Below are 57,671 nucleotides of genomic sequence, written 5' to 3'. Positions count from 1 at the left end.
CAGCACCCGCGCCGAGACGCTCACCGCGCGCGCGATCGCCACCATCTGCTGCACCGCCACCGGATACGCGGACAACGCCCGGCACACATCGATGGCGACACCCAGCCGCTGCAGGCAAACTTCGGCATCGCGCTCGACCCGGCGCCAATCGATCCGCCGCAGCCAGCCCTTCATTGGATAGCGGCCGGCGAACAGATTCTCCGCCACCGACAGGTTCGGGCACAGATTCACTTCCTGGTACACGGTGCTGATGCCCAAGCGCTGCGCCTGCAACGGCGAGGCCGGCACAATCGCCACGCCATCGAGCGCGATGCGCCCCGCGTCGGCGGCAACCACCCCGGTCAACAACTTGATCAGGGTCGATTTACCGGCGCCGTTCTGGCCCATCAGCGCATGGATCTCGCCGCCGCGCAGGCGCAACGCCACATCCTCCAGCGCAGCGACGCCGGCATAGGCTTTGCTCAAGCCCTGCGCCTCCAGCACGAGCGGATTCATGCGCGCGTCCGTCAGTATTTGCGCTTGGGCAGTTCGGCCGCGGCCTGCGCCTGGGTGTACACCGCCTCCTGGACCACGATGCGCTTGGGCAGCGGCTTACCAGCCTTGATGTCGCGTATCGCCTGCACCAATTGCGGACCAAGCAGCGGATTGCACTCCACGGTGACGTTGAGCTTGCCGGCCTGCATCGCCTCGAACGCGCCCTTCACCCCATCGATGGAGATCACCAGGATGTCCTTGCCGGGCTTCAATCCCGCCTCTTCGATGGCCTGGATCGCACCGATCGCCATGTCGTCGTTATGTGCGTACACCACGTCGATGTGGCGGCCTTCGGCCTTCAGGAACGCTTCCATCACCTCCTTGCCCTTGGCCCGGGTGAAGTCGCCACTTTGCGAGCGCACCACCTGGAAGCGCGGATTACCGGCGATGATTTCCTTGAAACCGCGCATGCGGTCAATCGCCGGCGCCGACCCCACCGTGCCCTGCAATTCGACGATGCGCACGGGCTGATTGCCATCCTTCAGCGGCGACTGTTGCAGCAACCAGCGCGCGGCCTTGCGCCCTTCCTCGACGAAGTCCGAGCCGATCAGGGTGACGTACAAACTATCGTCGGACACCTTCACCGCACGGTCGGTGAGCACCACCGGGATGTTGGCGGCCTTGGCCTCGCGCAGCACGGTCTCCCAACCCGATTCCACCACCGGCGAAAACGCGATCACGTCCACGCGCTGGGCGATGAACGAGCGCAGCGCCTTGATCTGATTTTCCTGCTTCTGCTGCGCATCGGAGAACTTCAACTTCATTCCGGCATCAGCGATGGCCTGCTTGATCGAGGTGGTGTTGGCGGTGCGCCATTCGCTCTCGGCACCCACCTGACTGAAGCCGACCGTGACCTGCCCCGATGCCTTGCCCGCCTCCTTGCCGCCACCGGAGCATCCAGCCAGCGCCAATCCCAGCACTGCCAGCATCCCCAACATCGCCGCACGCATTCCCGAGTTCTGCATAGCCCTTCCTCACTTGGTTGGCGCGCGGATAACGCATGCGGCATTCGCACCGCAGCGGCCGCCTGGTCTTCCAGGTCGGCGCGCGCATGGGATCGATCTCTACAACACGCGCACGCCACCTAGGTCGAATCCAGCGTGAACCCGCTGCAGCGGATTGACCAACGCCGCGCCCAAGGCCGGCAGTTCGATCTCGAAACGATCACCCGGCTGCGCCTGCACACCGTCGGCGAAACTGAGCGTGGCCGTGCCGAAAAAGTGCAGATGCACATCGCCCGGCACGCGGTGCGCGGCGTACTTGAAATGGTGGTATTCGAGATTGGCCAGCGAATGGCACATATTGGCTTCGCCGGTGACGAAGGGCTTCTCCCAGATCACCGCATCGCCACGACGGATGCGGCTGCTGCCGCGCAGGTCGCGCGGCAACTCGCCACTGCGCAGTTCCGGCCCCACCGCGCAGGCGCGCAACTTGGAATGGGCCAGATACAGATAGTTCTGCCGCTCGGTGACGTGATCGGAAAATTCGTTGCCCAGTGCGAAGCCGAGCCGATATGGCACGCCGTCGGCAGCGATCACGTACAAGCCGACCAATTCCGGCTCCTCGCCGCCATCCAGGGCGAAATCCGGCGACGGCAGCGCCGCGCCAGGAGCCACCAGAATGCTGCCATCGCCCTTGTAAAACCACTCCGGCTGCGCGCCGGGGCGGCCGTCGCGCGGGATGCCCCCTTCCACGCCAAGCTGGAAGATCTTCATCGAATCGGTAAGCGTGCCGGCATCGGCCTGCTGCTGCAGATTCTGGTGCATGGCATCGCGGGTGGCGGCGCTGCCCAGATGGGTCAGGCCAGTACCGGTGACGCGGCAGTGCGCCGGGTCTGGATGGGTCAACGGCGACAAGACCTGGCCGTTCGCCAGCAACTCGGCGTAATCCAGCACACGCTCGCTACGCAGGCCCATGGCTTGCTCATCCAGACTGCAACCAGCAGCCAGCGCCGCATTGGCCAGGGCGTAGGTCGAGGCGACCTCGCGCAGCACTCGCACCCGGGTGCCTTCGGCTTCAACAACGCCTACAGCGGTCACGCCGGAGGCCTCGCGCAACTGGATCAATCGCATGAATCGGTCGCCTGTGGAAATACGGGGGAAACCTCGCGCGGCGCAGCAACGCACACCGCGCGAGGTGCGCGTTCATTCTGGCCGGATGACCTATATGCAACAAATATCGGTTTTGGCTTAACTTATACGAACATTCGTATACTTCAGTGCATCATGTCCGCCACCACGCCCTGGTTCGTCCGCGCCCGCCTCAAGACCCGGCAACTGATGCTGCTGCTGGCCATCGAGGAAGCAGGCAACATCCATCGTGCCGCCGAGACATTGAACATGTCGCAACCGGCCGCCTCCAAGCTGTTGAAGGATCTGGAGGACATGCTGGCCGTCAGCCTGTTCGACCGCCTGCCGCGCGGGATGCGCGCGACCTGGTACGGGGAGACGCTGATCCGCCACGCGCGCATCGCCCTGGCCAGTCTCAACGAGGCCGGCGCCGAGATCGAGGCGCTGAGAGCCGGCTATGCCGGCAACGTCAGCGTCGGTGCGATCGCCGGCCCGGCGATGAGCCTGCTGCCCACGGCACTGGCCCAGCTCGGCGCGCAACATCCATTACTGCGCGTGGCATTGCGCGTGGACGGCAGCGACGTGCTGCTGGAACAACTGACGCAGAACAAGCTCGACATCGTGGTCGCGCGACTGTTGGCACGTCACGACAAGCGTCATCTGCACTATCAGGCGCTGGCCGAGGAGCACATCTGCGCCATCGTCCGTCCCGGGCATCCGCTGCTGGCAGGCCCACCACCGTCGCTGCGTGGGCTGGCCGATGCCGCCTGGATCGTGCCACCGGACGGCAGCGTGTTGCGCCACCGCTTCGAGCTGATGTTCCAGAACGCCGGGCTGGAAGCGCCCAAACGCGTACTGGAAACCTCCGCGCTGGCGGTGCTGCCGCAATTACTGCGGCACAGCGATCATGTCGCAGTCGTGCCGGTGGACATCGCCCGGCATTTCGCCGACCACGGCAGCGTGGCACTCGTGCCGGTGGAGCTGTCCTGCCGCATGGATGCGTTCGGCATCATCACCCGCAGGGACTGGCTGCTCTCACCCGGCGCGCGGATCATGCTGCAAGCCCTGCAGGACGCCGCCGCCAGCGTGTATGGCGCGAGCATGCCAGACACCGAGCCGCTCCCCCAGGGATGACACCCGCGCCGCTACGCAAGGACGATGCACAGCTCCAGCGCATCCCTGCGCGCTTGCTATCGCAACGCGGCTGGTCGCCGCAAACACACACATTCAAGAACCCGCCACGGCACTGAGATGCTGTCGGACTGGCGTCCCTGCGACGACAACCGTGGTCAGTCGAACTCGCACCCGCGCACGCAGGGTGTACGCATCACGTCCAACCTGCATCCACCACGAACTCCTGCGCGGTGATCGCACGCGCCTCGTCGGAGGCAAGAAACAGCGCCATGCGCGCAATGTCTTCCGGCATCACTTTATCGGGCAAACACTGGTTGCGGGCCAGCTCACGTTCGCCGGCCTCGTCCAGCCACAGCGTGACCTGGCGTTCGGTCATCACCCAACCAGGCGTGAGCACGTTGATGCGGATCCGCGCCGCGCCCAGTTCGCGCGCCAGGCCACGGGTGAGCCCATTCACCGACGACTTGGCGGTGGCGTACACGACATATCCGCCGGTCTTGGTCTGCCAACCGGTGGAACCGAGGTTGACGATGGCGCCGCCACCCAGCCGACGCATGCCCGGCACCACCGCCTGGATGGCGAAGAACGCGGCACGCTGGTTGATCGCCACGCAACGCTCCCAGTACGCCGGAGTCACCGCGTCCAGGGCGTGGCGGTCGTCACTGCCGACATTGTTGAGCAGCACATGGAAATCGCCCAGCTCGGCCGCCGCCTCGCCGATTGCCGCTTGCAACGCCACCACGTCGGTGACGTCGCAACGGCGCCACCACGGCTTCACCAAGCCTGCGCCAGCCAGACGTTCGACCAATGCCGCGCTGGCCTCGGCGGCGACATCGACGAACGCCACCTGCGCGCCCTGCACAGCGAAGGCTTCGACCAGCGCCGCGCCAATCCCCGAGCCGCCGCCGGTGATGAACACCCGACGTCCGCGCAAACTGCCGTACATTGCCTGACCACTGGAAGAAGACGCTGCATTTGCCGAATTGTCCATGCCGTTTTGCTCTGGGTGGAGTGGGATTCCCGCATGCAAAAACAAATATCGCTAAACAGATATTTGTTATTTTTCATGTATCAATATGCCCGCTAGCATCGCTTGCGTAAAGCATCCGGGGGCGGCTTGCGCACAGGCGTGACCCCGGCGACCCGGACACGAGGAACGCCAGCATGAGCTCATCCAGCAAACCACCGCGCCGCAGCCAGGCGTGGTTCGGACGCGAAGGCAAGCAAGGCTTCTACTACCGCAGTTGGCTCAAGAGCGCTGGCCACCCGCACGACATGTTCGATGGCCGCCCGGTGATCGGCATCTGCAATACCTGGTCGGAACTGACGCCGTGCAACGGCCATTTGCGCGAACTGGCCGAACACGTCAAACGCGGCGTCTACGAGGCCGGTGGATTTCCGCTGGAATTCCCGGTGATGTCGCTGGGCGAGACGCAGATGCGGCCGACCGCGATGCTGTTCCGTAACCTGGCCAGCATGGACGTGGAGGAATCGATCCGCGCCAATCCGCTCGATGGCGTGGTGCTGTTGATGGGCTGCGACAAGACCACACCGTCGCTGCTGATGGGAGCGGCCAGTGTCGATCTGCCGACCATCGGCGTGTCCGGTGGCCCCTCGCTGTCGGGCAACTGGCGCGGACAGCCGCTGGGCTCGGGCACCGGGGTGATCCAGATGTCGGAGATGGTCCGCGCCGGCACCCTGGCGCAGGAGGAGTTCGTCGAGGCCGAAGCCTGCATGCAGCGCTCCAAAGGCAGCTGCATGACCATGGGCACCGCGTCGACCATGGCCAGCATGGTCGAGGCACTGGGCATGTCGCTGCCGGAGAACGCCGCCATCCCGGCCGTGGATGCGCGCCGCGCGCGGCTGGCACGGCTCAGTGGCCGGCGCATCGTGCAGATGGTGGAAGAAGACCTGTGCATGTCGCAGATCCTGACCCGGCAGGCATTCGCCAACGCGATCAAGGTCAACGCCGCCATCGGCGGTTCCACCAATGCCGTGCTCCACCTGCTTGCCCTCGCCGGTCGCATCGGCGTGCCGCTGAGCCTGGACGACTGGGACCAACTGGGCTCGCGCCTGCCGTGCCTGGTCAACTTGAAGCCATCGGGCGACCATCTGATGGAGGATTTCTACTACGCAGGCGGATTGCCGGCGGTGATGCGCGAACTCGGCAGCGAACTGGACCTGGAGGCGCGCACCGTCAACGGCCGCACCCTGGGCGAGAACGTGGCGCAGGCAACGTGCTGGAACCGCGCGGTGATCCACGCCATCGACACGCCATTCCGCGAGCAGGCCGGCATCGCCGTACTGCGCGGCAATCTGGCCCCGGACGGCGCGGTCATCAAACCCTCCGCCGCCTCATCGCATCTGTTGCGGCACCGTGGCCGCGCGGTGGTGTTCGAAAGCATCGAAGACATGAAGGCGCGCATCGACGACGAAGCGCTCGACATCGACGCCGACAGCATCATGGTGTTGAAAAATTGCGGCCCGCGCGGCTACCCCGGCATGGCCGAGGTCGGCAACATGCCGCTGCCGCCGAAACTGCTGCGCGCCGGCATCACCGACATGGTGCGCATCTCCGACGCACGCATGAGCGGCACCGCCTACGGCACCGTGGTTCTGCATGCCTCACCCGAGGCCGCCACCGGCGGCACGTTGGCGCTGGTGCGCGACGGCGACATCATCGAACTCGACGTCCCCGGCCGCTCGCTGCATCTGGAAGTGAGCGACGAGGAACTGCTGCGCCGACGCAGCGAATGGACCCCGTTGCCCGCCCCGACGCGCGGCTGGAGCAAGCTGTACGTGGAGCACGTGCAACAAGCACATCTGGGTGCGGACCTGGATTTTCTGGTCGGCGGCAGCGGCGCGGAGGTCGCGCGCGATTCGCATTGAGCCGCTGGACTCCCCAATCCAACGAGTGGTTTTGGCTGCGCCTGCGACGTGTCGCTGTGCGCTGCTGACGGCAACATCGAGCGGCGCAGCCCACCACGTACAATCGAACGCAACTGCGCGTCACCGCAGCAGCATGAGTTCAGCGGGCTGCCCTGCGCCGTCGCATCGCCCCACCACAGCCTGCTCGGCATCCGCGATTTTCTGCCGTTGGCTTAGCCGGCGCTGGCTTGAGCCGCGCAAGGCAGCATGTCCTTCAAAAACTGGACCGAAGCCGCCGCCACCACACCAGCAAGCTGCGATTTGTACGGCGAGCCGATGGCATGGGCAGCGGCAGCGAACGGCTGTGCGCGTTTGTGCTGCGGGGGCGTTCCCAGTGCATCGAACATGGACAACATCGCAGGCACGGATGCCGTGCGATCTTCCGCTCCAGTCGCATCACGGTAGTAGCCCAGGAACACCGGGCATTTCACCCTGGACCAAGGCGGACAGGCCGCATTCCCACTCAACGTCTCGCGTAGCGCGTGGAAGCCATCGGGATGTATCCACTGCGACCAGTAGGCTTGGACGGCGGGCGAACGCTCTCCGGGCACCTGCCACGGCTCGGTCGCCGCGCACAACTGGTCCAATAACGCAGGGTCGACGGCCTGCACAGCGGGCGACCACGCAACGACGGCACCAACATCCGCAGGCCGCGTGGCAGCAAGCCAGAGCCCCAGCGTGGCACCGAGAGAGGAGCCAATGATCGCAACGACATCGCCCATCGCGCAGGCCCGATCCAAAGCCTCCAGCGCCGAGGCCTCCAGGCCTCCACGGCTAAGCCCTTGCATCGCGTTTGGTGTCGCTTCGCCGTGCCCCGGCCAGCGGTGGACATACAGATTGGCTCCCAGCGCCTGCGCCATCTGCTCCGGCAGATCGCCGGCATCGCCGGGACTGGCCGAGAACCCATGAAGATAAAGCAGCACGAACGGTGTGCGAACGCCGCGCGTCAAGCACCATTGCTCTCTGGCTGCATTACCGGGCTTCATCGTTTACTCATTGGCCGCCGTGTGCTTGCATGGTGCCTGATCACAAGAAAATAGCGCGTCAACGTTGATCGACCTTGCTCATCAGTCCACGATGCCACTGGACACTTCACCACTGCGTGCAGCAGCGCATGCCGCTACGCGCTCGCCGCCTCCAGCGCCTGCGCCAGCCGCTCCACCGCGATCACCTCCATGCCCTTGACCGTGCCGATCTTGGGCGCATTGGCCTTGGACACGATGGCGCGCTTGAATCCGTGCGTGGCCGCCTCGCGCAGCCGATCCTCGCCGTTGGGCACCGGGCGGATCTCGCCGGACAGGCCGACCTCGCCGAAGGCGATGGTCTTCTCGGCCAATGGCCGATCACGCAACGAGGACAGCACCGCCAGCAGCACCGGCAGATCGGCGGCGGTCTCCTGCACGCGAATGCCACCGACCACGTTGACGAACACATCCTGATCGCCGACCACGATGCCGCCGTGTCGATGCAGCACCGCCAGCAGCATCGCCAATCGGTTCTGCTCCAGGCCCACCGCAACCCGACGCGGGTTGGACAACGGCGAGGTATCCACCAACGCCTGCACTTCCACCATCAACGGACGCGTGCCTTCGCGCGTGACCATCACGCAACTGCCAGGCTGGTGCGCGCTGCCGCCGGAGAGAAAGATCGCCGATGGATTGGAGACTTCCTTCAGCCCCTTCTCGCCCATCGCGAACACGCCCAGTTCGTTGACCGCTCCGAAGCGGTTCTTGAATGCGCGCAAGAGGCGGAAGCGGCTGCCGCTCTCGCCCTCGAAGTACAACACCGCATCGACCATGTGTTCGAGCACGCGCGGACCGGCAATGCCGCCTTCCTTGGTGACGTGGCCGACCAAAAATACCGCGGTGCCGGTCTCCTTGGCATAGCGCACCAATCGCGCCGCGCTCTCACGCACTTGGCTGACCGACCCAGGCGCAGCGCTCAGTGCCTCGGTCCACAGGGTCTGCACCGAATCTGCCACCATCAGCTTCGGCCGCGCGGCGCTGGCATGCTGCAGGATATGTTCGATACCGGTCTCGGCCAAGGCGTTGAGTCCGTCCAGCGGCAGGTCCAGACGCACCGCGCGCCCGGCCACCTGCGCCAGCGATTCCTCGCCGGTCACGTACAGCACCGGCAAGGAGCCGGCCATCTTTGCCAGCGCCTGCAACAACAAGGTGGACTTGCCGATGCCCGGATCGCCGCCGATCAGCACCACCGCACCTTCGACCAAGCCACCGCCGAGTACCCGGTCGAACTCACCAATGCCAGTGGACACGCGAGCTTGGTCGCGTTGTTCCACATCCTTGAGCGCGGTGATTTTCGGCGTTTCGACCTTGCCGGCCCAGCCGTCGCGACGCGCAACAGCGGGGACGCTCGCGGCGGACGCGCGCTCCAGCACGACTTCGCTCAGCGTATTCCATGCACCGCACTCGGCGCACTGGCCTTGCCATTTGGTGTAGTCGGCACCGCATTCGCCACAGACGTATGCGGTTCTGGCTTTACTGACGATACTCTTGACCATGGCACATCCGGACAACGACGGGATGTGCCACTGTAACCGCAGCGCGTCTCGCCAAGCGAGACCGGCAAGCGCGCTGCGGCGCCGGTCAGGCAGCCTGGCGAAGCCGCGCGTCGCCGCGCGCGTGTTCGTCCCAAACCTGGTCGATACAGTCGGCCAGACACTGCAGATCTTCCGAGGTGTGCGTGGACATCACACTGATCCGCAAGCGCTCCTGTCCACGCGGCACTGCGGGGAAATGCACTGGATTGACGAAGATACCCAGCTGATGCAAGCGCATCGCCGCCGCCTTGGCATCCATATCCGCCGGGGTATGCACCATCAAAATCGCCGAGGGTGTGGACACATTCAAACCCCAGGGCAAGGCGTTGAGCCGCGCGCACAGCGAAGCGGCATTGGCATGCAACTGGCGCATGCGCTCGGGCTCGCTTTCGATCACGTCCAATGCGCCATGCACCGCAGCGATGGTGGCCGGAGGCAACGCAGCGGAGAACATGTACGAACGCGAGATCCAACGCAGATATTCGATCAACGGACGCGAGCCGCAGACGAAGCCACCATTGACCGCCAGCGTCTTGCTGAAGGTCCCCATCAGCACGTCGATCTCTTTCGCCACGCCGAAGTGCTCGCCGCTGCCACCACCATGTGCGCCGAGCACACCGGTGCCGTGCGCATCGTCGACCACCAGCATGGCCGAATGGCGCTTGCACAGCGTCACCAACTGATCCAGCGGCGCCAGGTCGCCATCCATCGAATACACGCCCTCCACGGCGACGAACACGTCACGGCCGTTGCCATCATGCTGACCCAGCCAGTGCGAAAGCCGCTGTAGATCGTTGTGCGGGAAGCGACGCGCACTGACACCGGCCAACTTCAAGCCATCGAACCACGACGCATGCGAATATTCGTCGTAGTACATCCGATCACCTTCGCGCATCAATGCGCCCGGCAACGCCAGGTTGGCGGAAAATCCGCTGGAGAAGATCATCGCGTCTTCCTGGCCTTTGTGCGCCGCCAGACGCTGTTCCAGTTCGCGGGTGATGCCGAGATATCCATTGAGAAACGGCGGCCCGCCAATGCCGGTGCCGTATCTTGCGATGGCGCGGGTCACCCGCTCGCGCACATGCGGATGGTTGGCCAAGCCAAGATAGTTATTGGAACCGAACATCAGCATGGGCTGCACATTGCCGGTATCGCGATTCAGCACCATCACTTGACGATCGGCAGGAGAGACGATTTCACGGTGATACGGCATGCGCGCATGCTGGCGATCCTGCTGCACCAGCGTATCGACATAGCGCGCACGCTGGCGCAAGTTCATGTCGAGGTTGCCGAACAATAACGCGGGATCGAAATTCTCGCCGCTTTGCGGCAAGGGATCGGAAGCCTCCAGAGCATTGGCATCGGAAGCTAGCGAATGAGAAGACGACTGCATGGGGAAGAGCCTGCACAGGGGAACGTGAGTGGATTGAGAGCCCGTGTAAACGGGACATCTACACTAGAGCGCGCGCCCATTAAAGATTCCATCCATCGCCACATCGACTTACGTGGTGGCGGCATAAATTTTGCGCATCTGCACCAAAGAAAATGTGCGACACAACACTATCGAAAAAATCTTCGCACCCACTGCAACGTTCATGCATTGGACGACACGCAGCGTGAGGCATGCGCATATTGCGTCGCACGCAATACACTATTGCACCAAGAGTGGCTAATAGAACATCCATCGCGAGTCGCTGTCGGGCAGGTACGGACAGCGCACAGAAACCGTAGCGTACAGGCGGCACATGAGGATTCGGAGCACTGCCCGCGCCCGTGCGGCGGCGACGCAGCCGTTTTGTTGGCGAAGCTAAGCGCTGCCAACCATCCAATACTGGGAACGGCAGCAGCGTTCGCATACATGCAACGTTCTACAGGCGCCACGACCGCGATGTCTCGCATACACCCGGCGATGCCACGCACACACGATGACATCGTCCAGCCACCACGACGCAGCGACGAGTGGCGCGCGCCGATGCCGCACTCAGCGCGCGTGGCATCGGCAGACGCGCGTCATCATCAGCGCGCCTTGTACAGCTCGCTCAAACGATCCGGCTTGCCAGCGATGCGTTCCAGATGCGGATACAACAAGCCGCCGTGGTAATCCAGACGCAACGTGTCGTAGCGGTCGCCACGCTTGACCAGCAGCTCCAGCGGCGCGCCAGCGTCCTTGGCCGCGGTGATCGCCTGCTTGAGCGCTTCGGCACTGTACTCGTGGCCGCCGACCGCGACGATGCGGTTACCGTCGATGATGCCAGCCGCGAACGCCGGGCTATCCCACAGCACTTCCTCCACCCAGCCCTGATCGTCCAGATACAGGCCCAACGAATAGGTGAGGTTGAGGCCCTTGTCACGCGACTCGGCGCTCTTGCTAGACTCGTTCGGCTTGTCGGTGTAGACGAGTTTCCAACCACTGGCCTCGATACCGCCGACCAGCGAACCGTGACCGTCAAGATGGCTGCGCAGGAAGCTGGCCCAATCGTATTTGGCGACGCCGTTGAGCGCGACAACGATATCGTCAAAGGTGTAGGTATTGACGTCCCAGGCACCGTCGTGCATCCCAAAGAATGCCTTGGCGAAATCATCCAGCGAGCGCTTGTCACCACTGAGTTCGCGCAGCTTCGCATCGACCTCCAGCCACATCATTTGCCCACCCGAATAGTAGTCCTCGCTCAACTGATAACTGCGATAGGCGCGCGGTCGGCGCAGCGACAGGGTCGGGTCGTTGGTGGTGTCCTGCAGCGCGCGCCAGACCAAGCCAGGATGGCCGCGTTGATAGCTCGCGGCAACGTTGGCGAGGGTGTCGCGCGCTTGCGTCTGCGTCCACAACCCCGAGCGCGCCGCGATCACATGCCCCCAGAACTGAGTCTGGCCCTCGTACATCCACAACAGGCTGTCGCCCATCGGCACGTTGAAGTTCGGCGTGGCAATGTCCACGCCACGGCGATACTTGCCATTCCAGGAATGGTTGAACTCGTGCGCCAGCAGATCAACATGCAACGTTCTACAGGCGCCACGACCGCGATGTCTCGCATACACCCGGCGATGCCACGCACACACGATGACATCGTCCAGCCACCACGACGCAGCGACGAGTGGCGCGCGCCGATGCCGCACTCAGCGCGCGTGGCATCGGCAGACGCGCGTCATCATCAGCGCGCCTTGTACAGCTCGCTCAAACGATCCGGCTTGCCAGCGATGCGTTCCAGATGCGGATACAACAAGCCGCCGTGGTAATCCAGACGCAACGTGTCGTAGCGGTCGCCACGCTTGACCAGCAGCTCCAGCGGCGCGCCAGCGTCCTTGGCCGCGGTGATCGCCTGCTTGAGCGCTTCGGCACTGTACTCGTGGCCGCCGACCGCGACGATGCGGTTACCGTCGATGATGCCAGCCGCGAACGCCGGGCTATCCCACAGCACTTCCTCCACCCAGCCCTGATCGTCCAGATACAGGCCCAACGAATAGGTGAGGTTGAGGCCCTTGTCACGCGACTCGGCGCTCTTGCTAGACTCGTTCGGCTTGTCGGTGTAGACGAGTTTCCAACCACTGGCCTCGATACCGCCGACCAGCGAACCGTGACCGTCAAGATGGCTGCGCAGGAAGCTGGCCCAATCGTATTTGGCGACGCCGTTGAGCGCGACAACGATATCGTCAAAGGTGTAGGTATTGACGTCCCAGGCACCGTCGTGCATCCCAAAGAATGCCTTGGCGAAATCATCCAGCGAGCGCTTGTCACCACTGAGTTCGCGCAGCTTCGCATCGACCTCCAGCCACATCATTTGCCCACCCGAATAGTAGTCCTCGCTCAACTGATAACTGCGATAGGCGCGCGGTCGGCGCAGCGACAGGGTCGGGTCGTTGGTGGTGTCCTGCAGCGCGCGCCAGACCAAGCCAGGATGGCCGCGTTGATAGCTCGCGGCAACGTTGGCGAGGGTGTCGCGCGCTTGCGTCTGCGTCCACAACCCCGAGCGCGCCGCGATCACATGCCCCCAGAACTGAGTCTGGCCCTCGTACATCCACAACAGGCTGTCGCCCATCGGCACGTTGAAGTTCGGCGTGGCAATGTCCACGCCACGGCGATACTTGCCATTCCAGGAATGGTTGAACTCGTGCGCCAGCAGATCACGCATTTGCCAGCTCTGGTTCCACTCGGTGAAATAATCCAGCGGCCCACTGTTCTCGCTGGAACGGTGGTGTTCCAGGCCGATACCGCCCAGTTTTTCCGTCAATGCCAGCAGGAATTCATAGTGGTCGAAATGGCGTGCGCCGTATAGCTTGTCCATCTGCTGCACCAGCTCCGCATGCGCCTTGACCTGCTCAGGCTTGACCTCCAGCGCCTTGGGCTTGTCGGCGAACACGTTCAGCGCCACCGGCGCCTTGCTCTTGGCATCCAGCACGATGCGCTTGTAGTACTTGCCGGCGTACATCGGCGAATCGACCAGATCCTCCAAATTGATCGGCTTGAACGTCACCGTATCGCCCGAACGGGTGGCCGTCTCCAACGCAGTGGCGTAGCTCCAGCCCGAGGGCAAGGTCACGCTGGCCTGGGTCATGATGTTGCGCGCGTACACGCCAGCCGGATACAGCGCGGTGGTGTTCCACTGCAGGTTGAGCATCTCCGGTGTCATCATCACCCGGCCCTCGCGGTTGCCCTGCGAGGACAGGAACTGATACTCGGCGACGATCTCGGTGACGCCCGCCGGCACCTCGATCTTGAACGCGTACACATCGAACTGGTCACGGGTCCACGGCAACACCTTGCCGTTGGCCTTGATGACCAATCCGGCCAGTTTGTCGATCGGCCCGGTCGGCGAATGATTCCCGGGAATCCACTGCGGATACAGCAAGGTCAGCGGCCCTGGCGTGGCCGGGATAGTGGTGCGCACGCGAAAGATGCGGTGCGGCAGATCGGTGGCATCGACATCGATCTTCAACGTACCGGCGAATGGCACGTCGCGCGGTGGTGCGGTCTGGGCCGCAGCCTGGAACGCGGCGGCGGCAGAGCATTTGCCAGCTCTGGTTCCACTCGGTGAAATAATCCAGCGGCCCACTGTTCTCGCTGGAACGGTGGTGTTCCAGGCCGATACCGCCCAGTTTTTCCGTCAATGCCAGCAGGAATTCATAGTGGTCGAAATGGCGTGCGCCGTATAGCTTGTCCATCTGCTGCACCAGCTCCGCATGCGCCTTGACCTGCTCAGGCTTGACCTCCAGCGCCTTGGGCTTGTCGGCGAACACGTTCAGCGCCACCGGCGCCTTGCTCTTGGCATCCAGCACGATGCGCTTGTAGTACTTGCCGGCGTACATCGGCGAATCGACCAGATCCTCCAAATTGATCGGCTTGAACGTCACCGTATCGCCCGAACGGGTGGCCGTCTCCAACGCAGTGGCGTAGCTCCAGCCCGAGGGCAAGGTCACGCTGGCCTGGGTCATGATGTTGCGCGCGTACACGCCAGCCGGATACAGCGCGGTGGTGTTCCACTGCAGGTTGAGCATCTCCGGTGTCATCATCACCCGGCCCTCGCGGTTGCCCTGCGAGGACAGGAACTGATACTCGGCGACGATCTCGGTGACGCCCGCCGGCACCTCGATCTTGAACGCGTACACATCGAACTGGTCACGGGTCCACGGCAACACCTTGCCGTTGGCCTTGATGACCAATCCGGCCAGTTTGTCGATCGGCCCGGTCGGCGAATGATTCCCGGGAATCCACTGCGGATACAGCAAGGTCAGCGGCCCTGGCGTGGCCGGGATAGTGGTGCGCACGCGAAAGATGCGGTGCGGCAGATCGGTGGCATCGACATCGATCTTCAACGTACCGGCGAATGGCACGTCGCGCGGTGGTGCGGTCTGGGCCGCAGCCTGGAACGCGGCGGCGGCAGACAACAGCAAGGGCACCATCCAGGGGATGGACTTGTTCATGGAGACTCCGGGGGGGGGGAACGATAACGGACGGGAGCAAGGGCACCATCCAGGGGATGGACTTGTTCATGGAGACTCCGGGGGGGGGGAACGATAACGGACGGGAAAACGACGATCCTATGCCTACGCCAGCACCACGTGCCATGCCATAGGTCATGCGAAGCGGCATTCGCGCCAGCGGGCAACGGCAACACCGCAGGCAGATGGCACATCACCGCGCATACGGCGCGCGCCACGCACGCAACGCCGGCGCCAGCCACAAAATGCGACAAGCCGCCCGCAGGCGGCCTGTCGCAGCACGCAAGTCACTGGGTGCGGTCAGTGCATCATGTTGACGTTGAGGTTGTGCAAGACCCACAGCGAGCCCACGACCACAATGCCGATGATCAGCAAGGAGAACAGACCCACATGCACGTTGGAGCGCTGTTCGGGCGAGCGGTCCATGTGCAGGAAGTAGACCAGATGCACCAGCATCTGCACTGCGGCCATCACCGCGATGACGATGACCGTCGCCCCCTTGGGGAATGCACCGCTCATCACCATGCCGAACGGGATCACGGTGAGAATCACCGCAAGGACGAAACCGATCAGATAAGACTTCAGGCTACTGCCATGCGACTGGTCGGCATGCGCGTCAGAAGAAGGATGGTGGGCCATTACAGCGCTCCCAGCAGGTAAACGATGGTGAACACGCCGATCCAGATCACGTCGAGGAAGTGCCAGAACAAGCTCAGGCAGGCCAGACGGGTGCTGTTGCGCGGGGTCAAGCCGTTTCTGGCGATCTGGATCACCAGCACCGTCATCCACAACAAGCCCGAGGCCACGTGCAGACCGTGGGTACCGACCAGGGTGAAGAAGGCCGAGAGAAACGCGCTACGGCCAGGACCGGCACCTTCATGGATGAGGTGGTGGAACTCGTAAAGCTCCATGCCCAGAAAGCCCAGGCCCAGCGCTGCGGTGATCGCCAGCCAGGCATACAGGCCGCCCATGCTGCGCTTGTGCGCGGCAATCATCGCCAGACCGAAGCCCAAGCTGCTGAACAGCAGCAGGAAGGTTTCCACCAACACGAACTTCAGGTCGAACAGTTCCTTGGCGGTCGGGCCATCCACCGTCGCGCCCGCCAGCACCGCGTAGGTGGCGAACAGGCCGGCGAAGATGAGGCAGTCGCTCATCAGGTAGACCCAGAACCCGAAGACGGTGCTACCGCCCGCGTCGTGATGTGCGTGATCGTGATCGTGGCCGCCCGCGTGGTCGGCGTGGTGATCGAGCGTCGTGGAAGCCATGGTTCAGAGCGCCTTTGCGGCATGCGCCGCCTGTTGCTGTTCCAGCAGGGCGAAACGCGCGTTCTCGATGCGCTCCACCTCCTCTGCGGGGACCCAGTAGTCGATATCGTCGTCGAAGGTACGGGCGATGAAGCTACCAACCATGCCGACCAGACCGACGAGCGCCATCCACCAGATATGCCAGGTCAAACCGAAGCCCAGGGCCACGCCGAAGGCACCGATCCAGAATCCAGCCGCCGTATTGCGCGGCATGTGAATCGGCTCGTACTTGGCCGGACGCGGCCAGCCCTTGCCCTTGGCCTTGTCTTCCCAGAACTGGTCGCGGTCGTCGATGCGCGGCAGCACGGCGAAGTTGTAGAACGGCGGCGGCGAGGACGTCGCCCACTCCAAGGTACGGCCATTCCATGGATCGCCGGTCAGGTCCAGGTTGTCCTTGCGCTTCCAGATGCTGTAAACGATCTGCAGCAGGTTGAGGAAGATACCGGCGCCGATGATCGCCGCACCCACCGCCGCCACCATCAGCCACGGTGCCCATTCCGGATGGTTGTAGCTGTTCATGCGCCGGGTCATGCCCATGAAACCGAGCACGTACAGCGGCATGAAGGCGATGAAGAAGCCGATAATCCAGCACCAGAACGACGCCTTGCCCAGCGTTTCGTTGAGCTTGAAGCCGAACGCCTTCGGGAACCAATAGGTCAGGCCCGCCAGATAACCGAACACCACGCCGCCGATGATCACGTTGTGGAAGTGCGCGATCAGGAACAGGCTGTTGTGCAACACGAAATCCACTGCCGGGATCGCCAGCATCACGCCGGTCATGCCGCCGATGGTGAAGGTGATCATGAAGCCGATCGTCCACAGCACCGGCGCGGTCATGTGCACGCGACCGCGGAACATGGTGAACAGCCAGTTGAAGATCTTCACCCCGGTCGGGATCGAGATGATCATCGTCGTGATGCCGAAGAAGGCATTGACGTTGGCACCCGAGCCCATGGTGAAGAAGTGGTGCAACCACACGATGAACGACAACACGCCGATGCACGAGGTCGCATACACCATCGAGGCGTAGCCGAACAGGCGCTTGCGGCTGAACGTGGCGATCAACTCGGAGAAAATGCCGAACGCCGGCAGGATCAGGATGTACACCTCCGGGTGGCCCCAGATCCAGATCAGGTTGACGTACATCATGGCGTTGCCGCCACCGTCGTTGGTGAAGAAGTGCGTGCCCAGGTAGCGGTCGGCACCCAGCAGCGCCAGCGCCACGGTCAGGATCGGGAACGCGGCGATGATCAGGATGTTGGTGATCAGCGCGGTCCAGGTGAAGATGGGCATCCGCATCAAGGTCATGCCCGGCGCGCGCATGCGCATGATCGTCACGAAGAAATTGACGCCGGTGAGCAATGTGCCAAGGCCGGAAATCTGCAACGCCCAGATGTAGTAATCCACCCCGACACCCGAACTGTATTGCAGCTCCGACAACGGCGGATACGCCAGCCAGCCGGTCTGCGCGAACTCACCCACGCCCAACGAGATGTTGACCAGCGCCGCACCGGACACGAACAGCCAGAAGCTCAGCGAGTTCAGGAACGGGAAGGCCACGTCGCGCGCACCGATCTGCAGCGGCACGACCAGATTCAACAAGCCGGTCATGAACGGCATGGCCATGAAGAAAATCATGATCACGCCATGCGCGGTGAAAATCTGATCGTAGTGATGCGGCGGGAAGATGCCCGGATTGCCGTCGTGCGCCATGGCCTGCTGGGTCCGCATCATCGCCGCGTCGGCGAAACCGCGCAGCAGCATGATCAGCGCCACCACGATGTACATGACACCGATGCGCTTGTGATCGACCGAGGTCAACCACTCGTGCCACAGATAGCCCCACTTTTTGTACTTGGTGACCGCCGCCACGGCCAGCAGGCCGAACAGGCTGGCGCCCCCGAGGGCGGCCATGATGATCGGCTCGTGGTACGGAACCGCCTCGAGCGTAAGTTTGCCTAACATCACTTGTCTCCAGAAGTGCACATGGCGACCGGCTCGACAGCCGATGCCGGATGGGCGTGGTGGCCTTCCATGTTGTGGCCCTTGCCCATCATGTATTTGTCGATCAACGACTTGAACAGGCCGTTCTGCACCGAGGCGTAGTACGTCACCGGATAGGCGTCCTTGTCGTTGCGGTCGGTGGCCAGCGCCTGGAACTGGTCCTGGTCCAGCGTCTTCTGCGATGCCTTGACCTTGGCCACCCAGGCATCGAAGCCGGCACGGTCGGTGGCGTGCACCGTGAAGCCCATCTTGGAGAAGCCGTGGCCGCTGTAATTCGCCGACAGGCCGAACATCTCACCCGGTTCGTTGGCGATCAGGTGCAACTTGGTCTCCATGCCGGCCATCGCGTAGATCTGCGTGCCCAGATGCGGGATGAAGAACGAGTTCATCACCGTGTCCGAAGTGATCTTGAAATTGATCGGCGTATCCACCGGCAAGGCGATCTCGTTGACCGTGGCGATGCCCTGCTCGGGGTAGATGAACATCCACTTCCAGTCCAGCGCCACCGCCTCGATGGTGATCGGCTTGACTTGCGATTCCAGCGGCTTGTACGGATCCAGCGCATGCGAAGAGCGCCAGGTCAGCACCGCCAACACCAGGATGATCATGCAGGGGATGGACCACACCACCACTTCGATCGCGGTGGAATGCGACCAGTTCGGCTCGTAGCGGGCCTTGGTGTTGGAGGCGCGATAGCGCCAGGCGAACGCCAGGGTCATCACGATGACCGGGATCACCACCAACAGCATCAACACGACGGAAGTGATCAGCAGCGTCTTCTCGTCTTGGCCGATCTGCCCCCTGGGGTTGAGGATGGCCGAGTCGCAGCCGGCCAACAGCAGCGCGGCCGGTAGTAGCAGACCGGAGCGCAGCGAACGCCGGAGTTGTTTCAACGGAATCATCGAACGATCCAACTTGCGTAAAGGAATGCGAACCACCCGAGCAAGGGCGGCGTGCCACGCAAGGTCCGTCCGCATCTACCGCCGCATCCGGACCGGCCTGCGCGATCACCTGGGTATTTTATGCCGCCCTGCCACAATTCCGGAAGCCATGGCCCTGCCAAAGCGGGCGCAACGCCCCGGTTTGATGTGCGACACATTGCCGCACCGGGCTGCGACATGGGGTCGCAGTGGGTCGATGGACCGTTCCGGACGTCAACGTCTCACCAAACAATGAGATGGATGCAATCCAAGCCGCTCCGGGCTGGATGCGCTGCTAGGCAAGATGAGATTGCCCCTCGTGATAGATGCGTCGCCAGCGCTCTGTCGGTGCGCGCATGCGGCAGAGCCGGAAACCCCTACGCGTTGAAGCATGCATCGCAACCGTTATCGGTCCGGATCACTTTCGGCAGGCCGAGCAGATAAAAAATGGCCAAAGGAGATATCCGATTCAAACGGATATTTTCCTCTGGCCATGTAGGTCCCACATGTTTGAAATAAAACATGGGAAAATCTTCGTACCTGGAATCGGTTGCGCAGCGGCTGGTTAGCCGGTCAGTCGGGCAAGGCAACAAAACCGTCGCTATTGGTCAGCACGTGATCCCAGGAATAATCGGAGCTGCCTCGCGCCAGATGCCAGAGTGTCGTAATAACCGCTGGCTTGTAGCTTGTTCCATCGATACAGGTGCCGGTCCAGGCGGTGACACTGCCATAGCTACCCCATCGCACGGAAAAAGTGAATACAGTCCGGTTGTTTGACTTGCTGGCTGGAGCATTGTTAATCCACCCGACCATCGGATACGTAGCACCGGTGGTTCCGGAAGGCGAGATATAGTTACCTGATATCTTCCCGGAAGGAGCATCAAACTCCGAAACAATGAGCGTGGAGCCCAGCTCATTTTTCCATTTCCCCACCGGATTGGTGCAAGTGGGCGCGGCGTGAGCCAGCGAGGCGCAGCCCGTTAGCAGTGCAAGACAGGCTGCATACCGATGCATGTTCGTGGACATTATCATTTACTCCCATTAATAAAAATCAGAGAAGTAAGTTATTGAGTGAGTCTAACTAATCGAATGGGGAAACAATCCAAACCCCCATCGCTTATGCCGCCATGTACTGACATCCACACTGTTACTGAAAGACGGCGTGGCACTTATTGAACCATGCGCCGATAGTAAAGGCTCAGGCCAAACGGATCACGGGAAGGTCAAATTTATTTATCAGCGATAATTTACTTGATCACCACATGTGTCAATGCCCGCAAATCAACTGTCTACCGTATTGAGTGAGTCTAACTAATCGAATGGGGAAACAATCCAAACCCCCATCGCTTATGCCGCCATGTACTGACATCCACACTGTTACTGAAAGACGGCGTGGCACTTATTGAACCATGCGCCGATAGTAAAGGCTCAGGCCAAACGGATCACGGGAAGGTCAAATTTATTTATCAGCGATAATTTACTTGATCACCACATGTGTCAATGCCCGCAAATCAACTGTCTACCGCACAGCATGGATACACATCCCAATTAATGTAACGGCATGGCAAGATACGCAAAAACAGCCTTCAAATTTAACTAATTTAATTTTCCTGAAAGGTTTTCTGATTGCGACTTCAGCCACCCAATCGTGGGGCGTTAACCAGCAATTTGGGATGTCGCGTGCAACGCATTCGTGCCGAGTCAGATCATGGGTGGCAATGAATCCCGTTCCAACCTGGGCGATCGCTGACGACATTGCTGACCGACGCTCGCAGCGAGCGGATTTTGGGAGCCGCGCTCGCCAGCCGGACGGGCTAAACCGACTGGCAGTACTCGCACTGCCGTCATCAACGCAGATTGCATGCAGGCATGGTGTTCGAGCACAACTAGCTGGCGCTGACACGCTGACCGCTGGCTAATTAATGTACCGGCTAGCAGGGCAAGACCAATCTGTCGCCCCTGGAATGGATGCGCACTGGGGAGGGAGCTATCCAGCGACCTGGCGGATCGAGCATCAACGGACGTGGGCCATAGGCACCTGCATCCGAAAGGCTGGAACGATGGCGTCCCGCCAGGATCACGCCAAGCGGGACCCCATGCCCTGTGCTGCAATGATCTTTGGTGCCGGAAATAGGAATCGAACCTACGACCTACGCATTACGAATGCGCCGCTCTACCAACTGAGCTATTCCGGCGGGATCGCGAATTCTAGGGGGCCGCCCGCATCCGGTCAATCGACCAGACGCAGCCGCAACTCTTTGGGCAGGGCGAACACCATCGACTCCGGTTCGCCATCCAGTTCGGACACGCCCTCAACGCCGAGTTCGCTCAGGCGTGCGACCACACCGTCCACCAGCACCTGCGGCGCCGAGGCGCCAGCGGTCAGACCAATGCGACGCTTGCCGGTCACCCAAGCCGGGTCGATCTCGTCGGCGCCGTCGATCAGATACGATTCCACGCCGTCGCGGCGCGCCAGTTCGCTGAGTCGGTTGGAATTGGAACTGTTCGGCGAGCCGACCACCAACACCAGATCGCACTGCCGCGCCAGATCGCGCACGGCATCCTGGCGGTTCTGGGTGGCGTAGCAGATATCGTCGTTCTTCGGCCCCTGCATCGCCGGGTAGCGCGTGCGCAGGGCTTCGATGATGCCGTAGGTATCGTCCACCGATAGCGTGGTCTGGGTGGTGTAGGCCAGGTTCTGCGGCTGCTGCACCTGCAGCGTGGCGACCTGTTCCAGATCCTCGACCAGATAAATGCGGCCACTGCCGCGCTCGCGGTCCCACTGCCCCATCGTGCCCTCCACTTCCGGGTGACCGGCATGGCCGATCAGCACCACATCGCGGCCGGCACGGCAATGCCGAGCCACCTCGAAATGCACCTTGGTCACCAGCGGGCAGGTCGCATCGAACACTTTCAGACCGCGCCGCTCGGCCTCTTGCCGCACCGCCTGGGACACGCCGTGGGCACTGAAGATCACCGTATTGCCATCGGGCACTTCGTCCAGTTCCTCGACGAAGATCGCACCGCGCTGTTTGAGGTCGTCGACGACGAAACGGTTGTGCACCACCTCGTGGCGCACGTAAATCGGTGCGCCCAGCGTCTCGATGGCGCGCTTGACGATCTCGATCGCGCGATCGACGCCGGCACAGAAGCCGCGGGGGTTGGCAAGCAAGACGTGCATAGATCAGATCCGCCCGCCGTTGATGACAAGCGCTTCGCTAGGGGAGAGCAAGTTGGATTATCCTGCTTTTCGCTTCACCTTGCCGTCGCAAAATCCGAACAATGCGATCCCGATGGCACCGGCGACGATGGCCGAATCGGCAAGATTGAACGAAGGCCAATAATGCTGGCCCACATACCACTGGATGAAATCGACCACATGGCCGTGCAGCAGCCGGTCGATCACGTTGCCGATCGCGCCGCCGATCACCAGCGCATAGGGCACGGCGCTGCGCCATTCGCCGCGCGGGGTGCGCGCCAGCCACCAGCCCAGCAGGCCGCTGATGCCCAGCGCCAGTAAGGTGAAGAACCACAACTGCCAGCCACCGGCCTGACTCAAAAAGCTGAAGGCCGCGCCGGTGTTGTAGGTGCGGTACCAGTTCCAGACACCGGGGATCACCGTCACCGCCGTGAACTCGGGCAGGCTGGACAGCACCCAGGCCTTGCTCCACTGGTCCAGACCGATCACCAACGCCGACAGCAACAGCCAGATCAGCGCGGAAGGAGTGGGGCGTGCGGTCATGTGCTCGTTCTGCCTTGGGCGAATGAAAAAAGAAACCAGGATGCTAGCGGCGGATGCGGTCACGCCGCCTCCGCCACGTGGGGACAACTCAGAACCAACGCCGCACTTCACCCGGCCCGGCGATGTTGCTGACGCAGCGCCCGCACAACTGCGGATGCGCCGGGTCAGCCCCCACGTCGGCACGGTGGTGCCAGCAGCGCACGCACTTGGGCTTGCTGGTGGCCTCGGCACTGACGAAGATCTCCTCGGTACTGGCCTCGCGCACCACCACGTCGCCACTAATGAACAGGAAACGTAGTTCTTCCTGCAGCGGCTGCAACCAGGCCACGGTCGCCGCGTCGGCGGCGATGGTGATCTCCGCCTCCAGCGCGGCGCCGATCACACCGTTGCTGCGCATCGGCTCCAACAACTTGGCCACCTGCTCGCGCAGCGCCAGCAAGCGCTCGATATCGACCGCGCTCAGCGCCGCATCCTCCGGCAACGGTGCCAGGCCCTCGTACCAGGTCGCGAACAGCACGTTGCGCAGATGCGCACCTGGCAAATAGCCCCACAACTCGTCGGCGGTGAAGCTGAGGATCGGGGCGATCCAGCGCACGAACGCCTCGGCCACATGGAACATCGCGGTCTGCGCCGAACGCCGGCCATGCGCATCCTCGGCCATCGTGTACAAACGATCCTTGGTCACGTCCAGGTACAACGAACCCAGGTCAACACTGCAGAAATTCAGCAACGCCTGCACGATCGCGGCGAAGTCGTAACGCGCGTAGGCGGCCTTGATCTGTTCCTGCAACAGATAGGCGCGATGCACGATCCAGCGATCCAGCGCGACCAGCTCCGGCAGCGGCTGCAGGTGCTCGGCCGGGTTGAAGCCGTGCAGGTTGCCCAGCAAGAAGCGCGCGGTGTTGCGCAAACGTCGGTAGGCATCGGCGTTGCGCTTGAGGATTTCCTGCGACAGCGACATCTCGTTGCTGTAGTCCGCCGACGCGATCCACAGGCGCAGGATGTCCGCACCCAGGGTTTTCATGATGTCCTGCGGCTCGATGCCGTTGCCCAGCGACTTGGACATCTTGCGGCCATGCTCGTCCACGGTGAAACCATGCGTCAGGCATTGCCGATACGGCGCGGTCTGATCCAGCGCCACGCCGGTCAGCAGCGAGGACTGGAACCAGCCACGGTGCTGGTCCGAACCTTCCAGGTACAGGTCGGCCGGCTTGGGCAGGCCACGCTCGCTCAGCACCGCCTCGTGGGTGATGCCGGAATCGAACCAGACATCGAGGATGTCGGTGATCTTCTCGTAATCGGCGGCCTCCTCGCCGAGCAGGTCGGCGGCGTCGAGCGTGTACCACACGTCCACCCCGCCCTGCTCGACCCGGTCGGCCACCTGACGCATCAACTCGGCGCTGCGCGGATGCGGCTCGCCACTGTCGCGATGCACGAACAGCGCAATCGGCACGCCCCAGGTGCGCTGACGCGAAATGGTCCAGTCCGGGCGTCCGGCGACCATGCCGACGATGCGCGCCTGGCCCCAGGCCGGGTACCAGTGGACGTCCTCGATTGCCTTCAGCGCATCGGCACGCAGGTTGGCCTGCTCCATCGAGATGAACCACTGCGGCGTGGCGCGGAACGCAATGGGCGTCTTATGCCGCCAGCAGTGCGGATAACTGTGGACCATGCTCGCGCGCGCCAGCAGTTGCCCGCGCGCGGCCAACACGTCGGCGATGAGGTCGTTGGCCTTCCAGATCTGTACCCCGGCCAGCTCCACGCCATCGACGGCCGGTGTCGAGGGTAGATACACGCCACGCGCATCGATTGGATTGATCTGCGCGGCGCTGTAGCGCTCCAGCAACCCGTATGGCTTGGCCGCGACGTAATCCTCCTGACCGTGGCCGGGCGCGGTATGCACTGCGCCGGTACCGTCGCTATCGGACACGTGCTCGCCAAGAATCAGCGGAATATCGCGGGTGTCGTAGAACGGATGCGCCAGCAACTGATGTTCCAGCGCCGCGCCGACGACGCGAGCATGCACCATCACCTCGCCGACCCCATAACGCGGCAATGCACGCTCGACCAGCGCGTCGGCCAGCACCAACCAGCGGCGGCGTCCCTCGTGGGCCGGGCCTTCGACCAGCGCATACAGCAGCGTCGGCCCCAGCGCGACCGCCAGCGAAGCCGGCAGCGTCCACGGCGTGGTGGTCCAGATCGGCACGGCGACCTCCACACCGTCCGGCAAGACCACGCCGAACGCAGCGGCCAGCGCCACAGGATCGCGCGCCGGATAGGCGACCTCGACCGTCGGCGACTGCTTGTCGGCGTATTCGATCTCGGCCTCGGCCAAGGCCGAACCGCAGTCGAAACACCAGTGCACCGGCTTCACGCCACGGGTCAGATGACCGTTGTCGACGATCTTCGCCAGCGCACGGATCTCGTTGGCTTCGAAATGGAAGTCCAGCGTGCGGTAGGGGTTGTCCCAGTCGCCGATCACGCCCAGTCGCTTGAAGTCGCGGCGCTGCAGATCGATCTGCGCATTGGCGTACTCGCGGCATTTCTGCCGGAACTGCACCGCATCCAGCTTGACCCCGACCTTGCCGAAGCTCTTCTCGATCGCGATTTCGATCGGCAGGCCGTGGCAGTCCCAGCCAGGGATATACGGCGCGTCGAACCCCGAAAGGTACTTGGACTTGACGATGATGTCCTTGAGGATCTTGTTGACCGCATGCCCGAGATGAATCGCCCCGTTGGCATACGGCGGGCCATCGTGCAGCACGAACAATGGCCGGCCCCGTGCGTTGTCGCGCAGTTGCGCGTACAGCCCCTCGCTCTCCCAGCGGGCCAGCGTGTCCGGCTCACGCTTGGGCAAATCGCCGCGCATCGGAAAATCGGTCGCCGGCAGATGGAGGGTGGCTTTGTAGTCCTGGGTCACGGGGTCTTACCGGTCGGTGGTCTTCATGGGGGAATCCGTGCACGCGGCAGCGGACATGGGGGGCAGGCCCGCCGTGGCCAGCAGGTGTCGCGCTTGCTCGGCATCGCGGTGCATCTGTGCGGTCAGCGCCGGCAGGTCGGCAAAGGTTTCCTCGTCGCGCAACTTGGCGACGAACTCCACCTCCAGATGTCGACCATACAGGTCACCCTGGAAATCGAACAAATGCGCCTCCAGCAGCGGCTCCACGCCCTGCACGGTCGGACGGGTACCGAAACTGGAGACCGACGGCCACGGCTGCGCCGCCGCTCCGTGCACCCAGGTGGCATAGATACCGGACAACGCCGGAGTACGCGCAAACCGCAGGTTGGCGGTGGGATAACCAAGCGTGCGCCCGAGCTGCTTGCCACGCACCACCCGTCCCCCGATCGCATACGGCCGTCCTAGTCGTTCGGCGGCATGGGCGAATTCCCCGGCCACCAGCAACTGGCGGATACGGGTACTGGAGATACGCTCCTGGCGCAGATGCACCGGCGCGATCTCGTCGGCGGTGAAACCGAGTTGCGCCCCCAGCGCACGCAACAGCACGATGTCGCCAGCGCGCTTGTGGCCGAAGCGAAATGCCGGGCCGATCCACACCTCGCGCGCGCGCAGACGCTCGACCAGCACGCGCTGCACGAACGCCTCCGCCGTCATCGATGCCATGCGCCGATCAAAACGCAGCAGGCCGACACTGTCGATGCCGAGTTGCTGCAAGCCCTGCACCTTGGAACGCGGCAAGGTCAACCGTGGTGGTGGCGCATCCGGGGCGAAAAACTCGCGCGGCAACGGCTCGAAGCTCAGCGCCACCGTCGGCACGCCCAGCGCGCGGGCGCGCGCCGACGCCTGCCGCACCAGCGCGCGATGACCCAGATGCAGGCCATCGAAGGCGCCGATGCAGACTACGCTTCCCTGCGGGAACAGGGTCCCGCCCTCGACGTCTCTAAACAGCCTGCTCATTCCTCGATCCGAAGCGCCAGCACTGATGAGCCGGCCAATAAACTGATGCGTAACAGTCGAGTATAACGGGTGGGACCCGGCGCGCGGGGAAGCAACCCGTAGTGAAACGCGATCACGGCGCCCAGCCCAGCCCACCATGAACCATGCGGCCTTGAGGTAAAGAGGGAGCACGCCGCAACGTCCTGGCATCGCAATGGCGCTGGCATCGCCTACCTCTTCGACAGCCGCGAGAAGGGGACGCACGCGCGCAAGACAGCCACACTCACCCCTCGCGCAGATCCCGTGGCCGGAATCCCAGCGCCAACAACGCCAGCAGATAGATCCCACCACCACCACCGACCAACAACAGCAAGCCAGCGATGCGGTGCCACTTGTCCATGCTGGTGAACGCCGGCAGCCAATACAGCCCCAACACCAGCACCGCCGCCATCGCCGCACAGGCCAGACCCAGCCGCAGCAGATACCCTCCCCAACCCGGTCGTGGCCGATACACCTGGTCGCGACGCAACCAGCGCCACAACAGCGACAGATTGAGGTAACTGGCCACCGCACTGGCCAGACCCAACGCCAGATGCAGCCCAGGCTGCGCGGCGAGCGCCGCACGCACACCCTGTGTGCGCAGTTCGGCCGGCACCCAAAGTTGATACAGAATCGCCAGCAGCAGCAGGTTCAACGCCATGTTGGCCACCAACGCGACAACGCCGGCGCGCACCGGAGTGCGCGTATCCTGGCGCGAATAAAACGCCGGCAACAGCACCTTCAGCAACGCGAACGCCGGCAGGCCGAAGCTCAACCCAAACACCGACATCGCCGCCATGCGCGTGTCGAAGGCGGTGAACTTGCCGTACTGGAACAGGGTCGCCACCAGTGGCTGGCTCAGCAACATCAGCCCGAGCATCGCCGGCACCGCGATCAGCAGCGTGATGCGCAGCCCCCAGTCCAGCGCATTGGAGAAGCCCGCATGATCGGTCTTGACGTGATGCCGCGACAGCGCCGGCAGGATCACCGTCCCCAAGGCCACCCCAAACACGCCCAGCGGCAACTCCAAGAAGCGGTCGGCCTGCGACAACCAACTCTGCGAGCCGGCATACAGAAACGAGGCGATGACCGTATCCAGCAGCAAGTTGATCTGCGCGATCGAGGAACCGAACAGGGTCGGCACCATCAGGGTCAGCACCCGGCGCACGTCCGGATGACGCCAGCCCCAGCGCGGCAGAGTCAACAGATCGATGCCGCGCAGCGCCGGCAATTGGAACAGCAACTGCAGCGCGCCAGCGACCAGCACCGCCCAGCCCATCGCCAGGATCGGAACCTGCAACCGTGGCGCCAGCCAGAGCGCACCGACGATCATGGACAGATTGAGGATCACCGGCGTCAACGCGGGCAGGCCAAAGCGGTGGAAGCTGTTCAACGCCCCCCCCGCCAGCGCGGTCAACGAGACGAACAACAGGAACGGAAACGTCAGCCGCAACAACTCCACAATCAGGCCGAACTTGACCGGGTCGTGGCTAGCGCCGGGATTGAACAACAGCGCCACCTGCGGGGTGAACAGCAGCCCCAACGCAGTCACCAGCAGCAAAATCCCGCCCAGCGTGCCGGACACACGCGCCATCAACATGCGCAGATCGGCATGCGGGCGCGTCTCTTTCACCTCGGTGAACACCGGTACGAAGGCGGTGGCGAACGAGCCCTCGGCAAACAAGCGGCGCAGAAAGTTCGGGATGCGAAACGCCACCCAGAACGCGTCGGTGGTGGCATTGGCGCCGAAAGCGTAGTTGATGGCCTGATCGCGGACCAGGCCCAACACCCGCGAGACCATGGTCATACTGCTGAACGAGAGCAGCCCTCGGAACATGCGCGGCGCACTCATGCAGACATCCTCTTGACAATTGACTTGACGCAAAAATTCAAACGCTTCATACTCTCCCGCTTGTTTTTATCCACCACACTGCTTTCCAGGAAACCGCCACCGTGGCCAATATCAAGTCCGCCAAGAAGCGCGCCAAGCAGACCGTCGTGCGCAACGCGCGCAACACGGCTCAGCGTTCGATGCTGCGCACCGCCGTCAAGAAGGTCATCAAGGCCCTGGACGCAAACGACGCCGCCGGCGCCGAAGCCGCTTTCGCCATCGCCCAGCCGATCCTCGACCGGTTCAGCTCGCGTGGCCTGATCCACAAGAACAAGGCTGCCCGCCACAAGAGCCGCCTGAGCGCCCGCATCAAGGCGATCAAGACCGCCGCCTAAGCGCGCGCGGCCGATGCTGGAAGCACCCGCGCTTCCAGCACGACGAAAAAGAAAAAGCCCGGCTTGCGCCGGGTTTTTTGTCTGCCCGACACACGCGCTACGACGCGGTTGCGCGGGGATACGGTCGCCGCACTCAATGCGCATTGGCCGCCGCCTCCAGCGCTTCTTCGCGCTGCCGGTCGAAGAACGCCATCACATCCTTCATGATCGGCCAGGTGCCCTCGCGCCCTAGCGCAGAGACCAGATACCACGGCTGGGTCCAGCCAAGTTCGGCGATCACCTGCTCGGCCAGCGCGCGCGCCTCGTCCTCGAACATCAGATCGGCTTTGTTCAACACCAGCCAACGCGGCTTGGAGAGCAGCGCCGGATCGTGCTTCTGCAGTTCGCGCTCGATCGCCCGCACCTGCTCGGCTGGCGACACCCCATCCACACCGCCTTCGTCATGCACACCGAATGCAGGCGCCAGATCCACCAGATGCAACAGCAGACGCGTGCGCTGCAGATGGCGCAGAAACTGCGCGCCCAGGCCAGCACCGTCGGCGGCACCTTCGATCAACCCGGGAATATCGGCGATCACAAAACTACGATAGGCCTCGACACTGACCACGCCCAGATTCGGATACAGCGTGGTGAACGGGTAGTCGGCCACCTTCGGCGTGGCCGCCGACACGGCGCGGATGAACGTGCTCTTGCCGGCATTGGGAAAACCGAGCAAACCGACGTCGGCCAGCAGCTTGAGTTCCAGTTTGAGCGTGCGCTGCTCGCCCTCCTCGCCCGGTGTGGCCTTGCGCGGGGCGCGCGTCACCGAACTCTTGAAGTGCATATTGCCCAGGCCGCCCTTACCGCCCTGCGCGACCAGCAAACGGTCGCCGTGCGCGATCAAATCGCCGATGACCTCGTCGGTCTCGACGTTGATCACCACGGTTCCGACCGGCACGGTGATGGTCAGATCCTCGCCGGCCTTGCCGTACATCTGCCGCCCCATGCCATTCTCGCCACGCTGCGCACGGAACGCGCGCTGATGGCGGAAATCCACCAGCGTATTGAGATTCTCATCGGCGATCAGCCAGATACTGCCGCCGTTGCCGCCGTCGCCGCCGTCCGGTCCGCCGAGCGGGATGAATTTCTCGCGGCGAAAACCGATGCAGCCATTGCCGCCATTACCAGCGGTGACCTGGATTTCCGCTTCGTCGACGAGTTTCATGGAGGGACAACCTGTGAAAGTGGAAAAGTGTAGCGCGGGGCGCAAGCAACAGCCTCGTCGCGATCAAGCGATCCGATATAAACCCGACCGCCAAGCTGCAGCGCACCGACGCAACTGGCTACGCGAGCTCGCGGCAACTCATCGCGGCAGCGGCTTGCACTGCGGGGGATGCAGACAACGCACGCCACCAACACTGCGGCGACGCCACGCACAAACAGCGCATGGGTTGACCCAGCGCCCTCACCCCTACTCTGCAACGAAAAACCCCGCCGAAGCGGGGCTTTCGTCAATCAACCGACCCGCGCATGGCGCGAGCCTTGGAAACCGCAGCTTACGCCTGCGCAACCACGCTCACGGTGCGACGCTTGTTGGCGCCCTTGACCGCGAACTCGACCTTGCCGTCGACCAGCGCGAACAGCGTGTGGTCGCGCCCCAGGCCGACGCCAGCGCCCGGGTGGAACTGGGTGCCGCGCTGACGCACGATGATGTTGCCCGCCTCGATCGCCTGGCCGCCGAACATTTTCACGCCCAGGTATTTCGGGTTGGAGTCGCGACCGTTGCGCGAGGAACCTACGCCTTTTTTGTGTGCCATGCCTGCTGCTCCTTACTTCTTGCCACCGGCGATGCCGGTGATCTCGATTTCGGTGTAGTGCTGCCGATGCCCCTGACGCTTCATATGGTGCTTGCGGCGACGGAACTTGATGATGCGCACCTTGTCGGCGCGGCCATGGGCCACGACCTTGGCAGTGACGGTGGCGCCCTTCAGCGCATCACCCAGGGTCACGCCATCGCTGCCGCCCAGCATCAGGATGTTGTCGAACGTGATCTCGTTGCCGGCTTCGACTTCGAGTTTTTCCACACGCAGCGTTTCGCCCTGCGCGACGCGGTATTGCTTACCGCCAGTTACCAGTACTGCATACATGACCAGACTTCCTCTGTAGTTATTGTGGTCGCCCCTGCCGTGCCTCTACGGACAGACAGGAGCGGGATTATAAGCCGCCAGACAGCGCAGGGTCAAGCCAGGGGCCGCCGCGGCGCAAACCAGACGCGCGCCCAGGACCGACCCAACCCGGCTGCGACGAGCGCAGGCAATTGCCCCCACCTGACAAGCTGGTAGGCTGACCGATTGACGTCCCCTCTACTGCCTTGGCTATCGGCACCGCCGCAGCCGACCCACATCGGATCTTTTCATGGCGATGGATTTCATCCGTATCCGCGGCGCGCGGACGCACAACCTCAAAAACCTCGACCTCGACCTGCCACGCGACAAACTGATCGTCATCACCGGCCTGTCCGGCTCGGGCAAATCCTCGCTGGCGTTCGACACCATCTATGCCGAGGGCCAGCGCCGCTACGTGGAATCGCTGTCGGCCTATGCGCGGCAGTTCCTCAGCGTGATGGAAAAGCCCGACATCGACCACATCGAGGGCCTGTCACCGGCCATCGCGATCGAGCAGAAATCGACCTCGCACAACCCGCGCTCCACGGTCGGCACCATCACCGAGATCTACGACTACCTGCGCCTGCTGTACGCCCGCGTCGGCCAGCCACGCTGCCCCGACCATCACTATCCGCTGGAGGCGCAGACAGTCAGCCAGATGGTCGACCAGGTCCTGACCCTGGACCCGGAGCAACGCTACATGCTGCTGGCACCGGTGATCCGCGAGCGTAAGGGCGAGCATGCGCAAGTGTTCGAGCAACTGCGTGCGCAGGGCTTCGTGCGCGTGCGCGTGGACGGCGAACTGTACGAGATCGATGCGGTGCCGGCGCTGGCGCTACGGCAAAAACACACCATCGAAGCGGTGATCGACCGCTTCCGTCCACGCGAGGACATCAAACAACGCTTGAGCGAGAGCTTCGAAACCGCGCTGAAGCTGGCCGACGGCATGGTCTCGGTCCAGTCGCTGGACGATGCTGCCGCCGCGCCGCAGTTGTTCTCTTCCAAGTTCAGCTGCCCGGTCTGCGACTACGCGTTGCCGGAACTGGAGCCGCGCCTGTTCTCGTTCAATGCGCCGATGGGCGCCTGCCCGACTTGCGACGGCCTGGGCGTGGCCGAGTTCTTCGATCCCGAACGCGTGGTCGTGCACCCGGAACTGTCGCTATCGGCCGGCGCGGTGCGCGGCTGGGACCGACGCAACGCTTACTACTTCCAACTGATCGCCTCGCTCGCCAAACACTACAAATTCAACGTCGACGCGCCCTGGCAATCACTGCCGGACAACGTGCGCCACGCGGTGCTGTACGGTAGCGGCGAAGAGACGATCACCTTCACCTACTTCACCGATGCCGGCGGCCGCACTCAACGCAAGCACCGATTCGAAGGCATCATCCCCAACCTGGAACGGCGCTACCGCGAGACTGAATCGCCAGCGGTTCGCGAGGAACTGGCCAAGTACATCAGCGAACGGCCGTGCCCGGACTGCAACGGCGCGCGCCTGAACCGAGCCGCGCGCAACGTCTTCGTCGCCGACCGCCCGCTGCCGGATCTGGTGGTGCTGCCAATCGACGACGCACTGGCATTCTTCCGCCAGCTCAACCTGCCCGGCTGGCGCGGCGAAATCGCCAGCAAGATCGTCAAGGAAATCGCCGAACGGCTCGGCTTCCTGGTCGATGTCGGCCTGGATTACCTCACCCTGGAACGCAAGGCCGACACGCTCTCCGGTGGCGAGGCGCAGCGTATCCGCCTGGCCAGCCAGATCGGCGCCGGCCTGGTCGGAGTGATGTACGTCCTCGACGAGCCATCGATCGGCCTGCACCAGCGCGACAACGAACGCCTGCTCGGCACCCTCACCCGCCTGCGCGACCTGGGCAACACGGTGATCGTGGTCGAGCACGACGAGGACGCGATCCGCCTGGCCGACTACGTGCTCGACATCGGCCCCGGCGCCGGCGTACACGGCGGCGAAATCGTCGGCCAGGGCAGCGTGCAGGACTTGCTGAAAGCCCCACGCTCGCTCACCGGGCAATACCTGTCGGGCAAGCGCAGCATCGAGATCCCGGCCAATCGGCACAAGCCCAATCCCAAGATGACGCTGCGCTTGCGCGGGGCCACCGGCAACAACCTCAAGAACGTCGACCTGGATATTCCGGCGGGGTTGCTGACCTGCATCACCGGCGTCTCCGGTTCCGGCAAGTCGACACTGATCAACGACACCCTGTTCACCCTGGCCGCAAACGCGATCAATGGCGCATCGCACACGGTGGCACCGTACCGCGAGATCGAGCACCTGGATCTGTTCGACAAGGTCGTGGTCGACAAGGTCGTGGACATCGATCAATCGCCCATCGGACGCACCCCGCGCTCCAATCCGGCCACCTACACCGGCCTGTTCACGCCGCTGCGCGAACTGTTCGCGCAGGTGCCGGAAGCGCGCGCGCGCGGTTATTCGCCGGGCCGTTTCAGCTTCAACGTGCGCGGCGGCCGCTGCGAAGCGTGCCAGGGCGACGGCCTGATCAAGGTGGAAATGCACTTCCTGCCCGACGTCTACGTGCCGTGCGACGTGTGCCACGGCAAGCGCTACAACCGCGAGACGCTGGAGATCCTGTACAAGGGCTACAACATCAACGACGTGCTGGAGATGACCGTCGAAGATGCGCTGAGGCTGTTCGAGCCGGTGCCGGCAATCGCACGCAAGCTGGAGACCTTGATCGACGTCGGCCTGAGCTATATCAAACTCGGCCAGAGCGCGACCACATTGTCAGGCGGCGAAGCGCAGCGCGTGAAGCTGTCCAAGGAGTTGTCGCGCCGCGACACCGGCCGCACCCTGTACATCCTCGACGAGCCCACCACCGGCTTGCACTTCCACGACATCGAAGCGCTGCTGGGCGTGCTGCACAAACTGCGCGACGAGGGCAATACCGTGGTGGTGATCGAACATAATCTGGACGTGATCAAGACCGCCGACTGGGTGGTGGACCTGGGTCCGGAAGGCGGCCACCGCGGCGGCACCATCCTGGCCACCGGCACACCGGAAGAGATCGCCGCACATCCGCACTCCTACACCGGCCAGTTCCTGGCCAAGCTGCTCCCCGAAGGCAGCGCCACCAAGCCGACCAAACCGGCGGCAATGGCGAACAAGCCCGACGCGCTGCCGCCACGCAAGACCAAGCCAGAGAAAGCCGCCAAGCAAGCGAACAAAAAGGTCGCCACGACCAAGAAGGCATCACCATGAGCAATCCTTCCGCTTCCGCCCCACACACGTTACTGGCACGCGTGCCGATCAGCGTGCGCTGGCGCGACATGGACAGCATGGGCCACGTCAACAACGCCAAGTACATCTCCTACCTGGAAGAAGCGCGCGTGCGCTGGATGCTGGGCGTGGAAGGGGTGTCGATGCGCAGCCGCATTGCCCCGGTCGTGGCCGCAACCAACGTGAACTATCGCCTGCCGATCGTGTGGCCCAACGACATCGTGGTGGAGTTGTTCGTCCAACGCCTAGGCAGCAGCAGCATCACCATCGGTCACCGCATCGTCGATCAACAGGACGCGGGCGTGCTTTACTCGGACGGTAACGTGGTCGTGGTGTGGATCGACACGCAGACGGGCAAAAGCGCGCTGCTACCGGAACAAATTCGCGCGGCGTGCAGTTGAAGAAGCTGCATGTTCGACAGCAGCACTGTCTTCGCAGAACGAACGTCATCCAGCACCTCGATGAACACTCAGGTGATCGACCCGAAGCTGCACTGCGGCGCTGCCTTGGCATGGAATCGGCTGTAACCGCCACGCCCGACCACTGCAACCTCGCGGCGACGGCGTTGCTTACAGCACAGGTATACGCCGCACCCGCGGCAAATCCGCAGTCGGCAAACACTACGGCTTGCCCGCACGCACCTGCAATTGGGCCTGTACCTGGCGACCATCTTTCAGGACGAACGTCACCGGCAACCGCACGCCCTCGCGCAGCGGCTGGGTCGGCTGCATCAACATCAGGTGGAGGCCGCCAGGTTGCAGCAACGCATCGGCACCGGCCGCCAGCGGTAGCGCATCGACCTCGCGCATCCTGCTGACCCCATCGCGCAACGTAGTCTCGTGCAAACTGACCTCGGCGAAGGCGGGACTGCGCGCGGACACCACTGTCAGCGTCTGTGCACAGGGGTTGTGCAAACGACCGAAGCCCGCCGCCATCGGCATCGCGGTATTCGGTGGCAAACGCACCCAGCCATCGTGCCACTGCGGCACACAGGCCGCCGACTTATCCGCTGGCGCGGCGACCAGTGTCCCCGGCGCGCCCAGGGACAAACCGACCAGCCCGACCGTCAGCCAACCCAAGTATGCGAATGCTATGCACTTCATGCGGCCATCATACGCCCACCGCGCTTGGCCACGGCTCAGGCGGTTGACACGGGCGCGGCAAACGCTGAACGACGGCCACGCAGGCACATGCGGGCCACCCGGTATAATTGCGAACATCCACTTATCCAGGCCCGGCTTCTTGTCCACCAAGCCCACCCCTGTCGTCTCCGAATTGATCGACCTGTTGTCGCTGGAGCGGCTGGAGGACAACCTGTTCCGCGGCCAAAGCCGCGACATCGGCACCAAATATGTGTTCGGCGGACAGGTTCTCGGTCAGGCACTGGCGGCAGCGCAGGCCACGGTGGAAAACGGTCGCCGCGCGCACTCGCTGCATGCCTATTTCCTGCGCGCCGGCGATATCGAGCACCCGATCGTCTACGACGTGGACCGCACCCGCGATGGCGGCAGCTTCTCGGTGCGCCGGATCACCGCGATCCAGCACGGCAAGGTGGTCTTCTTCTGCGCGGCCTCGTTCCAGGAACACGAAGACAGCGCCACCCATCAGTTGAAAATGCCGGAAGTACCACAGCCGGAGGACATCGAACCCACCCCTGCCGCGCAGCCCGAAGTGCTGGCGACCCTCCCGATCAAGGTGCAACGCTGGCTCGCGCGCGGTGGTCCGTTCGAGTTCCGCCACGTGTACCCGCGCGACGAACTGAATCCACCCAAGCGCCCACCGTTCCAGCAGATGTGGCTGCGCCTGAGCGAACCAGTCGACGACGCGCCGGAACTGCATCAGGTGCTGCTCGCCTACGCCTCCGATTTCCACCTACTCGGCACCGCCACCTTCCCGCATGGCATCAGCTACTACACGCCGAACGTGCAGATGGCCTCGCTGGATCACGCGTTGTGGTTCCACCGACCGTTTCGCGCCGACGACTGGCTGCTGTATGCGTTGGACAGTCCCAGCGCGCAGTCCGCGCGAGGTCTGGCACGCGGGCAGTTCTTCACTCGCGACGGCACCCTGGTCGCCAGCACCGCGCAAGAGGGCCTGATTCGCGTGGTATCGGACACCGACGCTGCGGCACAAGTGCCGACGACCAAGCGCTGAGGCAGCGACGATGCGACAGATTTTCAGCAGCCAACGCGTGGAAACCGCCGAAGGCGTGGCCGCGCTGCTACGCGAAGCGGGCATCGAGGTCCGCTTGAGCAACGGCCGCTCCTACCGCAGTCGCCGCAGCGGCCAGTTCAGCTACCTCGACCCCATCGCCGCGCAGGCGCAACCCACGGTGTGGGTGGTGCATGCCAACGACCAACCACATGCCCGCGAACTCCTGCGCGCGGCGGGCTTGCTCGATAGCACCCGTCGCGATACCGAGCAGAACCGCCCTTATCTGAGCCAGTTTCAATCGCAGGCCGCTCCGGACAACCGCAAGCGTTGGGCCTGGCGCATCCGTCTGGTGCTGCTGGCGGCGATCGGCGCCGTGGCGCTGGTGACCGCCCTGCATCACCGCACTCCCTCGTCGCCAGTCTCCACCGCCGCGCCCGCGCAACACGCCCCCGACAACGACACCGTTCGCGTGCGCCTGCAGCCAGTGCCACGCGGCAACTGATCGTCCAACGCGGCCTGGCATGCGCGCATCAGCGCATCTTGCGGCTGCGCAGCGCGCCATCGCCACGCGTGCTCCAACGCAAACGCAAGCGCCCCCGCGCCGTCAGGACGCGGGGGCATTATCGATCGTCAGCTTGTCGCGATGAACCAAGAATCACGCCGAACAGGCATCAGCGCGTGGCACTCGCCGGCATCGACGCATCCGCGCGTTGCGCCCCATGCCTGGCGTGTGCCGCATCGAACTCGGCACGGCTAAGCATCCCATCCCTGTTGGTATCGGCGGCGGTGAACCAGGCATCGCGATGCTGCTCGGCGCGCAGTTCGAAATCGGCACGGTCGACGAAGCCATCCTTGTTGACGTCCATCTTGTCGAAACGCGCGGCGAACGCGGGATCGGCCTGCGCCTCGGCACGACTGATCCGTCCATCCTGGTTGGTATCCAGCTTGGTCAGCAGCGCCTGCAGGCGGTCGTGGTGGCCGTGCCGTGGCCACTCGTCGGGGCTGAGCCTGCCATCGTGGTTCTTGTCCAGCGCATCGAAATGCGCGGCCAGACGCGGATTGGCCGCAGCCTCGTTGCGGTCGATGACGCCGTCGCCGTTCGTATCGAGCCGGGCGAAACCGCCAGCTTCGGCCGACGGCGGGTTGGCGGCAGACGCGGCACCGGAGAGCGCGACGAGCACAGCCAGGGCAAGCAACGGATTACGGTAATGCATGGGACACTCCCTGAGGATGATGAGGAATCTGCCAGGATGGCAGTGGTCGGTGCGGGTGGTCGGCTCGCGATGCGAACCGGCGCAACGACACCGTCCTCGTAGACAACGCCCGGCTCCCATCACGGTTGACCTGAAGCCGTGCACATTCATCCGATGGACAGCCTTGGCGAAACGCTATGCTCGACGCATGGCCATCCACTCCGACGCCAGCGGCGATCTGCAACTGTTCCAGACCGGCCAGCACGCATGCGGCTACTGGCCCGAGCGGCAGGCCCGCGACCTCGTGCTGGACCCTGACGACCGACGTCTGGACGCACTGTATCCACTCGCGCTGAGTTGGGGCTTTCGCCGCTCGGGCGATCTGGTCTACCGCCCGCATTGCGAACACTGTCGCGCCTGCGTGGCGGTGCGTGTCTCCATCGAGGATTTCGTTCCCGATCGCAGCCAACGTCGCTGCCTTGCACGCAACGCCGACCTGGACATGCGCCTGGTCGCCGCCGAACGCACCGAAGAACACTTGGCGCTGTACCAGCGCTACCTGCGTGCGCGCCACCCCGGCGGAGGGATGGACAACCACAGCGCGCACGAGTTCGACCAATTCCTGATCGGTCGCTGGTCGCAGGGGCGCTTCCTGGAACTGCGGCAACGCACGGTGGATGGCGGCCACGGGCCACTGCTGGCGGTGGCGGTCACCGACATCACAACGCAAGCCTTATCGGCGGTGTACACCTTCTACGCGCCCGATGCGGCCGAACGCAGCCTGGGCACGCTGGCGATCCTGCAACAGATCGCCTGGGCCAAACGCGCGGGGCTGCGCTATCTGTATCTGGGCTACTGGATCCGTGGCCATCGAAAAATGGACTACAAACGCCGCTTCCGCCCGCTGCAGGCCTACGACGGCCGTCATTGGCGTGACTTCGACGAGTTCGTGCAGCATCTGCGGAATTAGCCGCGCGCCATCGTGCGGACATACAACGCATGCGACACTGCCTGGATGACGCCACGCCTCTTCCTGATTACCCTGATCCTGCTGTGCGGCGCCTGCGCGCGCACCACATCCACTACGATGACCGACCCTGCCGCGCCCGCCTCCGCGCATCTGCGCCTGGCCACCTACAACACCTCGCTCAATTCCGACGTCTCCGGCGGCCTGATCGCCGCACTGCAAGGCGAAAGCGCGCAGGCGCGCAAGATCGCCGCGGTGCTGCAACAGGTGCGCCCGGATCTGGTGCTGCTCAACGAATTCGACTACGACGATGCGCACCGTGCCGCCGACCTGTTCGAGCAACGCTATCTGGCCGTCCCCCAGCCGCACGGCGGTGCCGCCTTGCACTACCCCTATCGCTACCTCGCGCCAGTGAACACCGGCGTGCCCAGCGGCCTGGACCTGGATCACGACGGCCATGTCGGCGGCGAAGGCCGCGCACGCGGCAACGATGCCTGGGGCTACGGCCTGCATCCGGGCCAATACGGCATGTTGCTGCTGTCCAAGTATCCGATCGACACCGCGGCGGTACGCAGCTTCCGATTATTGAAGTGGAGCGCGATGCCCGGTGCACTGCGCCCGGTCGATCCGGCCAGCGGCCACTTCTTCCACCGCGACGACGTCTGGGCGCAACTGCGGCTGTCGTCCAAATCGCACTGGGACGTCCCGGTCCGCACGCCGCTGGGGGTGATCCATGCGCTGGTGGCGCACCCCACCCCACCGGTGTTCGATGGCGCGGAGAAGCGTAATGCCGCACGCAACCACGACGAATTGCGGATGTGGCGCGAATATCTCGACGATGCCGGCACCGGCAAGGCGAACTGGCTATGCGACGACGCCGGCCGTTGCGGCGGACTGGCCGCCGACGCACGCTTCGTGATCCTGGGTGACCTCAACAACGATCCGATCGACGGCGACGGTCGCCACGATGCCATCGCCGCCCTGATCGCGCATCCGCGCGTGCTGCAGTATCCGCCCCCGCACAGTGCCGGCGGCGAGCAAACCACGCGCGCCTACGCCGCCAACGGCATCGCCCATCGCGGCCCGCCGCAACAGGTCACCGGGGATTTCGGGCCGAAGGCCGGCACCCTGCACCTGGATTACGTGCTGCCATCGCGGAATCTGCACTACCTGGACAGCGGCGTGTTCTGGCCGACATCCGATCAACCGACTGCGGCAATCGCCGACGGCAGCGACCACCATCTGGTCTGGGTCGATGTGGCTGCGGCGCCATAAGCGAGCGCACAACACGATCCTGCCCGCGTTAACCGGCCGCTCCTCGCCCTGCGCCTGATCCAGGCGCCTGATCCAGGCGCCAGGGCCAACGTCACGCCGACGCGCCGCGCGGACGCGGCTCAAGCGTGCAAGTGGATGTGCAACGCCGCCGCCGCATCGCGGGCGATCTGCCGCGCCTGCGCGATATCTGCACCACGCGCCAGGGTCACGCCCACGCGACGATGGCCGTGCACGCTCGGCTTGCCGAACAGGCGCAACGCGGTGTCTGGAGCCTGCAACGCCGCGTCGACATTGCCGAACGAGGGCACGCCTTCGCCGTGCGCCAGCAGCGCGCACGAAGCCGACGGCCCATGCTGACGGATCGTCGGAATGGGCAAGCCGAGAATCGCACGCGCATGCAGCGCGAATTCGCTCAGTTCCTGCGAAATCAGCGTGACCAGACCAGTATCGTGCGGACGTGGCGACACCTCGCTGAACCAGACCTGGTCGCCCTTGACGAACAACTCCACGCCGAACAGGCCCCAGCCGCCAAGCGCATCGGTGACCGCGTGCGCGATCTCCTGCGCGCGCTGCAGGGCCAACGCCGACATCGGCTGCGGCTGCCAGCTCTCGCGGTAATCGCCATCCTGCTGCCAATGCCCGATCGGATCGCAAAACGCGGTGCCACCGACGTGACGCACGGTCAACAGGGTGATTTCATAGTCGAAATCAATGAATCCCTCCACGATGCAGCGACCGGCGCCGGCACGACCGCCGGTCTGCGCGTACTCCCACGCGGCCTCGATGTCGGCCTCGCTGCGCAGCGTGCTCTGGCCCTTGCCCGAGGACGACATCACCGGCTTGACCACACATGGCAAGCCCACCGTGGCAATCGCCGCACGGTACTGGTCGGGCGTATCGACGAAGCGGTACGGCGAGGTCGGCAAATGCAGGGTTTCGGCGGCCAGGCGACGGATGCCTTCGCGGTCCATCGTCAGTCGCGCCGCGCGTGCCGTGGGGATCACCCGCTGGCCGTGGTCGCGCTCCAGCGCCACCAGCGTCTCGGTGTGGATCGCCTCGATCTCCGGCACGATCAGGTGCGGACGCTCGCGCGCAATCAGATCTTGCAACGCCATCGGATCGAGCATGTCGATCACATGGCTGCGGTGCGCGACCTGCATCGCCGGCGCATCGGCGTAGCGGTCCACCGCAATCACCTCCACCCCGAAACGCTGCAGTTCGATCGCCACTTCCTTGCCCAGTTCGCCCGAACCGAGCAACAGCACGCGGGTCGCGGAGACGGACAACGGGGTTCCCAGAGTGACCATAGACAACGGTGCCTGCACGAAGAAGGGGCGCCATTCTACGTCCCGGCGCGGCGCACTGCCGGCGGGGGTTCACGAGCGCCGATGCACGCCAACGGAATGCTATCTTCTGTACCGACCTGAGGAACGCCGCCATGACACACCGCACTGCCGGGCATCGCCACGCGCGCAGCATCCGCTCGTCCCGGCATGTGCCCCGTCGCTTACGCGCACCAGCAATCGCGCAACCGACGCGCCGGAGCCGTGCATGTACTCACTGATGCCGGCGGCGGCCTACATCGACGAAGCCTGGTTCGCCCGCGAACGCGAACGCCTGATGACCCCGCTGTGGCAGTTCGTTGCCCCACGCATGCTGCTGAACAAGCCCAACGCCTTCGTCCGGCGCACGCTGTGCGGGGTGGATGTCGTCGTGCAGAACATCGATGGCGAACTGCGAGCGTTCGACAACGTGTGCCTGCATCGGCAAAACCCCCTGCAGGAACAAGCCCAGGGCGTGCGACCGCTGATCTGCGGCTATCACGGCTGGCGCTATGGCGCCGATGGCGGCGTGGAGCACATTCCCTTCCAGGACGAAGCCTATCGGCTACCGCCGGACACACGCGCCTGCCTGCGGCTGCGCCGCTTCGCTCTGGCCTGCATCGGCAACCTGGTGTTCGTGAACGTATCGGCCACGCCGCTGCCGCTGGAGGCGCAATTCTCGCTGCCGGCCCTGGACATGCTGCGGGCCGCATCGCAACAGTTCGACGACGAAGTCCTCGTCGCGACCATCCAAACGCATTGCAACTGGAAACTCGCTTACGAGAACCTGCGCGATGCGCTGCATCCGCGCTTCGTCCACGCACGCACGCTGGCGCAACAGGTGAAGTTCCAGGTGCAGATGGACGCGACCGACATCGCCCAGGCGCGCCGCTATCATGCCGAAGGCAGCGCCTCGCCGGAACAGCACCTGGCGCGCTTGCGCGGGTTCAGCGGCGGCGGCCTCAACGAACCGCTGCTCGCCCTGCCGCACTACGCCTGGCACGACAACGTCGAACGCTTCGGCAACGACGACTGGTATCTGAACTGGCTGTTGTATCCGAACCTGCATATCGCATCGGGATCCGGTGGTTACTCTTTCATCATCGAGCACCACCAGCCGGTCTCCGCGCAACGCACCGACCTGATCGTTTACTACGTCACCGCACGCAAGAAATGTCGCTACTCCGGTTCCGACGCAGTGCTGCTGGGACATCTGCAAGGCGCCGAGAAAGTATTGCGCGAGGACATCGAGGTGATGGAACAGGTGCAATCGGGACTGCGCGCAGACACGCCACGCGCCGTGCTGGGCGACTACGATCACCTCAACATGCAGGTCGAACGTTGGTACATGGATGTCATGGAGGGGCGGCATGTCCTGTGAAAAATACGTGCTCGGCAGCGGTGCGCTGCTGCGCTGGGCACTGGCGGCATGGGCCGAGGCGGCACCGGACACCGTGCTGCGCCCGGTGGATATCGCGCAAGGCAAGGACTACCGCTTCGACCTGGACGCCCTGCGCGCCGTGCCTGGCAACGGTGCCACTGCCTTCGTCGCCTGGGACGCGCAGTTCCTCAATCTCCGCCGCCAAGAACTGATGGGCGAACTCAAGGCGCGCAGCTTCAAAATGCCACCGCTGATCTGCCCTGGCGCGTATGTGGCCGCCAGTGCAAGGATCGGCGAAAACGGCATGATCGGCGTCGGCGCGATCGTCGGCCCACACTGTGACATTGGCTTCAATAGCTGGATCGGCACGGCGGCAGTGCTGGAACATGGCGTCAACGTCGGTAACGGCGTATGGATCGACGCTGGCGCATTCGTCGGTGCCGAGGCCAGCATCGACAGCCAAGCAACCCTGGGACGGCAGGTCACCATCGCCACAGGCGTGCGCGTGGGCAAGCGTTGCATCGTGCAGACGCCTGGCATGTATCGCAGCGATATCGCCACCGGCACCCATCATCTGGACGGCTTCGCCACGCCGGTGCAGATCTTCAACAGCTAGGCCAAGTCATCAATTAAGTAAAATAACTGAAGCGAAAAATACGTGCTCGGCAGCGGTGCGCTGCTGCGCTGGGCACTGGCGGCATGGGCCGAGGCGGCACCGGACACCGTGCTGCGCCCGGTGGATATCGCGCAAGGCAAGGACTACCGCTTCGACCTGGACGCCCTGCGCGCCGTGCCTGGCAACGGTGCCACTGCCTTCGTCGCCTGGGACGCGCAGTTCCTCAATCTCCGCCGCCAAGAACTGATGGGCGAACTCAAGGCGCGCAGCTTCAAAATGCCACCGCTGATCTGCCCTGGCGCGTATGTGGCCGCCAGTGCAAGGATCGGCGAAAACGGCATGATCGGCGTCGGCGCGATCGTCGGCCCACACTGTGACATTGGCTTCAATAGCTGGATCGGCACGGCGGCAGTGCTGGAACATGGCGTCAACGTCGGTAACGGCGTATGGATCGACGCTGGCGCATTCGTCGGTGCCGAGGCCAGCATCGACAGCCAAGCAACCCTGGGACGGCAGGTCACCATCGCCACAGGCGTGCGCGTGGGCAAGCGTTGCATCGTGCAGACGCCTGGCATGTATCGCAGCGATATCGCCACCGGCACCCATCATCTGGACGGCTTCGCCACGCCGGTGCAGATCTTCAACAGCTAGGCCAAGTCATCAATTAAGTAAAATAACTGAAGCGACCCACCCGGTCGATGGCGCCGAGGAAGTTGCAGGCCGTCTTGTCGTATCGGGTGGCAATGGCCCGGTACTGTTTGAGTTTGGCAAAGAAGTTCTCGATCAGATGTCGATCTTTGTACAGCACCCGGTCGTAGTCGCGCCGCACGTTGCGCCTTGGATGGCAGGCGATGACGATCTGCGTCCCCTGTCGCTGCATCGGCTCGATGACACGTCCGCCGGCGTCGTAGGCTCGGTCAGCAAGCAAGGCACCGACGGGTTCTACCTCGATATCACGGACGGTTGTAAAAGAGCTGCAACTTTCTGATCTTGCCTGGCGACCCTTCGCCGCATCCTTGGATGATGGCGTCGCTCGATGGAGTCAAACACATCTGTGCGTGCGGCATCCAGTGTGGCGTAGCTGGTTCGATAGATTCGCTCACGCTTGGCAGCCCGAAGAAACCTTCGCACGCAGCGTTGTCACCGCAATGGCCTACTGCGCTCATAGAGCAGATCAGGCTGTTGCCCGACAAATAGTGCTGATCGTCATCGCTGCGGAACTGGCTGCCGCGATCAAAATGCAGGATCACGGAATGGTGACCTTGCCGTTGCCAGGTCGCCATCCGTACGCCGCGGATCACCATCTGACGTTCCTGGCGATCGTGCATCGACCACCCCACCACGCGCTGGTCAAATAGATCCAGCACGATGCATAGAAACAGCTTGCCTTGTTGGGCCTTGATCCGGGTGATATCGGTCACCCATTTGGTTTCCGGCTCCACAGCAACAAAGTCCCGCTCCAACAGATTGTTTACCCCCACAGGTGTCATTGCCCGGGCGCCTCGTGGTCCGCGACGCTTGCGCCGCGGCCAGCCTTGCAGGCCCTGGACTGCCATCAGGCGTGCCACCCGGTTGAGGCTTGCAGTCTCGCCTTCCTCAATCAGGTCTTCGTGCATGCGGCCAGCCCCCAGTGTGCCCCGACTGTCTTCGTGCAACCTCCGCAGTACCAGGCTGATTGTTGATACTGATGGCATGCCGATCGGACGGGCAGCCTTGCGTTATCGGTTCGACAAGGCGCGCGAAGCCGCAGGCGTTGCGAAGGTGGATTTTCAGTTCCGTGACCTACACGCGAAGGCCGGCACTGACAAGGCCGATTCGGCAGGCGACATTCGCCAGGCTCAGGCCCAGTTGGGGCATAAGTCGGTCACGACAACTGAGATATATGTGCGCAAGCGCAAGGGCGCAAAGACCACGCCGACTCGATGATTGCGGAGCGGTTCGAATATTGCGGAGCGCCAAAATTATCCGAAACGCTTGCAGTACATGGAGCGGGCGATGGGAATCGAACCCACGTCAGTAGCTTGGGAAGCTACAGCTCTACCATTGAGCTACGCCCGCATTACTTGCGCAGTCTATGCGTTGAGCCAGCCTTTGCGCAACAAAACGGCGTGATGCGCAGGCATTCCAGAGATCACCGACAACATCGAGACGACCTGGACACATCCCAAAATAAACAGGCTCCAGCCACGCCATCTCCCATGGAAGTGACGCAACCAGAGCCCTTGCTGCCACCGTGCGTCTAGCCGACGCACGGCGTTGCATCACCTATCGCGTCCAACACAACACAACAACGGACACGACAGGCGATATGGCGACCAATCAGAAGCCGCCGCCGAGGTTCAAGAACACCGACGTGTCGTGCGCACGCGACTGCGCCGTGGTGGTGTCGATGCCGACATTGCTGTCCAGACCCAATAGCTTGAACCGCGCGCCCAGTACCACCGAACCATAGTTGCGGTCGAAGTTGATGCCCGGCACCGCAAAGCTGCCGATATCCGACATGGTCTGCAACCAAGCGGTGGCTTCATGATTCTTCTTGAACTCGTGATCGTAGGTAGCCTGCAGGTACGGCTTGACCATGCCGACATCGAGACTGGCCTTCCAACCAATACGGCCGACCATCGACTCGACGCTCTGGTTGTTATAGCCCAGCGCGCTGGAATCCAGGTTGCTCTCGGTGTAGCCGTCGCGCTTGACCTTCTGCCAGATCGCCGCAGCCACCGGGCCAGTCTTGAAAGGGCCTAAGCCGAACTCGTAGCCACCCTGCAGGGCCGCCGTCAGGTTACTGCCATCCGGCGACCCCTTGTGCGCGATGCTGGCCGGGCCGAGGTTGACCTTGCGGGTCACGTCGTAGCGCAGCCAGCTGTAGCTGATCTGAGCGTTGACCCACGCTTGCTCGCCGTACCAGCCGGCAAAGCCGCCCAGCGTGGAGTCGTTCTGCGTGTATTTACCGCTGCTGTTGCCAAAATCGGCATCGACTCGACCGAAACCACCGAAGCCGCCGAACACCCACTCACCACGCGACCAATCCAGACCGAACAGACCCGCCGGCGCCATGCCGTCGTACAGGTCGCCGTGCTGATAACGCTGCATGTCGCCGCGCAGGTTGCCCCACCAACGCATGCCATCGGCCTCCGGACGGCCGTCCACATGCCAGGCAACCTGGTCCGCACGCGCGCGACCGACCATCTGCGCCGAACGCGTCAGCACCTGTTGCAGACGCGGACCTTCGAGAATCGACAGCGTGTACTGCGACAGCAGTTCATGGGTGTAGCCAGTGGGATGCACGCCATCGGCGAACACATACGTCTCCGGGGCAGTGGGGCTGACGTAGGTGGTCGGGTTGCAGATCAACGATTGCGCGGTGATCTGCGGCTGACAGGCGGTCCCAGTGACATTGGTAAAACCGTACATGGCCGGGTTGGCGACCACTTCCTGCAGCAGATGGAAGGCGTCCACCGGAATCACCCGCAGTCCGGCGCTCTTCAGCCCGGCGAACAAGGCGGTGTTATAAGCGCTGGACAGCGCCGTGCCCTGTGCCATTGCATTCGCGCCAGCGGCGCGGGCGCTCGGGGTCATGCCGAGATCGGGAACATCGGTGACCATCACGTAACGCGCACCCGCGCTCTTCAGGCTGGCGACGATGCCCACTTCGGCCGTCACCGCATTGGCGATGGTGGAGGCCACCGAAGCCCCCTGCGCGCCGATGGCGAACAAGTCATTGGCACCACCCCACACCCCATACAGGGCGTGCCGGTCGGCCTTGCCGCCGTTGGCAGCCAGATAGTTGCGGGTCTGCGTCGCCAGCGACGGCGCCACGCCCAGCGGACCAGGATTGTCCACGCCAACGCGGGCGTTGCCGGCAGCGTAATCGTCGCCGATCTGGCCATTGCCATTGGCCACGGCATTGGTGCCGTAGTGACGTGCGATGTACTGCGCCCAGACCCAGTCCGGATTGGTGGTGAACTGTCCGGTCACCGCTTGCGCCGAGGCCGGCAGCAATGGACGGTAATAGCCGGCGTCAGTCAGGCTATCGCCGAAGAACACCGTGCGGCTGTAGGTGGATTGGGCGAATGCGGGCGTGGCAGCAAGCACGATTGCGACGGCAAGCGACGAACGGAACAGACGGATAGAAGTCATGAATGCCCTCCCGGGCAAGAACATTTAAATTATTTGTAGTGCGAGTGAATGAGCGAAGAAAAAAATTGAAGCCGCATGGCAAGATGGTGCGCTCTCAACCCCATCCAGACACTCACCTCGCGCCTGTGCGTAACGCAAATCGCGCACCGAAGCGCACGCTACGAAACCTTAACATGTATATCGAATTGAATGGCAGACAGCGCACGCTGTCCCCCGGCAGCACCGTCACCACACTGTTGTCCGAGGAAAATCTCGCACAACGTCGGGTCGCGGTCGAAGTCAATGGCACGATCGTGCCGCGAGGCGCACACGGCGACCACGTACTACACGATGGTGATCGGGTCGAGATCGTGCACGCGCTGGGCGGCGGCTGAATCGCGATGGCCCACGACGCAGCGCGAACTCGGCAGCGCGGGTGCGATGGGCGATAATCCGCCGATGAACCCTCACGCCCCACTTGATGCGCTGGTCATCGCCGGCAAACCCTATCGTTCGCGCCTGCTCACCGGCACCGGCAAATTCGCCGATCTCGAACACACCCGCCTGGCGACGGAGGCCGCCGCCGCGCAGATCGTCACCGTCGCGATCCGCCGCAGCAATATCGGCCAGAGTCCGGGCGAGCCAAATCTGCTCGACGTGCTGCCGCCGGAGCGCTACACCATCCTGCCCAACACCGCTGGCTGCTACACCGCCGAAGACGCGGTACGCACCTGCCGCCTGGCGCGCGAGTTGCTCGACGGGCACAACCTGACCAAGCTGGAAGTGTTGGGCGACCAGCGCACCCTGTTCCCGGACGTGGTGCAGACCCTGAAGGCCGCCGAGATCCTGGTCGCCGAAGGTTTCGAGGTGATGGTCTATACCAGCGACGATCCGATTCTGGCCAAGCGCCTGGAAGAAATCGGCTGCGTGGCGGTGATGCCGCTGGCCGCACCGATCGGCTCCGGGCTGGGCATCCAGAATCGCTACAACCTGCTGGAAATCATCGACAACGCCAAGGTGCCGATCATCGTTGATGCCGGCGTCGGCACCGCATCAGACGCGGCGATCGCGATGGAGTTGGGTTGCGACGGCGTGCTGATGAACACCGCCATCGCCGGGGCGCGCAACCCGGTGCTGATGGCCAGCGCGATGCGCAAGGCCGTGGAAGCCGGACGCGAAGCGTTCCTGGCCGGGCGTATCCCGCGCAAGCGTTACGCCAGCGCGTCCTCGCCAGTTGATGGGCTGATCGGATGAAAGCGCGCCCATGACCGACCCGTTTTCCAGCGCCGGGGCCAAGACACCACCCAAGCCGTTCACGGTCGAGGAAGGCCGCCGCCAAGTGCGTAGTTTCGTCTTGCGTCAAGGCCGCTTCACCCCGGCCCAGCAGCGCGCCTTCGATGCGCTGTGGCCGCGCTTCGGCCTGGACTACCAGGGTCGGCCGCGCGATCTACAGGCGCTGTTCGGACGCAATGCCCCCAAGGTGCTGGAGATCGGTTTCGGCAACGGCACCGCCCTGCGGCATGCCGTCCGCAACGATCCGGCCCGCGACTACATCGGCATCGAGGTACATGCACCGGGTGTGGGCCGCCTGCTGAATGCCCTGGACGAAGACAACGCCGCGCACGTGCGCCTGTACCACCACGACGCCGTGGAAGTGCTGCAACACGAAATCGACGACGCGGCTTTGGACGAAATCCGCATCTATTTCCCGGACCCATGGCATAAAAAGCGCCACAACAAACGACGCTTGCTGCAACCGGCATTTGCCGCATTGCTGGTGCGCAAGCTGCGCGACGGCGGCCGGCTGCACTGCGCCACCGACTGGGCCGACTATGCCGAGCAGATGTGGGACGTGCTCGACGCCACTCCAGGCCTGAGCAACCGCGCCGGGCCGCGTGGCCACGTGCCGCGTCCGCACTGGCGTCCGCAGACCCACTTCGAGACCCGTGGCCAGACCCTGGGCCATGGCGTATGGGACTTGCTGTACGACAAAGTGGAAACAGGAGCGACAGCACAGGTATGAAGTGCGTCTGCGCCATGCTCCCGCCACCGACCTACACTGCCGCATGCGCATCGCGCCTGCGGTCGCTTTGCGCCTGACCCCGATCTACGAGCACAGCCCCGCATGGACACCGCGCTGACGCTGACCAACGACATGAAACTCGTTCTCGGGCTCGTCGGCTTCACGATGGCCATGTTCGTGTTCGAACGCATTCGCGCCGACGTGGTGGCCCTGGTGGTCCTGGTGGTCCTGGGCGTTACCGGCCTGATCGCGCCGGAGGAACTGTTCAGCGGCTTCTCCGGCAACGCGGTGATGAGCATCATCGCCACCACTATCCTCGGCGCGGGACTGGAACGCACCGGCGCGCTGAACCGGCTGGCGTCATGGTTGCTGCGACGTGCGCGCGGCGTCGAGGAACGGCTGATGCTGTTCACCACCGCCATCGCCGGACTCAATTCCTCGTTCATGCAGAACCCGTCGGTGATGGCACTGTACCTGCCGGTCGCCGCGCGACTGGCCGGGCGTACCACGCTCACCCTGCAACGGCTCCTGCTACCGATCGCCGCGGCGATCGTGATGGGAGGCGCGCTGACCATGGTCGGCACCTCGCCACTGATCCTGCTCAACGATTTGCTGCAATCGGCCAACAACAACCTGCCATCGGGCATGGCCACGATCCAACCACTGCGCATGTTCGCGCCACTGCCGATCGGCTTGGCGCTGTTGTTGGCCTCGCTGATCTACTTCCGTCTGCGCGGCGACAAGGTGCTGGCGGAAGAGGAACTGCTGATCAACAACGGCGTCACTCCTGCGCGTACCGAGAGCTACTTCGCCCACACCTACGGCATCGAGGGCGACGTGTTCGAGTTGATCGTCAGCGCCGACAGTCCGTTGGTCGGCATGACCCTGGGCGAGGCCGAGACCATCCACAACGCCCCGCTGCTACTGGCATTGAAAACCGGCAACGATACCCGGCTGGCACCGCCAACGGAGATGCGTATCTGGGTCGGCAGTGTGCTCGGCGTCATGGGTACGCGCCAGCAGGTCGCCGATTTCGCGCAGAACCATTTCCTGCGTATGTCCTCGCGCCTGCGCCACCTCGGCGATCTGTTCAACCCCAGCCGCGCCGGCATCTCCGAGGCGGTAATCCCTCCGACCTCACGCTTCATCGGCAAGAGCGCGGCCGAACTGCGCCTGCGCAAGCAGGCCGGGATCAGCCTGTTGGCGATCAACCGCAACAAGCAAGTGATCCGTGAGGATGTCCGCAAGGTGCCGCTGTACGCTGGCGACATGCTGGTGTTCCACAGCATCTGGCAGGACTTGGCACAGGCCTCGGAAAGCCGCGACTTCGTGGTGGTCACCGACTATCCGAAGGGCGAACATCGCCCGCACAAATTCAAGATCGCGATGACGATCTTCGCCTTGACCATCTTGATCGCACTCACCTCCAAACTGCCGGTGGCACTGACCCTGATGACCGGCGTGGCCGGCATGCTGCTGACCGGTGTGCTGCGCATGGAGGAGGCCTACGCTTCAATCAACTGGAAGACCATCTTTCTGATGGCCGGGTTGATCCCGCTGGGCTGGGCGATGGACAGCAGCGGCACCGCCGCCTGGGTTGCCGGCCACACCATCGCGCGGCTGCCAGAAGGCATGCCGGTGTGGATTCTGGAAATCGCGCTGGGCTTGCTCACCACGGCATTTTCGCTGGTCATCAGCCATGTCGGCGCGACCATCGTGATGGTGCCGATCGCCGTCAACCTGGCGCTGGCGGCGGGCGGCAATCCCACCGCATTCGCACTCATCGTGGCGCTGTCGGCCTCCAACAACCTGATGACCGCGTCCAACCCGGTGATCTCGATGATCACCGGCCCGGCCAACTACCAGCCGCGCGAACTATGGCGGGTGGGTGGGCCGTTATCGCTGATCTATACGCTGGTGGTGGTACTGATGGTCAACCTGATGTCAATGCACTGGTGGGGCGCGCTTTAAAGCAGGACCACCTGTCCGGCGCGCACTGTCACTGGCACCGCATGCAGGCTCTCGCCACGACAGGGGCCCGAGACACATTGACCCGCCTGCAAGTCGAACGCGGCGCCATGCGCTGCGCACACCAAGTGGCCTTGGCGACTTTTCAGGAACTGACCCGGCGCCCAATCCAGACGTCGTCCGGCATGCGGGCAGACATTCAACCAGGCGCGTACATCGTCACCATCGCGGTACAGCAGCAGCGACTCGGACTCGCCGCCAAGCATGGTCTGGACCTCGATCAGTTCACCAGGGACCAGATGATGCAAGGACGAAACCGGCAACGATACCCGGCTGGCACCGCCAACGGAGATGCGTATCTGGGTCGGCAGTGTGCTCGGCGTCATGGGTACGCGCCAGCAGGTCGCCGATTTCGCGCAGAACCATTTCCTGCGTATGTCCTCGCGCCTGCGCCACCTCGGCGATCTGTTCAACCCCAGCCGCGCCGGCATCTCCGAGGCGGTAATCCCTCCGACCTCACGCTTCATCGGCAAGAGCGCGGCCGAACTGCGCCTGCGCAAGCAGGCCGGGATCAGCCTGTTGGCGATCAACCGCAACAAGCAAGTGATCCGTGAGGATGTCCGCAAGGTGCCGCTGTACGCTGGCGACATGCTGGTGTTCCACAGCATCTGGCAGGACTTGGCACAGGCCTCGGAAAGCCGCGACTTCGTGGTGGTCACCGACTATCCGAAGGGCGAACATCGCCCGCACAAATTCAAGATCGCGATGACGATCTTCGCCTTGACCATCTTGATCGCACTCACCTCCAAACTGCCGGTGGCACTGACCCTGATGACCGGCGTGGCCGGCATGCTGCTGACCGGTGTGCTGCGCATGGAGGAGGCCTACGCTTCAATCAACTGGAAGACCATCTTTCTGATGGCCGGGTTGATCCCGCTGGGCTGGGCGATGGACAGCAGCGGCACCGCCGCCTGGGTTGCCGGCCACACCATCGCGCGGCTGCCAGAAGGCATGCCGGTGTGGATTCTGGAAATCGCGCTGGGCTTGCTCACCACGGCATTTTCGCTGGTCATCAGCCATGTCGGCGCGACCATCGTGATGGTGCCGATCGCCGTCAACCTGGCGCTGGCGGCGGGCGGCAATCCCACCGCATTCGCACTCATCGTGGCGCTGTCGGCCTCCAACAACCTGATGACCGCGTCCAACCCGGTGATCTCGATGATCACCGGCCCGGCCAACTACCAGCCGCGCGAACTATGGCGGGTGGGTGGGCCGTTATCGCTGATCTATACGCTGGTGGTGGTACTGATGGTCAACCTGATGTCAATGCACTGGTGGGGCGCGCTTTAAAGCAGGACCACCTGTCCGGCGCGCACTGTCACTGGCACCGCATGCAGGCTCTCGCCACGACAGGGGCCCGAGACACATTGACCCGCCTGCAAGTCGAACGCGGCGCCATGCGCTGCGCACACCAAGTGGCCTTGGCGACTTTTCAGGAACTGACCCGGCGCCCAATCCAGACGTCGTCCGGCATGCGGGCAGACATTCAACCAGGCGCGTACATCGTCACCATCGCGGTACAGCAGCAGCGACTCGGACTCGCCGCCAAGCATGGTCTGGACCTCGATCAGTTCACCAGGGACCAGATGATGCAAGGACGCAAGCACGGCAGGAGAGTCGGACATCGAACGTGGAGCGGGTAGCAACAAGACCCGCATTCTTGCATGACGGCCCCATTGGCAACGGTATTCCCATTTCACTTGGGCGATACATACAAACGATTGAGCGGCAAGTGTTAATTTTTTAATTAACGAATTTTTCACCACTCGGGATAAAACAGCACCGATACTGCGCGCCATCGGTTCTAACTGACACAGACATCTGCCATGCGTGATCGCATCTTCAATTTCGACCACCTCCGACAGGTGTTCGCGCCGCGCAAGCCACGCCATCCGCTGGTCAAACTGGTGCTTGGCCTGATTGGTCTGGCAATTCTGGCAGGGCTGGTATTCATCAGCGTGTTCGTGGGTGCGGCCATGATCCTCGGCGGCATCACGATGAAATTACTGAGCCAACGCGGCAAGCGTCCGGCAACCGCGCGCCATCAGGTGGTCGATGGTGAATACCGAGTGGTGCGCAAGCCCGCACTGCCGCTGTAAATCACCATCGGGGGCGCTGTGCCCGGCCGCTGCGCACGCCTAGTTTTTCAGCTCTACACACAAGCATGGGCGCTACACTGCGGCAATCCTTTTGCCGCCAGGGTATCTGTGCATGCGCGACCTGTTTATCGCCCCCGAGACTCCGCGCGTTCCCGTGCGCGGGCAGGGCCTATTTCCCGTGCATCGCATCTACTGCGTGGGCCGCAACTTCGCCGACCATGCGCGCGAGATGGGCGCCAGCGTCCCCGCCACGAAAGCCGAGCGCGGTCAGCCGATATTCTTCATGAAACCCGCCGATGCGCTGGTGATCGGCACCGAGACCATCCCCTACCCGCCCGCGACGCAGGACCTGCACTACGAGGTGGAACTGGTGGCAGCAGTGGGGCGGAACGCGCCGGCCGGTGAGTTGAGCATCACCGAGGCCAACGCGTTAGTACTGGCTTACGGCGTGGGCCTGGATCTGACCCGTCGCGACCTGCAGGCAACGGCCAAGGCAAAGGGACTGCCCTGGGACATCGCCAAGGGCTTCGACCACTCCGCGCCGATCAGCGAACTGGTCCTGGCCAGCGAAGTGGGCCCGCTGGAAACGCGCACGCTATCGCTGGAAGTCAACGGCCAGATCCGCCAACAATCGCGACTGGAGCAGATGATCTGGAACGTGCCGGAGATCCTGCAGGCATTGTCTATGCTGTTCGCGCTACGCGCTGGCGACCTGGTGTTCATGGGCACGCCCGCCGGCGTGGCCGCACTCCAGCCCGGCGACCGTTTCAGCGCACGCCTGGAGAAGGTAATCGAGCGCCACGGCACTATCGTCGGCTAACGGCAGCACAGCGCCACAATACCTGTACCGGCGTACACACCGCCGACTGCGCTAGTCTAGGGCTGCGGCGATCCGCCCGCGTCAACGAAGAGGAACCTCCGATGAGCATGATCCGCGAATTCAAGGAATTCGCCATGCGTGGCAACGTGCTGGACCTTGCCGTCGGTGTGGTGTTGGGCGCCGCATTCGGCAAGATCGTCACCGCACTGGTGGAAAAGATCATCATGCCGCCGATTGGACTGCTCGTTGGCGGCATGGATTTCTCGCGTTGGGCATGGACGTTGAAAGCGGCGACGGTGGACGCGGCCGGCAAGCCGGTGCCGGCAGTGGTGATCGGCATCGGAGACTTCCTCAATACCATCGTCCAATTCGTCATCGTGGCCTTCGCCATCTTCATGTTGGTGAAAACGGTCAACCGCATCGCCCGCAAGGAACCGCCAGCGGACAAGGGCCCAAGCGAGGAAGTGCTCTTGCTACGCGAGATCCGCGACTCCCTCAAGCACGACACAACACCACGCTGAACACCCGACTGGCCTGCGCCGCACGGCCCCGTCGCGCGGGCCAGGCGTGTCACCAGCAAGCCAGCCGCGATCAGGGAGCGACTTGGTAGACACCAAGCCGAGACAGCGGTGCCGCACAGGGAGTAAGCTGTATATGACCTGCCGATGACAAACGCAGCTCCCTTCGCAACAACACCAGGACACTTGATGACCACACGACAACGTCGCGTGGGCTCAGCGGTGACGCTGCTGGATGTGGCCCGCCATGCGGGTGTGTCGCCGATGACCGCTTCACGTGTAATCAATCGTCATCCGCGCGTGGGCGCTAGCATGCGCGAGCGCGTGGAAGCCTCGATCAAGGCACTGGGATACCGTCCCAATCTGGCCGGACGTTCGCTGCGCACCGCTTGCTTGGCGCGGATCGGCATACTGTACAGCAACCCAAGCGCGGCTTATCTCAACCATTTCATGCTCGGCGTATTGGAGCAAAGTAGCCTGGAAGGCAGCCAGGTTTTGGTGGAAAAAAGCGAGAACAGCGATCACCAACACGCCGCCGCCGAGCGCCTGCTCGCCGCCGGTGCCGACGGGATGATCCTGACGCCGCCACTGTGCGATGCGTGGCAGACGATCGAAACGTTGGACGAACGCGGCATCCCACTCGTGGCCGTGGCCACCGGCACGCCAATGCGCGGCATCAGCTCGGTACGCATCGACGACTACCAGGCCGCGTGCACAATCACCCGGCACCTGCTGGAACTGGGCCACCGCGATATCGGCTTCATCAGCGGCGATCCGAGTCATACGCCGAGCGCTCTACGCAGCCGCGGCTTCTTCGACACCATGGCCGCAAGCGGACTGACGGTGGAGCCGACACGTCTGGGCGAAGGTCTGTTCACCTATCGCTCCGGACTGCTCGCCGCAAGTAGGTTACTGCAGACAACACCGCATCCAAGCGCCATCCTGTGCAGCAACGACGACATGGCCGCCGCCGCAGTGGCTGTCGCCCACGGGTTGCGCCTGCGCGTGCCCGAGGATCTGTCGATCGCCGGCTTCGACGACACGCCGGTCGCGACCACGATCTGGCCCGAGCTGACCACCATCCACCAACCGGTCGCCGCGATGGGCCGCACCGCCGTGACCCTGCTGCTCGGCGAAATCCGCCAACGCCGCAGTGGCCTACCCAATCGCGGCATCCACCACGTGATGAGGTATACGCTGGTGCCTCGCAACTCCACCGCACCACCAGCAGCGGCACGCGCACCGCGCTGACGCGTTGTCCGTGGCGTCGTGGCAAGCAAACAAACGTGTACACACGGTGCGGGCCGGGGGCAATTGACGGACCAATGCCATGCGCTTGGTCACCAGCGCAGCGCATCAGCCGCGCCCCTGTCGGACGACGTCAATCTGGAAGACCCCTAGCAACCCAGGCAGCGGCACATGCGCACGACGCTGCTTCGGACTGACGACGAGGTCCTGAGCGCGCAGCAACTCCAGCATTTGCTCGGCCAGCGGCATGACCATGTGCCGCCCCCAGCAGCGTTCGGATGCGTGTCCAAACGGTAGATAGCCTGGCAGCGCATCGGGATCCAATCGATCCCAGCGGTCTGGACGAAACACCTCCGCGTCCTCCCACAGCGCCGGGTCACGGTGACTGAGCAGGGGCAGGACCAGGAGATCATCGGCAACGCCGATGCGCTGGTCCAGCGCAACGTATTCGGGTGAAGCTTTGCGCAGCAGGCTCCAGGCCGGCGGCAGCAGGCGCATTGCTTCGTAGAGAATGTTGCGGTTGGATGCTGATGGATCGAAAGGCGATCCGAGCCATAGCGCATTGGCGACGAGCGCAGAGATGGTGAAGCAAAGCGGTACGGCGGCACGTCGATACAGACCCATGGCATGGCGACGCTCGCGATAACAGCTCGCGCCTGCGGCAACGGTCACCTTGGCCAGCGCCGAAGCGTCCTCCCGCGCCGTCAACGGCAATGCCGCGCCGGCCGCGATAAACGTCCAGGTCAACATGGGAGTCAGTTCGAGTGCTCTGTCCATCAGCACACGCAAACGCCATGGATCCGTCGCGAGCAACAGATCGCACAGATAGCGATGCCCCACATGCGGCCACGAACCGGATAGATCGAGCGTTGCGGGAACCGGGCGTTTCAGCGCCTCGCGCACGTCCGAGCCAATGGCCTGCATCAGCTTCGCGGCTTCGGCGCGGGTGATCGAACGACCTTGCAAGGGTTTGAACGTCGGACGTTCGTGCTCTGTCGCGGGTCTCGCCGCAAGCAATTGATCAATGAGCGTCGCGCCGGCGACACCAATCGTATTCTTTTCCAACCGGAACGCATCCTGTCCTAGATGCTCGCGTAACAACGCCTGCAGGGGCGATGCGAAGACGGTCGTGCGCACTTCGCGGCCAGTCAGGATTGCGGACATCCGAATTCTCCTAAGCTTAAAAGAAACGATGCCCGACGAACCCCGTCCGCCGGGCATCGAC

Annotated in this window: 48 protein-coding genes, 2 tRNA genes, 1 other RNA gene and 6 pseudogenes (1 of these 57 running past the window's edge); 22 read left to right on the top strand and 35 right to left on the bottom strand. The window is 63.6% G+C overall.

The annotated features are described in order from the left end of the window. The 3 genes from XANALMUS060_RS01850 to araD1 form a co-directional block, all read right to left on the bottom strand. A protein-coding gene (locus XANALMUS060_RS01850) for a sugar ABC transporter ATP-binding protein (RefSeq protein WP_200893990.1) crosses the window boundary here: on the bottom strand, positions 1–495 show its 5' end (the start). 1,020 nt of this gene lie to the left of the window's left edge; the window shows 495 of its 1,515 coding nt (coding positions 1–495); its start codon is at positions 493–495; its stop codon lies off the left edge, out of view. An 11-nt stretch (positions 496–506) separates the two neighbouring features. Continuing rightward, positions 507–1,499, bottom strand: coding sequence for an ABC transporter substrate-binding protein (locus tag XANALMUS060_RS01845; protein ID WP_235430299.1), 993 nt, complete (start codon positions 1,497–1,499; stop codon positions 507–509). 99 nt (positions 1,500–1,598) lie between these two features. Beyond that, on the bottom strand, positions 1,599–2,606 hold the full coding sequence (gene araD1 / locus XANALMUS060_RS01840; RefSeq protein WP_045736884.1) for an AraD1 family protein: 1,008 nt from the start codon (positions 2,604–2,606) through the stop codon (positions 1,599–1,601). Positions 2,607–2,759: 153 nt separating this feature from the next. Here araD1 and XANALMUS060_RS01835 point away from each other — a divergent pair, with 153 nt between their 5' ends. Continuing rightward, positions 2,760–3,737: a LysR substrate-binding domain-containing protein gene (locus tag XANALMUS060_RS01835; RefSeq protein WP_045736883.1), complete on the top strand. Its 978-nt coding sequence runs from the start codon at positions 2,760–2,762 to the stop codon at positions 3,735–3,737. A 193-nt stretch (positions 3,738–3,930) separates the two neighbouring features. Here XANALMUS060_RS01835 and XANALMUS060_RS01830 read toward each other — a convergent pair whose 3' ends face one another. Continuing rightward, positions 3,931–4,728 carry an SDR family oxidoreductase gene (locus XANALMUS060_RS01830; RefSeq protein ID WP_045727129.1) on the bottom strand — a complete coding sequence of 266 codons (798 nt, stop codon included), beginning with the start codon at positions 4,726–4,728 and terminating at the stop codon, positions 3,931–3,933. A gap of 173 nt (positions 4,729–4,901) precedes the next feature. On the opposite strand from XANALMUS060_RS01830, the gene XANALMUS060_RS01825 reads away from it, so the two are divergent. After that, positions 4,902–6,626 (top strand): IlvD/Edd family dehydratase, encoded by a 1,725-nt coding sequence (locus XANALMUS060_RS01825; protein WP_045736882.1) that lies wholly within the window; start codon positions 4,902–4,904, stop codon positions 6,624–6,626. A gap of 212 nt (positions 6,627–6,838) precedes the next feature. On the opposite strand, the gene XANALMUS060_RS01820 is transcribed toward XANALMUS060_RS01825, so the two are convergent. The 18 genes and pseudogenes from XANALMUS060_RS01820 to murJ form a co-directional block, all read right to left on the bottom strand. Then, complete coding sequence (locus tag XANALMUS060_RS01820; RefSeq protein WP_045736881.1) at positions 6,839–7,651, bottom strand: alpha/beta hydrolase-fold protein; 813 nt, start codon at positions 7,649–7,651, stop codon at positions 6,839–6,841. A 134-nt stretch (positions 7,652–7,785) separates the two neighbouring features. Beyond that, positions 7,786–9,186: a DNA repair protein RadA gene (gene radA / locus XANALMUS060_RS01815; RefSeq protein ID WP_045736880.1), complete on the bottom strand. Its 1,401-nt coding sequence runs from the start codon at positions 9,184–9,186 to the stop codon at positions 7,786–7,788. An 85-nt stretch (positions 9,187–9,271) separates the two neighbouring features. After that, positions 9,272–10,618 (bottom strand): pyridoxal phosphate-dependent aminotransferase family protein, encoded by a 1,347-nt coding sequence (locus XANALMUS060_RS01810; RefSeq protein WP_052688071.1) that lies wholly within the window; start codon positions 10,616–10,618, stop codon positions 9,272–9,274. Between the two features lie 274 nt (positions 10,619–10,892). Continuing rightward, positions 10,893–10,972, bottom strand: a non-coding RNA gene (locus XANALMUS060_RS18130) — sX9 sRNA. 269 nt (positions 10,973–11,241) lie between these two features. Beyond that, positions 11,242–12,213, bottom strand: a pseudogene (locus XANALMUS060_RS01805) (peptidase M61); the annotation flags it as partial. 161 nt (positions 12,214–12,374) lie between these two features. Continuing rightward, a complete protein-coding gene (locus tag XANALMUS060_RS01800; RefSeq protein WP_235430318.1) occupies positions 12,375–14,258 on the bottom strand; it encodes a tetratricopeptide repeat protein in 1,884 nt (627 codons plus the stop codon). Then, positions 14,233–15,141 (bottom strand): annotated as a pseudogene (locus XANALMUS060_RS01795) (tetratricopeptide repeat protein); the annotation flags it as partial. The pseudogene XANALMUS060_RS01795 and the gene XANALMUS060_RS01800, both read right to left, overlap by 26 nt. Positions 15,142–15,459: 318 nt before the next feature. After that, positions 15,460–15,798 (bottom strand): cytochrome o ubiquinol oxidase subunit IV, encoded by a 339-nt coding sequence (cyoD, locus tag XANALMUS060_RS01790; RefSeq protein ID WP_045727124.1) that lies wholly within the window; start codon positions 15,796–15,798, stop codon positions 15,460–15,462. Next, positions 15,798–16,424 (bottom strand): cytochrome o ubiquinol oxidase subunit III, encoded by a 627-nt coding sequence (gene cyoC / locus XANALMUS060_RS01785; RefSeq protein WP_045736879.1) that lies wholly within the window; start codon positions 16,422–16,424, stop codon positions 15,798–15,800. The genes cyoD and cyoC overlap by 1 nt, the downstream gene beginning before the upstream one ends. A 3-nt stretch (positions 16,425–16,427) precedes the next feature. Continuing rightward, positions 16,428–18,428, bottom strand: a complete 2,001-nt coding sequence (gene cyoB, locus XANALMUS060_RS01780; RefSeq protein WP_045736878.1) for a cytochrome o ubiquinol oxidase subunit I — start codon at positions 18,426–18,428, stop codon at positions 16,428–16,430. Beyond that, positions 18,428–19,369, bottom strand: a complete 942-nt coding sequence (gene cyoA, locus XANALMUS060_RS01775; RefSeq protein WP_045736877.1) for a ubiquinol oxidase subunit II — start codon at positions 19,367–19,369, stop codon at positions 18,428–18,430. Before cyoA ends, cyoB begins: the two co-directional genes overlap by 1 nt. A gap of 591 nt (positions 19,370–19,960) precedes the next feature. Further along, positions 19,961–20,416, bottom strand: coding sequence for an avidin/streptavidin family protein (locus tag XANALMUS060_RS18125; RefSeq protein ID WP_082064844.1), 456 nt, complete (start codon positions 20,414–20,416; stop codon positions 19,961–19,963). Positions 20,417–21,506: 1,090 nt separating this feature from the next. Continuing rightward, a tRNA-Thr gene (locus XANALMUS060_RS01770) sits at positions 21,507–21,582 on the bottom strand. A 35-nt stretch (positions 21,583–21,617) separates the two neighbouring features. After that, complete coding sequence (ispH, locus tag XANALMUS060_RS01765; RefSeq protein WP_045736876.1) at positions 21,618–22,568, bottom strand: 4-hydroxy-3-methylbut-2-enyl diphosphate reductase; 951 nt, start codon at positions 22,566–22,568, stop codon at positions 21,618–21,620. Between the two features lie 57 nt (positions 22,569–22,625). Then, on the bottom strand, positions 22,626–23,129 hold the full coding sequence (lspA, locus tag XANALMUS060_RS01760) for a signal peptidase II (RefSeq protein WP_045736875.1): 504 nt from the start codon (positions 23,127–23,129) through the stop codon (positions 22,626–22,628). An 88-nt stretch (positions 23,130–23,217) separates the two neighbouring features. Further along, a complete protein-coding gene (gene ileS / locus XANALMUS060_RS01755) occupies positions 23,218–26,049 on the bottom strand; it encodes an isoleucine--tRNA ligase (protein WP_045736874.1) in 2,832 nt (943 codons plus the stop codon). Between the two features lie 6 nt (positions 26,050–26,055). Then, positions 26,056–27,045, bottom strand: a complete 990-nt coding sequence (locus tag XANALMUS060_RS01750; protein ID WP_045736873.1) for a bifunctional riboflavin kinase/FAD synthetase — start codon at positions 27,043–27,045, stop codon at positions 26,056–26,058. 262 nt (positions 27,046–27,307) lie between these two features. Further along, a complete protein-coding gene (murJ, locus tag XANALMUS060_RS01745; protein ID WP_152640371.1) occupies positions 27,308–28,900 on the bottom strand; it encodes a murein biosynthesis integral membrane protein MurJ in 1,593 nt (530 codons plus the stop codon). A 116-nt stretch (positions 28,901–29,016) separates the two neighbouring features. Between murJ and rpsT the strand changes: the two genes are divergently transcribed. Beyond that, positions 29,017–29,289 (top strand): 30S ribosomal protein S20, encoded by a 273-nt coding sequence (rpsT, locus tag XANALMUS060_RS01740; protein ID WP_010341167.1) that lies wholly within the window; start codon positions 29,017–29,019, stop codon positions 29,287–29,289. Positions 29,290–29,422: 133 nt separating this feature from the next. Here the strand turns inward: rpsT and obgE are convergent, their stop codons facing one another. From obgE to rplU, 3 genes are all read right to left on the bottom strand, one after another. Continuing rightward, on the bottom strand, positions 29,423–30,493 hold the full coding sequence (gene obgE / locus XANALMUS060_RS01735) for a GTPase ObgE (protein ID WP_045727115.1): 1,071 nt from the start codon (positions 30,491–30,493) through the stop codon (positions 29,423–29,425). Between the two features lie 331 nt (positions 30,494–30,824). Next, entirely contained in the window at positions 30,825–31,085 is a 261-nt protein-coding gene (gene rpmA, locus XANALMUS060_RS01730; RefSeq protein ID WP_045727114.1) for a 50S ribosomal protein L27, read from the bottom strand. A gap of 12 nt (positions 31,086–31,097) precedes the next feature. Next, complete coding sequence (gene rplU / locus XANALMUS060_RS01725; RefSeq protein WP_012915444.1) at positions 31,098–31,415, bottom strand: 50S ribosomal protein L21; 318 nt, start codon at positions 31,413–31,415, stop codon at positions 31,098–31,100. Positions 31,416–31,683: 268 nt separating this feature from the next. Between rplU and uvrA the strand changes: the two genes are divergently transcribed. Both uvrA and XANALMUS060_RS01715 read left to right on the top strand, forming a co-directional pair. Next, a complete protein-coding gene (gene uvrA / locus XANALMUS060_RS01720) occupies positions 31,684–34,665 on the top strand; it encodes an excinuclease ABC subunit UvrA (RefSeq protein WP_045736871.1) in 2,982 nt (993 codons plus the stop codon). Then, positions 34,662–35,084: a thioesterase family protein gene (locus XANALMUS060_RS01715; RefSeq protein ID WP_045736870.1), complete on the top strand. Its 423-nt coding sequence runs from the start codon at positions 34,662–34,664 to the stop codon at positions 35,082–35,084. The genes uvrA and XANALMUS060_RS01715 overlap by 4 nt, the downstream gene beginning before the upstream one ends. Positions 35,085–35,303: 219 nt before the next feature. On the opposite strand, the gene XANALMUS060_RS01710 is transcribed toward XANALMUS060_RS01715, so the two are convergent. After that, entirely contained in the window at positions 35,304–35,786 is a 483-nt protein-coding gene (locus XANALMUS060_RS01710) for a copper chaperone PCu(A)C (RefSeq protein ID WP_045736869.1), read from the bottom strand. Positions 35,787–35,925: 139 nt separating this feature from the next. Between XANALMUS060_RS01710 and tesB the strand changes: the two genes are divergently transcribed. Both tesB and XANALMUS060_RS01700 read left to right on the top strand, forming a co-directional pair. Continuing rightward, positions 35,926–36,837 carry an acyl-CoA thioesterase II gene (tesB, locus tag XANALMUS060_RS01705; protein WP_045736868.1) on the top strand — a complete coding sequence of 304 codons (912 nt, stop codon included), beginning with the start codon at positions 35,926–35,928 and terminating at the stop codon, positions 36,835–36,837. A 10-nt stretch (positions 36,838–36,847) separates the two neighbouring features. Then, positions 36,848–37,339: a DUF2007 domain-containing protein gene (locus XANALMUS060_RS01700; RefSeq protein ID WP_045736867.1), complete on the top strand. Its 492-nt coding sequence runs from the start codon at positions 36,848–36,850 to the stop codon at positions 37,337–37,339. 169 nt (positions 37,340–37,508) lie between these two features. Here XANALMUS060_RS01700 and XANALMUS060_RS01695 read toward each other — a convergent pair whose 3' ends face one another. Beyond that, complete coding sequence (locus XANALMUS060_RS01695; protein WP_045736866.1) at positions 37,509–38,051, bottom strand: EF-hand domain-containing protein; 543 nt, start codon at positions 38,049–38,051, stop codon at positions 37,509–37,511. Between the two features lie 187 nt (positions 38,052–38,238). Here XANALMUS060_RS01695 and XANALMUS060_RS01690 point away from each other — a divergent pair, with 187 nt between their 5' ends. Further along, complete coding sequence (locus XANALMUS060_RS01690) at positions 38,239–39,000, top strand: arginyltransferase (RefSeq protein WP_045736865.1); 762 nt, start codon at positions 38,239–38,241, stop codon at positions 38,998–39,000. Positions 39,001–39,045: 45 nt separating this feature from the next. Next, positions 39,046–40,272, top strand: a complete 1,227-nt coding sequence (locus tag XANALMUS060_RS01685) for an endonuclease/exonuclease/phosphatase family protein (protein WP_045736864.1) — start codon at positions 39,046–39,048, stop codon at positions 40,270–40,272. A 119-nt stretch (positions 40,273–40,391) separates the two neighbouring features. Here the strand turns inward: XANALMUS060_RS01685 and purT are convergent, their stop codons facing one another. Beyond that, positions 40,392–41,579 carry a formate-dependent phosphoribosylglycinamide formyltransferase gene (gene purT / locus XANALMUS060_RS01680; protein WP_045736863.1) on the bottom strand — a complete coding sequence of 396 codons (1,188 nt, stop codon included), beginning with the start codon at positions 41,577–41,579 and terminating at the stop codon, positions 40,392–40,394. A gap of 244 nt (positions 41,580–41,823) precedes the next feature. On the opposite strand from purT, the gene XANALMUS060_RS01675 reads away from it, so the two are divergent. The 3 genes from XANALMUS060_RS01675 to XANALMUS060_RS01665 are packed head-to-tail and all read left to right on the top strand — an operon-like array spanning position 41,824 to position 44,242. Continuing rightward, the gene (locus XANALMUS060_RS01675; RefSeq protein WP_045736862.1) at positions 41,824–42,975 is read left to right on the top strand and encodes an aromatic ring-hydroxylating dioxygenase subunit alpha; all 1,152 of its coding nucleotides are present in this window, start codon (positions 41,824–41,826) and stop codon (positions 42,973–42,975) included. Further along, a complete protein-coding gene (locus tag XANALMUS060_RS01670; RefSeq protein WP_045736861.1) occupies positions 42,965–43,591 on the top strand; it encodes a DapH/DapD/GlmU-related protein in 627 nt (208 codons plus the stop codon). Before XANALMUS060_RS01675 ends, XANALMUS060_RS01670 begins: the two co-directional genes overlap by 11 nt. A 42-nt stretch (positions 43,592–43,633) precedes the next feature. Continuing rightward, positions 43,634–44,242 (top strand): DapH/DapD/GlmU-related protein, encoded by a 609-nt coding sequence (locus XANALMUS060_RS01665; RefSeq protein ID WP_045736860.1) that lies wholly within the window; start codon positions 43,634–43,636, stop codon positions 44,240–44,242. A 9-nt stretch (positions 44,243–44,251) separates the two neighbouring features. On the opposite strand, the pseudogene XANALMUS060_RS22950 reads toward XANALMUS060_RS01665, so the two are convergent. Then, a pseudogene (locus tag XANALMUS060_RS22950) lies at positions 44,252–44,528 on the bottom strand (transposase); the annotation flags it as partial. A 5-nt stretch (positions 44,529–44,533) separates the two neighbouring features. Then, a pseudogene (locus XANALMUS060_RS01655) lies at positions 44,534–45,255 on the bottom strand (IS3 family transposase); the annotation flags it as partial. Between XANALMUS060_RS01655 and XANALMUS060_RS01650 the strand changes: the two are divergent. Beyond that, positions 45,248–45,517: pseudogene (locus XANALMUS060_RS01650) on the top strand (tyrosine-type recombinase/integrase); the annotation flags it as partial. The pseudogenes XANALMUS060_RS01655 and XANALMUS060_RS01650 sit on opposite strands and share 8 nt — an antisense overlap. A 58-nt stretch (positions 45,518–45,575) precedes the next feature. Here XANALMUS060_RS01650 and XANALMUS060_RS01645 read toward each other — a convergent pair. After that, positions 45,576–45,649: transfer RNA gene (locus tag XANALMUS060_RS01645), tRNA-Gly, on the bottom strand. Positions 45,650–45,910: 261 nt separating this feature from the next. Continuing rightward, positions 45,911–47,731, bottom strand: coding sequence for an autotransporter domain-containing esterase (locus tag XANALMUS060_RS01640; RefSeq protein WP_045736857.1), 1,821 nt, complete (start codon positions 47,729–47,731; stop codon positions 45,911–45,913). Between the two features lie 173 nt (positions 47,732–47,904). Between XANALMUS060_RS01640 and thiS the strand changes: the two genes are divergently transcribed. The 4 genes from thiS (at position 47,905) to XANALMUS060_RS01620 (ending at position 51,704) form a co-directional block, all read left to right on the top strand. Further along, a complete protein-coding gene (gene thiS, locus XANALMUS060_RS01635) occupies positions 47,905–48,105 on the top strand; it encodes a sulfur carrier protein ThiS (RefSeq protein WP_045736856.1) in 201 nt (66 codons plus the stop codon). Between the two features lie 64 nt (positions 48,106–48,169). Next, positions 48,170–48,964, top strand: coding sequence for a thiazole synthase (locus XANALMUS060_RS01630; protein ID WP_045736855.1), 795 nt, complete (start codon positions 48,170–48,172; stop codon positions 48,962–48,964). 10 nt (positions 48,965–48,974) lie between these two features. Further along, complete coding sequence (gene trmB, locus XANALMUS060_RS01625; RefSeq protein WP_045736854.1) at positions 48,975–49,733, top strand: tRNA (guanosine(46)-N7)-methyltransferase TrmB; 759 nt, start codon at positions 48,975–48,977, stop codon at positions 49,731–49,733. Between the two features lie 102 nt (positions 49,734–49,835). Further along, entirely contained in the window at positions 49,836–51,704 is a 1,869-nt protein-coding gene (locus tag XANALMUS060_RS01620) for an SLC13 family permease (protein WP_045736853.1), read from the top strand. On the opposite strand, the gene XANALMUS060_RS01615 is transcribed toward XANALMUS060_RS01620, so the two are convergent. Further along, the gene (locus XANALMUS060_RS01615; RefSeq protein WP_045737084.1) at positions 51,701–52,087 is read right to left on the bottom strand and encodes a Rieske (2Fe-2S) protein; all 387 of its coding nucleotides are present in this window, start codon (positions 52,085–52,087) and stop codon (positions 51,701–51,703) included. The genes XANALMUS060_RS01620 and XANALMUS060_RS01615 overlap by 4 nt on opposite strands. Here XANALMUS060_RS01615 and XANALMUS060_RS01610 point away from each other — a divergent pair. After that, positions 52,014–53,051: pseudogene (locus tag XANALMUS060_RS01610) on the top strand (SLC13 family permease); the annotation flags it as partial. The gene XANALMUS060_RS01615 and the pseudogene XANALMUS060_RS01610 overlap by 74 nt on opposite strands. On the opposite strand, the gene XANALMUS060_RS01605 reads toward XANALMUS060_RS01610, so the two are convergent. Further along, positions 53,048–53,386, bottom strand: coding sequence for a Rieske (2Fe-2S) protein (locus XANALMUS060_RS01605; protein WP_045736852.1), 339 nt, complete (start codon positions 53,384–53,386; stop codon positions 53,048–53,050). The pseudogene XANALMUS060_RS01610 and the gene XANALMUS060_RS01605 overlap by 4 nt on opposite strands. 201 nt (positions 53,387–53,587) lie before the next feature. On the opposite strand from XANALMUS060_RS01605, the gene XANALMUS060_RS01600 reads away from it, so the two are divergent. The 4 genes from XANALMUS060_RS01600 to XANALMUS060_RS01585 all read left to right on the top strand — a co-directional run bounded on the left by XANALMUS060_RS01600 (position 53,588) and on the right by XANALMUS060_RS01585 (position 56,449). After that, a complete protein-coding gene (locus tag XANALMUS060_RS01600) occupies positions 53,588–53,860 on the top strand; it encodes a hypothetical protein (protein ID WP_045736851.1) in 273 nt (90 codons plus the stop codon). Between the two features lie 112 nt (positions 53,861–53,972). Further along, positions 53,973–54,680 (top strand): fumarylacetoacetate hydrolase family protein, encoded by a 708-nt coding sequence (locus tag XANALMUS060_RS01595; RefSeq protein WP_045728103.1) that lies wholly within the window; start codon positions 53,973–53,975, stop codon positions 54,678–54,680. Between the two features lie 101 nt (positions 54,681–54,781). Further along, complete coding sequence (mscL, locus tag XANALMUS060_RS01590; protein ID WP_045728104.1) at positions 54,782–55,201, top strand: large-conductance mechanosensitive channel protein MscL; 420 nt, start codon at positions 54,782–54,784, stop codon at positions 55,199–55,201. A gap of 183 nt (positions 55,202–55,384) precedes the next feature. Continuing rightward, positions 55,385–56,449: a LacI family DNA-binding transcriptional regulator gene (locus tag XANALMUS060_RS01585; protein ID WP_045736850.1), complete on the top strand. Its 1,065-nt coding sequence runs from the start codon at positions 55,385–55,387 to the stop codon at positions 56,447–56,449. A 105-nt stretch (positions 56,450–56,554) separates the two neighbouring features. Here the strand turns inward: XANALMUS060_RS01585 and XANALMUS060_RS01580 are convergent, their stop codons facing one another. Beyond that, complete coding sequence (locus tag XANALMUS060_RS01580; RefSeq protein ID WP_045736849.1) at positions 56,555–57,610, bottom strand: cytochrome P450; 1,056 nt, start codon at positions 57,608–57,610, stop codon at positions 56,555–56,557. Positions 57,611–57,671 lie beyond the last annotated feature (61 nt).

It is taken from the genome of Xanthomonas sp. MUS 060, assembly GCF_000963215.1.
Lineage (GTDB): Bacteria > Pseudomonadota > Gammaproteobacteria > Xanthomonadales > Xanthomonadaceae > Xanthomonas_A.
Note: the sequence above shows the minus strand (reverse complement) of the source record. Positions and strands in the feature narration are given on the sequence as shown.

Coding starts and splice junctions, on each gene's coding strand:
- XANALMUS060_RS01845 (WP_235430299.1), bottom strand. CDS start 1,499: ATGCAGAACTCGGGAATGCGTGCGGCGATGTTGGGGATGCTGGCAGTG.
- araD1 (WP_045736884.1), bottom strand. CDS start 2,606: ATGCGATTGATCCAGTTGCGCGAGGCCTCCGGCGTGACCGCTGTAGGC.
- XANALMUS060_RS01835 (WP_045736883.1), top strand. CDS start 2,760: ATGTCCGCCACCACGCCCTGGTTCGTCCGCGCCCGCCTCAAGACCCGG.
- XANALMUS060_RS01830 (WP_045727129.1), bottom strand. CDS start 4,728: ATGGACAATTCGGCAAATGCAGCGTCTTCTTCCAGTGGTCAGGCAATG.
- XANALMUS060_RS01825 (WP_045736882.1), top strand. CDS start 4,902: ATGAGCTCATCCAGCAAACCACCGCGCCGCAGCCAGGCGTGGTTCGGA.
- XANALMUS060_RS01820 (WP_045736881.1), bottom strand. CDS start 7,651: ATGAAGCCCGGTAATGCAGCCAGAGAGCAATGGTGCTTGACGCGCGGC.
- radA (WP_045736880.1), bottom strand. CDS start 9,186: ATGGTCAAGAGTATCGTCAGTAAAGCCAGAACCGCATACGTCTGTGGC.
- XANALMUS060_RS01810 (WP_052688071.1), bottom strand. CDS start 10,618: ATGCAGTCGTCTTCTCATTCGCTAGCTTCCGATGCCAATGCTCTGGAG.
- cyoD (WP_045727124.1), bottom strand. CDS start 15,798: ATGGCCCACCATCCTTCTTCTGACGCGCATGCCGACCAGTCGCATGGC.
- cyoC (WP_045736879.1), bottom strand. CDS start 16,424: ATGGCTTCCACGACGCTCGATCACCACGCCGACCACGCGGGCGGCCAC.
- cyoB (WP_045736878.1), bottom strand. CDS start 18,428: ATGTTAGGCAAACTTACGCTCGAGGCGGTTCCGTACCACGAGCCGATC.
- cyoA (WP_045736877.1), bottom strand. CDS start 19,369: ATGATTCCGTTGAAACAACTCCGGCGTTCGCTGCGCTCCGGTCTGCTA.
- ispH (WP_045736876.1), bottom strand. CDS start 22,568: ATGCACGTCTTGCTTGCCAACCCCCGCGGCTTCTGTGCCGGCGTCGAT.
- lspA (WP_045736875.1), bottom strand. CDS start 23,129: ATGACCGCACGCCCCACTCCTTCCGCGCTGATCTGGCTGTTGCTGTCG.
- XANALMUS060_RS01750 (WP_045736873.1), bottom strand. CDS start 27,045: ATGAGCAGGCTGTTTAGAGACGTCGAGGGCGGGACCCTGTTCCCGCAG.
- murJ (WP_152640371.1), bottom strand. CDS start 28,900: ATGTTCCGAGGGCTGCTCTCGTTCAGCAGTATGACCATGGTCTCGCGG.
- obgE (WP_045727115.1), bottom strand. CDS start 30,493: ATGAAACTCGTCGACGAAGCGGAAATCCAGGTCACCGCTGGTAATGGC.
- rpmA (WP_045727114.1), bottom strand. CDS start 31,085: ATGGCACACAAAAAAGGCGTAGGTTCCTCGCGCAACGGTCGCGACTCC.
- rplU (WP_012915444.1), bottom strand. CDS start 31,415: ATGTATGCAGTACTGGTAACTGGCGGTAAGCAATACCGCGTCGCGCAG.
- uvrA (WP_045736871.1), top strand. CDS start 31,684: ATGGCGATGGATTTCATCCGTATCCGCGGCGCGCGGACGCACAACCTC.
- XANALMUS060_RS01715 (WP_045736870.1), top strand. CDS start 34,662: ATGAGCAATCCTTCCGCTTCCGCCCCACACACGTTACTGGCACGCGTG.
- XANALMUS060_RS01710 (WP_045736869.1), bottom strand. CDS start 35,786: ATGAAGTGCATAGCATTCGCATACTTGGGTTGGCTGACGGTCGGGCTG.
- XANALMUS060_RS01700 (WP_045736867.1), top strand. CDS start 36,848: ATGCGACAGATTTTCAGCAGCCAACGCGTGGAAACCGCCGAAGGCGTG.
- XANALMUS060_RS01695 (WP_045736866.1), bottom strand. CDS start 38,051: ATGCATTACCGTAATCCGTTGCTTGCCCTGGCTGTGCTCGTCGCGCTC.
- XANALMUS060_RS01690 (WP_045736865.1), top strand. CDS start 38,239: ATGGCCATCCACTCCGACGCCAGCGGCGATCTGCAACTGTTCCAGACC.
- XANALMUS060_RS01685 (WP_045736864.1), top strand. CDS start 39,046: ATGACGCCACGCCTCTTCCTGATTACCCTGATCCTGCTGTGCGGCGCC.
- purT (WP_045736863.1), bottom strand. CDS start 41,579: ATGGTCACTCTGGGAACCCCGTTGTCCGTCTCCGCGACCCGCGTGCTG.
- XANALMUS060_RS01675 (WP_045736862.1), top strand. CDS start 41,824: ATGTACTCACTGATGCCGGCGGCGGCCTACATCGACGAAGCCTGGTTC.
- XANALMUS060_RS01670 (WP_045736861.1), top strand. CDS start 42,965: ATGTCCTGTGAAAAATACGTGCTCGGCAGCGGTGCGCTGCTGCGCTGG.
- XANALMUS060_RS01640 (WP_045736857.1), bottom strand. CDS start 47,731: ATGACTTCTATCCGTCTGTTCCGTTCGTCGCTTGCCGTCGCAATCGTG.
- thiS (WP_045736856.1), top strand. CDS start 47,905: ATGTATATCGAATTGAATGGCAGACAGCGCACGCTGTCCCCCGGCAGC.
- XANALMUS060_RS01630 (WP_045736855.1), top strand. CDS start 48,170: ATGAACCCTCACGCCCCACTTGATGCGCTGGTCATCGCCGGCAAACCC.
- trmB (WP_045736854.1), top strand. CDS start 48,975: ATGACCGACCCGTTTTCCAGCGCCGGGGCCAAGACACCACCCAAGCCG.
- XANALMUS060_RS01620 (WP_045736853.1), top strand. CDS start 49,836: ATGGACACCGCGCTGACGCTGACCAACGACATGAAACTCGTTCTCGGG.
- XANALMUS060_RS01615 (WP_045737084.1), bottom strand. CDS start 52,087: ATGACGCCGAGCACACTGCCGACCCAGATACGCATCTCCGTTGGCGGT.
- XANALMUS060_RS01605 (WP_045736852.1), bottom strand. CDS start 53,386: ATGTCCGACTCTCCTGCCGTGCTTGCGTCCTTGCATCATCTGGTCCCT.
- XANALMUS060_RS01600 (WP_045736851.1), top strand. CDS start 53,588: ATGCGTGATCGCATCTTCAATTTCGACCACCTCCGACAGGTGTTCGCG.
- XANALMUS060_RS01595 (WP_045728103.1), top strand. CDS start 53,973: ATGCGCGACCTGTTTATCGCCCCCGAGACTCCGCGCGTTCCCGTGCGC.
- mscL (WP_045728104.1), top strand. CDS start 54,782: ATGAGCATGATCCGCGAATTCAAGGAATTCGCCATGCGTGGCAACGTG.
- XANALMUS060_RS01580 (WP_045736849.1), bottom strand. CDS start 57,610: ATGTCCGCAATCCTGACTGGCCGCGAAGTGCGCACGACCGTCTTCGCA.